The organism is Acinetobacter sp. ACIN00229 (assembly GCF_016106645.1).
GTDB lineage: Bacteria > Pseudomonadota > Gammaproteobacteria > Pseudomonadales > Moraxellaceae > Acinetobacter > Acinetobacter oleivorans.
In genome coordinates, this window is sequence record NZ_JADWOM010000020.1 from 1 (window position 1) to 57,671 (window position 57,671).

General features: G+C 38.3%; 43 protein-coding genes and 3 pseudogenes (1 of these 46 running past the window's edge). 17 read left to right on the top strand and 29 right to left on the bottom strand.

Annotated features, from left to right (window positions below; translation table 11 throughout):
* Positions 1-257: 257 nt before the first annotated feature.
* The 3 genes from I7H67_RS16460 to I7H67_RS16470 all read left to right on the top strand — a co-directional run bounded on the left by I7H67_RS16460 (position 258) and on the right by I7H67_RS16470 (position 3,664).
* A complete protein-coding gene (locus tag I7H67_RS16460; protein ID WP_005305377.1) occupies positions 258-1,631 on the top strand; it encodes an NAD(P)/FAD-dependent oxidoreductase in 1,374 nt (457 codons plus the stop codon).
* A complete protein-coding gene (locus I7H67_RS16465; RefSeq protein ID WP_151768691.1) occupies positions 1,618-2,307 on the top strand; it encodes a DUF4386 domain-containing protein in 690 nt (229 codons plus the stop codon). The genes I7H67_RS16460 and I7H67_RS16465 overlap by 14 nt, the downstream gene beginning before the upstream one ends.
* A gap of 97 nt (positions 2,308-2,404) precedes the next feature.
* Positions 2,405-3,664 carry an outer membrane protein transport protein gene (locus tag I7H67_RS16470; protein ID WP_013197871.1) on the top strand — a complete coding sequence of 420 codons (1,260 nt, stop codon included), beginning with the start codon at positions 2,405-2,407 and terminating at the stop codon, positions 3,662-3,664.
* 114 nt (positions 3,665-3,778) lie between these two features.
* On the opposite strand, the gene I7H67_RS16475 is transcribed toward I7H67_RS16470, so the two are convergent.
* From I7H67_RS16475 to I7H67_RS16490, 4 genes are all read right to left on the bottom strand, one after another.
* Entirely contained in the window at positions 3,779-6,040 is a 2,262-nt protein-coding gene (locus I7H67_RS16475) for an ATP-binding cassette domain-containing protein (RefSeq protein ID WP_198308342.1), read from the bottom strand.
* A gap of 231 nt (positions 6,041-6,271) precedes the next feature.
* Positions 6,272-6,508, bottom strand: a complete 237-nt coding sequence (locus I7H67_RS16480) for a VF530 family DNA-binding protein (protein ID WP_004961824.1) — start codon at positions 6,506-6,508, stop codon at positions 6,272-6,274.
* A gap of 121 nt (positions 6,509-6,629) precedes the next feature.
* A complete protein-coding gene (locus tag I7H67_RS16485; RefSeq protein ID WP_198308343.1) occupies positions 6,630-7,631 on the bottom strand; it encodes an AraC family transcriptional regulator in 1,002 nt (333 codons plus the stop codon).
* Positions 7,628-8,554, bottom strand: a complete 927-nt coding sequence (locus tag I7H67_RS16490) for a GGDEF domain-containing protein (protein WP_198308344.1) — start codon at positions 8,552-8,554, stop codon at positions 7,628-7,630. The genes I7H67_RS16485 and I7H67_RS16490 overlap by 4 nt, the downstream gene beginning before the upstream one ends.
* A 323-nt stretch (positions 8,555-8,877) precedes the next feature.
* Between I7H67_RS16490 and I7H67_RS16495 the strand changes: the two genes are divergently transcribed.
* The 5 genes from I7H67_RS16495 (at position 8,878) to I7H67_RS16515 (ending at position 15,422) form a co-directional block, all read left to right on the top strand.
* Positions 8,878-11,364, top strand: coding sequence for a TonB-dependent receptor (locus tag I7H67_RS16495; RefSeq protein ID WP_198308345.1), 2,487 nt, complete (start codon positions 8,878-8,880; stop codon positions 11,362-11,364).
* 75 nt (positions 11,365-11,439) lie between these two features.
* Positions 11,440-13,410 carry a phytase gene (locus I7H67_RS16500; protein ID WP_198308346.1) on the top strand — a complete coding sequence of 657 codons (1,971 nt, stop codon included), beginning with the start codon at positions 11,440-11,442 and terminating at the stop codon, positions 13,408-13,410.
* A 92-nt stretch (positions 13,411-13,502) separates the two neighbouring features.
* On the top strand, positions 13,503-14,201 hold the full coding sequence (tolQ, locus tag I7H67_RS16505) for a protein TolQ (RefSeq protein WP_198308347.1): 699 nt from the start codon (positions 13,503-13,505) through the stop codon (positions 14,199-14,201).
* A gap of 10 nt (positions 14,202-14,211) precedes the next feature.
* On the top strand, positions 14,212-14,652 hold the full coding sequence (tolR, locus tag I7H67_RS16510; RefSeq protein ID WP_198308348.1) for a protein TolR: 441 nt from the start codon (positions 14,212-14,214) through the stop codon (positions 14,650-14,652).
* Positions 14,653-14,654: 2 nt separating this feature from the next.
* Positions 14,655-15,422, top strand: a complete 768-nt coding sequence (locus I7H67_RS16515; RefSeq protein ID WP_198308349.1) for an energy transducer TonB — start codon at positions 14,655-14,657, stop codon at positions 15,420-15,422.
* A gap of 406 nt (positions 15,423-15,828) precedes the next feature.
* Here I7H67_RS16515 and I7H67_RS16520 read toward each other — a convergent pair whose 3' ends face one another.
* The gene (locus tag I7H67_RS16520; protein WP_192454430.1) at positions 15,829-16,713 is read right to left on the bottom strand and encodes a DMT family transporter; all 885 of its coding nucleotides are present in this window, start codon (positions 16,711-16,713) and stop codon (positions 15,829-15,831) included.
* Positions 16,714-17,324: 611 nt separating this feature from the next.
* Between I7H67_RS16520 and I7H67_RS16525 the strand changes: the two genes are divergently transcribed.
* Both I7H67_RS16525 and I7H67_RS19815 read left to right on the top strand, forming a co-directional pair.
* Positions 17,325-17,843 (top strand): TetR/AcrR family transcriptional regulator, encoded by a 519-nt coding sequence (locus I7H67_RS16525; RefSeq protein WP_198308350.1) that lies wholly within the window; start codon positions 17,325-17,327, stop codon positions 17,841-17,843.
* 172 nt (positions 17,844-18,015) lie between these two features.
* Positions 18,016-19,644, top strand: a complete 1,629-nt coding sequence (locus tag I7H67_RS19815; RefSeq protein ID WP_198308351.1) for a phosphodiester glycosidase family protein — start codon at positions 18,016-18,018, stop codon at positions 19,642-19,644.
* 232 nt (positions 19,645-19,876) lie between these two features.
* Here I7H67_RS19815 and I7H67_RS16535 read toward each other — a convergent pair whose 3' ends face one another.
* Positions 19,877-20,866 carry a zinc-dependent alcohol dehydrogenase family protein gene (locus tag I7H67_RS16535; protein ID WP_198308352.1) on the bottom strand — a complete coding sequence of 330 codons (990 nt, stop codon included), beginning with the start codon at positions 20,864-20,866 and terminating at the stop codon, positions 19,877-19,879.
* Positions 20,867-20,979: 113 nt separating this feature from the next.
* On the opposite strand from I7H67_RS16535, the gene I7H67_RS16540 reads away from it, so the two are divergent.
* Entirely contained in the window at positions 20,980-21,876 is an 897-nt protein-coding gene (locus I7H67_RS16540) for a LysR family transcriptional regulator (RefSeq protein WP_198308353.1), read from the top strand.
* A 169-nt stretch (positions 21,877-22,045) separates the two neighbouring features.
* On the opposite strand, the gene I7H67_RS16545 is transcribed toward I7H67_RS16540, so the two are convergent.
* The 9 genes from I7H67_RS16545 to urtA form a co-directional block, all read right to left on the bottom strand.
* Positions 22,046-22,342 carry an FmdB family zinc ribbon protein gene (locus I7H67_RS16545; protein WP_198308354.1) on the bottom strand — a complete coding sequence of 99 codons (297 nt, stop codon included), beginning with the start codon at positions 22,340-22,342 and terminating at the stop codon, positions 22,046-22,048.
* A gap of 32 nt (positions 22,343-22,374) precedes the next feature.
* Positions 22,375-23,553 carry a formamidase gene (fmdA, locus tag I7H67_RS16550; RefSeq protein ID WP_192454425.1) on the bottom strand — a complete coding sequence of 393 codons (1,179 nt, stop codon included), beginning with the start codon at positions 23,551-23,553 and terminating at the stop codon, positions 22,375-22,377.
* A gap of 61 nt (positions 23,554-23,614) precedes the next feature.
* A complete protein-coding gene (locus tag I7H67_RS16555; RefSeq protein WP_198308355.1) occupies positions 23,615-24,709 on the bottom strand; it encodes an AAA family ATPase in 1,095 nt (364 codons plus the stop codon).
* Positions 24,710-24,735: 26 nt separating this feature from the next.
* Entirely contained in the window at positions 24,736-25,779 is a 1,044-nt protein-coding gene (locus I7H67_RS16560) for an aliphatic amidase (protein WP_198308356.1), read from the bottom strand.
* 226 nt (positions 25,780-26,005) lie between these two features.
* The gene (urtE, locus tag I7H67_RS16565) at positions 26,006-26,704 is read right to left on the bottom strand and encodes an urea ABC transporter ATP-binding subunit UrtE (RefSeq protein ID WP_192454422.1); all 699 of its coding nucleotides are present in this window, start codon (positions 26,702-26,704) and stop codon (positions 26,006-26,008) included.
* A gap of 11 nt (positions 26,705-26,715) precedes the next feature.
* Positions 26,716-27,474 (bottom strand): urea ABC transporter ATP-binding protein UrtD, encoded by a 759-nt coding sequence (gene urtD / locus I7H67_RS16570; protein WP_192454421.1) that lies wholly within the window; start codon positions 27,472-27,474, stop codon positions 26,716-26,718.
* The gene (gene urtC, locus I7H67_RS16575) at positions 27,471-28,634 is read right to left on the bottom strand and encodes an urea ABC transporter permease subunit UrtC (RefSeq protein ID WP_198308357.1); all 1,164 of its coding nucleotides are present in this window, start codon (positions 28,632-28,634) and stop codon (positions 27,471-27,473) included. Before urtC ends, urtD begins: the two co-directional genes overlap by 4 nt.
* A 19-nt stretch (positions 28,635-28,653) precedes the next feature.
* Positions 28,654-29,574: an urea ABC transporter permease subunit UrtB gene (gene urtB / locus I7H67_RS16580; RefSeq protein WP_198308358.1), complete on the bottom strand. Its 921-nt coding sequence runs from the start codon at positions 29,572-29,574 to the stop codon at positions 28,654-28,656.
* A gap of 79 nt (positions 29,575-29,653) precedes the next feature.
* Entirely contained in the window at positions 29,654-30,892 is a 1,239-nt protein-coding gene (gene urtA, locus I7H67_RS16585; protein WP_192454418.1) for an urea ABC transporter substrate-binding protein, read from the bottom strand.
* Positions 30,893-31,116: 224 nt separating this feature from the next.
* Between urtA and I7H67_RS16590 the strand changes: the two genes are divergently transcribed.
* On the top strand, positions 31,117-34,569 hold the full coding sequence (locus I7H67_RS16590; RefSeq protein WP_198308359.1) for an ATP-binding protein: 3,453 nt from the start codon (positions 31,117-31,119) through the stop codon (positions 34,567-34,569).
* A gap of 492 nt (positions 34,570-35,061) precedes the next feature.
* Here I7H67_RS16590 and I7H67_RS16595 read toward each other — a convergent pair whose 3' ends face one another.
* Positions 35,062-35,541, bottom strand: a complete 480-nt coding sequence (locus tag I7H67_RS16595; RefSeq protein WP_198308360.1) for a MarR family winged helix-turn-helix transcriptional regulator — start codon at positions 35,539-35,541, stop codon at positions 35,062-35,064.
* Between the two features lie 129 nt (positions 35,542-35,670).
* On the opposite strand from I7H67_RS16595, the gene I7H67_RS16600 reads away from it, so the two are divergent.
* From I7H67_RS16600 to I7H67_RS16610, 3 genes and pseudogenes are all read left to right on the top strand, one after another.
* On the top strand, positions 35,671-36,618 hold the full coding sequence (locus I7H67_RS16600; protein ID WP_198308361.1) for a PDR/VanB family oxidoreductase: 948 nt from the start codon (positions 35,671-35,673) through the stop codon (positions 36,616-36,618).
* 26 nt (positions 36,619-36,644) lie between these two features.
* Positions 36,645-37,724 carry an aromatic ring-hydroxylating dioxygenase subunit alpha gene (locus I7H67_RS16605; RefSeq protein WP_198308362.1) on the top strand — a complete coding sequence of 360 codons (1,080 nt, stop codon included), beginning with the start codon at positions 36,645-36,647 and terminating at the stop codon, positions 37,722-37,724.
* A 262-nt stretch (positions 37,725-37,986) separates the two neighbouring features.
* Positions 37,987-38,163, top strand: a pseudogene (locus I7H67_RS16610) (HEPN domain-containing protein); the annotation flags it as partial.
* A 261-nt stretch (positions 38,164-38,424) separates the two neighbouring features.
* Here I7H67_RS16610 and I7H67_RS16615 read toward each other — a convergent pair.
* Positions 38,425-38,751 (bottom strand): hypothetical protein, encoded by a 327-nt coding sequence (locus I7H67_RS16615; RefSeq protein WP_198308363.1) that lies wholly within the window; start codon positions 38,749-38,751, stop codon positions 38,425-38,427.
* Positions 38,752-38,759: 8 nt separating this feature from the next.
* Positions 38,760-39,050 (bottom strand): annotated as a pseudogene (locus I7H67_RS16620) (phage/plasmid replication protein, II/X family); the annotation flags it as partial.
* Positions 39,051-39,277: 227 nt separating this feature from the next.
* Between I7H67_RS16620 and I7H67_RS16625 the strand changes: the two are divergent.
* Complete coding sequence (locus I7H67_RS16625) at positions 39,278-40,366, top strand: LLM class flavin-dependent oxidoreductase (RefSeq protein ID WP_198308364.1); 1,089 nt, start codon at positions 39,278-39,280, stop codon at positions 40,364-40,366.
* A 95-nt stretch (positions 40,367-40,461) separates the two neighbouring features.
* Here the strand turns inward: I7H67_RS16625 and I7H67_RS16630 are convergent.
* The 4 genes and pseudogenes from I7H67_RS16630 to I7H67_RS16650 all read right to left on the bottom strand — a co-directional run bounded on the left by I7H67_RS16630 (position 40,462) and on the right by I7H67_RS16650 (position 48,061).
* A pseudogene (locus tag I7H67_RS16630) lies at positions 40,462-41,724 on the bottom strand (lipase family protein).
* Between the two features lie 37 nt (positions 41,725-41,761).
* Positions 41,762-44,254, bottom strand: coding sequence for a TonB-dependent receptor plug domain-containing protein (locus I7H67_RS16635; protein WP_198308365.1), 2,493 nt, complete (start codon positions 44,252-44,254; stop codon positions 41,762-41,764).
* A gap of 166 nt (positions 44,255-44,420) precedes the next feature.
* Positions 44,421-46,253, bottom strand: a complete 1,833-nt coding sequence (locus I7H67_RS16645) for an ABC transporter ATP-binding protein (RefSeq protein WP_198308367.1) — start codon at positions 46,251-46,253, stop codon at positions 44,421-44,423.
* Entirely contained in the window at positions 46,250-48,061 is a 1,812-nt protein-coding gene (locus tag I7H67_RS16650) for an ABC transporter ATP-binding protein (protein ID WP_198308368.1), read from the bottom strand. Before I7H67_RS16650 ends, I7H67_RS16645 begins: the two co-directional genes overlap by 4 nt.
* A gap of 283 nt (positions 48,062-48,344) precedes the next feature.
* Here I7H67_RS16650 and I7H67_RS16655 point away from each other — a divergent pair, with 283 nt between their 5' ends.
* Positions 48,345-49,397, top strand: coding sequence for an ABC transporter substrate-binding protein (locus I7H67_RS16655; RefSeq protein WP_198308375.1), 1,053 nt, complete (start codon positions 48,345-48,347; stop codon positions 49,395-49,397).
* Positions 49,398-49,715: 318 nt separating this feature from the next.
* Here the strand turns inward: I7H67_RS16655 and I7H67_RS16660 are convergent, their stop codons facing one another.
* The 7 genes in view from I7H67_RS16660 to I7H67_RS16690 are tightly spaced (at most 33 nt apart) and all read right to left on the bottom strand, a layout consistent with a single transcriptional unit that may run on beyond the window.
* Positions 49,716-50,981: an acyl-CoA dehydrogenase family protein gene (locus I7H67_RS16660; protein ID WP_198308369.1), complete on the bottom strand. Its 1,266-nt coding sequence runs from the start codon at positions 50,979-50,981 to the stop codon at positions 49,716-49,718.
* 27 nt (positions 50,982-51,008) lie between these two features.
* Entirely contained in the window at positions 51,009-52,826 is a 1,818-nt protein-coding gene (locus I7H67_RS16665) for an ABC transporter ATP-binding protein (RefSeq protein ID WP_198308370.1), read from the bottom strand.
* A gap of 2 nt (positions 52,827-52,828) precedes the next feature.
* Complete coding sequence (locus I7H67_RS16670; RefSeq protein ID WP_198308371.1) at positions 52,829-53,677, bottom strand: ABC transporter permease; 849 nt, start codon at positions 53,675-53,677, stop codon at positions 52,829-52,831.
* Positions 53,674-54,825, bottom strand: coding sequence for an ABC transporter permease (locus I7H67_RS16675; protein ID WP_103236519.1), 1,152 nt, complete (start codon positions 54,823-54,825; stop codon positions 53,674-53,676). Before I7H67_RS16675 ends, I7H67_RS16670 begins: the two co-directional genes overlap by 4 nt.
* A gap of 5 nt (positions 54,826-54,830) precedes the next feature.
* Positions 54,831-56,405 carry an ABC transporter substrate-binding protein gene (locus I7H67_RS16680; RefSeq protein WP_198308372.1) on the bottom strand — a complete coding sequence of 525 codons (1,575 nt, stop codon included), beginning with the start codon at positions 56,403-56,405 and terminating at the stop codon, positions 54,831-54,833.
* A gap of 10 nt (positions 56,406-56,415) precedes the next feature.
* Positions 56,416-57,609 carry an LLM class flavin-dependent oxidoreductase gene (locus tag I7H67_RS16685; RefSeq protein WP_198308373.1) on the bottom strand — a complete coding sequence of 398 codons (1,194 nt, stop codon included), beginning with the start codon at positions 57,607-57,609 and terminating at the stop codon, positions 56,416-56,418.
* 33 nt (positions 57,610-57,642) lie between these two features.
* Positions 57,643-57,671 carry the end of a class II aldolase/adducin family protein gene (locus I7H67_RS16690; protein WP_000209266.1) on the bottom strand. 682 nt of this gene lie beyond the right edge of the window, so 29 of the gene's 711 nt are visible here — the last part of the coding sequence; the start codon falls outside the window, past its right edge; it ends in the stop codon at positions 57,643-57,645.

Below are 57,671 nucleotides of genomic sequence, written 5' to 3' on the forward strand. Positions count from 1 at the left end.
CTTTTTTCTAAACATTCTTATCAGAAGCTAAATTTCTATGTTTAATTACACAGTGTCATTGACACTGTGTAATTGTTGGAGCAATATATATTCAGCTCTACGATTTCGTACGCATTGCGATAAAGCACTCAACATTTTTTCAGGGAAGAAATTATGTCTTGAGTTTGCGATAAGCCTTTTTTTTGAAAAAAAATGAATAGGCGAAAGTATGGGTACGTGGACTGAGCAATATCAAATATCAAAGGAAGGAGCATTAGATGAATAATATTCCACATGCAAATAAGTCATTCTGGTTAGCCCACTCAGGCGAATACATTCCTTCACCACCTCTTAAAGGTAGCATCGATGTAGATGTGGTGATTATTGGAGGAGGGTTTACTGGATTATCTACCGCCTATCACATAAAAAAAGCCGACTCTGCTGCATCAGTGGCTGTTCTTGAAGGCGAATGTGTGGCATTTGGTGCCTCAGGCCGTACATCTGGTTGGGTTGTGCCAGTTCCAGTACTTGACCCCACCACTGCAAAAGTACTTTATGGAAAAGAAAGATTAACTGAGCTTCAAAATTTCGCATGGAATGGTCTGGACTATGTGCAGGACCTAATCAAACGCGAAAATATGGATAGCGATTTTGAAATGCCCGGTGTGACATTTACTACACTTCGCGGCCATGAAAAAAGATTAGAGCAATTTACTCAATACTGGCACGATCAACCTCGCTCAAAAGACAGTGTGTATATGGATCGAGCTACAGTCAGCCAAGCGCTAAATAGTGATGCATTTTCTGGTGGTTGCCGAATGCCACATTCTGGACAAGTCAACCCTGTAAAGCATTCTCGAGAACTCAAGCGAATAGCTGAAGCTGCGGGCGCACAAATTTTTGAGCAAACACCAGTACTAGATATAGAAGATAAGGAAAAGTTCTTTATTCTCAAAACCCCAGAAGGTGAGGTTAGAGCCAAACATATTGTATTGGGAACAAATGGTTTTACCCATTTACTACAACCAGAATTGGGGCTTAAACGCGCACAACTTCCAATGTTTGTGTATCAGTTAATTACTGAACCTTTAACTGATGAAGATTGGAAAGCGCTTGGTTGGAAACATCGTGGTCAGTTTTATGACAAAACAACTTATTGTCCTCCAACCTGTAGAACGACTGTAGATGGAAGATTGCAATTTAACCTATGTGATATCTACGTGGGTGAAGGGCGTTCTATGGACGAAGCTCAGAAAGTGCAGTTTTATGATGCCGCTGAGCGAATGTATAAAAAGGTATTTCCTGCATTTCAGAAATTAAAAATTGCTCAACGTTGGAGTGGCGCTTGTTCTATTCCTTTTGACGTAAGGTCTCAAGTGGGCACACTTCATAATGGTCGTATTTCTTATGCCTATGGATACAGTGGTGCGGGCGTAATGATGTCACAAAATTATGGCCGAATTTTAGCTGATCTTGCATTGCAACGTAAAACGGAGCTTACCGAGCATTGGTTTGTTGCCAATGGAGAAAAAGGACACGCTAAATTTAAACGTTTCCCATTAATTCCGGGTCTCATCGCTGCGCTACGTACTTATTTCGAATACGAACGAGTATCAGCACTTTCTAGGAGAAGACGCCTTGGACTCGATTAAACAATATGATGATGGACACGTATTTACAGCGTGGGTTGCACTAATCGGTACGGTAATGGCTGCAACTTGCTTACTTTGTTTTCTTGCAGTTACAGGTTTTGATTTGCATCAAATATTTAAACCTGAATTTGCATTAACTTTGTCGGCAAAAGACCAAGCACTTTTCAGAACTTCAATGATTTCTGATTGTTTTGGTTTTTATCTTCCGTTTCTGGCTGTGGGCGTATATCTGTGGAGAAAGTTGCGCTCTTCGGGAGGGTTGTTGTCCGATATCGCTATTTTATTCCTTGTCATTTCAACCATGTTAGGTATAGCAGGGGCTGTTTTACAGGCCTCTGTATTAGGACCACTTGCTGAAACATATATGTCTGGAAATGAAATGGCTAAACAGGCAGCGGGCACTGTTTGGGCTACCATTTCGCAAGGCTCTCAAAATGGCTTATGGCCAATGGAAGGACCGACAATCGGTTTCTGGGCAATAGTTAACGGACTACTTCTGAGAAAAAACAAATCTGCTTTAGGTTTCCCATTGGTTTTGGTTGGGTTGGGATATGTTGGATTTGCTGCACTTCTTTTCTCAGGCTTTCCTAAAGTAGCCTTACTTCTTGAACTGTTTTTATTACCAGTGCAGGTCGTATGGCTAAGTCTTTTCGGTTTGGGTTTATTACGAAAATAGATTTAAAGAATTTTAGAGCCATGTTGTGAAATATGGCTCTAAACATAAAAAACTATCCTAAGGATTTTGGGAAATAACAACGAAAAAGGATATAGGTATGAATGGAATGCCAACTAATAGGACAAATCCGATTTTAATAGGAATGCTTGGCGTATTTGTGAGTAACATTAGTCACGCTTCAGCCTTGGAACAATCAGGCCAATCTATCTTGCCATTTCTAGAAAACGGTAATTATGCAGAAGCGAATTTATTTGCAGTCGATTCATCTGTTTCTGGCATAGTCAACGATAGAGCCGATCTTGTACGAGATCATCAAAGTCGTGATACAGGCGATATTGCAGAAAGTACGCAGTTCTATACAGCTGCTCTAAAGTTACAACTTACAGATCGTTTAAGTTTTGGTGTGTTATACGATCAGCCTTTTAGTGCTGACATTAAATATCCGGCACGTTCTAATAATAGTTATTTTGATAATGACGTTAGCCATCAAGGTACATTCGTAAAAGCCGATACTCAAAATTTAAGTATGATTGTGGGTTATTCACCAGTTGAGCATTTTCAGATTTACGGTGGACCAGTTTATCAAACCGTAAAAGCAAACCTAGGTCTTCGGGGCAATGCCTATACTCAGGCTTTTAATGGCTATAATGCTAAGTTTAAACAAGAAGGCGAAGTCGGTTGGTTGTTAGGAGGAAGTTATCAATTACCTGATCTTGCCTTAAAAGCAGCGGTAACCTATCGGTCCAAAATCAAATATAAATTTCAAGTAGATGAAGATATTTATGGTGAACCACTAAAACTCGTTGAAAATGAGAAAACCCAATTAGAGACTCCAGCATCATTAAATATTGATTTTCAAACAGGTATTTCTGAACAATCACTTGTTTATATGAATTTAAGATGGGTGAATTGGAAAGAGTTTGAAACACGCCCTCCGCAATATGGCGCTCTATCTGAAATTATTATGAAAGAGGCAACTGGTGGAGCTTATACCCAAGGCTTTAAGCTCGATTCTTATCAGAACGATCAATATAGTGCGACTGTCGGTCTCGCACATCAATTTACAGAAAAATGGGGTGCTTCAACAGATGTAAGTTGGGATTCTGGTACGGGTGATCCTGCATCAACAATGGGACCAATCAAAGGTTCATGGTCGCTTGGTTTAGGTGTCCAATTTAACCCTGCTAAAAACTACTTTATAGCTGGTGGTATAAAATATTATTGGTTAGGTGATACAAAAACCGAAGATGGAACTTATTACTTGCCAATAGAAGGAATTAAACCATTCGCAGAACAGGCAGATTTTAAAGACAATCATGCAATCGCCTATGGTCTAAAATTTGGATATCGGTTTTAATTTTTAAATGGAGCGGTTGATTTTAATTACTCCATTTATTTATTCCTTGATACATGCCGCTCTGCTTCAAGCAAAATCTGATTCACTGTTGTGCCAAGCTAGTTAATCAAATCTTTACAGCTCTAGATATTTTTTCAAATAGTGGCCTGTGAATGATTTTTCTGCGGAGAGCAAACTAGTAACAGTTCCAGAGAACACCAATTCACCACCTTTGTCACCAGCTAATGGACCAATATCAATAATCCAATCTGCTTGGCTAATAATGTCTAGGTTATGTTCGATAACGATGATCGTATTGCCTTTTTCAACTAAGCTATTTAATAAACTAATCAATTTTTCAGTATCAGAAGGGTGTAAGCCTGTACTCGGCTCATCTAATACAAAAATATTATCTGTTTCATTGAGCTCTTTTGAGAGTTTTAATCTTTGGCGCTCGCCACCAGAGAAAGTATTTAAGCGTTGGCCGATTGCAATATAGTCTAACCCTAAGCTTACCAATGAATTAAATTGCTGTTGTAAATTACGATCTTCAAAAAAGTGGCCGGCTTCTGTAACAGTCATTTTTAAGATTTCAGCAATGTTTTTATCTTTATAGTGATACTTTAACACCTCTGGGGCGTATCCTGAGCCGTGACAAAGGTCACATGTCATTTCGACATCATCTAAAAATGCGAGTTCAATTTTCTCTATACCTGATCCTTTACATTGAGGACAAGCACCTTCGCTGTTAAAACTAAAGAGCTTAGCACTCACTTTATTTGCTTTTGCAAATAGTTGGCGAATCGGATCAAGAAGGTCTAGATAGGTCAGTAAATTTGACCGAATGCTTGCAGTAATTGCAGATTGATCAATCACTTTTGTTTCAGGATATTGTTGCGGTAAGACTTTACTGATTAACGTACTTTTTCCAGAGCCTGCAACACCTGTAATAACGCTTAGACAATTTTTAGGAATATCGACATCAATATTTTTTAGATTGAATAAATGAGCATTTTTAATCGAAATCCATTCATTACTCATACGGGGTGTTTTCTTATAGGTATTTGGTCTTTTAAAAAACTGGCCTGTTAAACCTGATGAGTTCTTTAATTCTTCGAAAGTTCCTTGGTAAATAATTTGACCACCATTGACACCAGAAAGAGGACCCATATCAATGACATGATCAGCTGTTCTAATAAGATCAGGGTCATGTTCAACCAGTAAAACACTATTTCCTTTATCTCTAATCTTTTGAATGATTTTAATAATATTATCTAAATCTTTTGGATGCAGCCCAATACTTGGCTCATCAAAAATGTAGAGCAGATCAACTAGACTATTACCCAAATGTTTAACCATTTTGATTCGTTGTGATTCACCGCCCGATAATGTATTGCTCACACGATTAAGGTTTAAATAACTGAGACCAACTAAGTTTAAGTTACTCAGTTTATTAATGAGTTCATGTAAAACGGTTTCAAATTTCTCACTTTTTATGGACTCTATAAACTCTAAAAGCATTGATACAGATAGAGCTGTACATTCCGCAATATTTTTTCCATTAATCTTACAAGATAAAGATTTTTGATTAAGCCGTTGGCCTTTGCATAAAGAACATTCTTTGGTTGTAATAATTTGCTCAAGCTTATTCCCGTAACGATTTCTTTCCCGCGTTTCTCCTTTTAAAAAGTTACGTTCAAATCTGGTCACTAATCCTTCGTAAAGTGCAGTTTTTCTCCATTTACTTGTTGGATTCAAAGGTTTGTGTTGAGGAGCATACAACAACAAGTCCCATTCTTTTTCACTATAATCTTTTAACTTTTTATCTAAATTGAAATAACCTGAATCTGCATATCGAGTCCAACGCCATGCTGTAGGTTGATAGGTAGGAAAATTGATAGCACCTTCTTCATTTAAGGATTTATCTAAATCTAATATTTTATTAATATCAATTGTTTGCTCTAAACCAATACCTTCGCATTGTGGACACATGCCATTAGGATGATTAAAAGAAAAAACATTCGAATATCCAACAAATGGTTCACCCATACGTGAAAATAATAAGCGAAGATTGGCGTAAATATCTGTAATTGTTGCAACGGTTGAGCGAATGTTACCCGTTAAACGTTTTTGATTAATAATGACAGGTACATTTAAATTCTCAATTTTATCAACGTCAGCCACGCCAAAATGCTGTAAACGATTGCGGACAAAACTATCTTGAGTTTCATTAATTTGTCTTTGAGCTTCTGCGCCAATGGTTTCAAAAACTAAAGAAGATTTACCTGAGCCAGAGACACCAGTAAAGACAACAATTTCATGTTTTGGGATTTTTAATGAAATATTTTTAAGGTTATTTTGTCTGGCTCCATAAATATTTATTGTTCTTTTAGTCATGTGTGATCACTTGAACTTAGGGATTTATAGTAAAAGTAAAATAAAATTTATGAAAAGCGTGTAGATGTTTCTTAAATGAATTGTTTAAATATTCAACTTATAGGGCTTAATTGTTAGGAAGCTATGAATACATATTTTCCTACTAAAAAGTCTTAAGAGTAGACTAACTTTGTCTAGAAGAGTGGTGGCAATCCACCACTAATTAAAATGCTGAGGCTAGAGTTTTGATAGCTATGATTTCTGTTTGGCTTTTTGGCGTAAGACATACAAATATAAGTTTTCTACTTTTTCACGTGCCCATGGTGTGGTACGTAAGAATCGTAATGATGATTTAACACTTGGATCTATGCAAAAACATCTAATTTCAATTTTACGACTTAAGCCTTCAAATCCACCGTAGTAATCCAATAATTCATCCAAAATGTCAGCAAGTTTTTTGCCGTGTAAAGGGTCATTGGAGGCGTTCATAATAGATCAACAATATTTTGGGAGTCCATTATTATAACCTGAGCTAGTTGGAAAATAAGAGGGGTGAAATTTAAACGTAATTAACATATAAAAACAGCTTATTTTTCCTTTTTTGATAAAATTAAGACTGAGCTGATTGTACGGTTAAGCCGCTCCAACGCTTAAAAGCGCGTCGAAAATTGGTAGCATCATTAATTTTCAAATATTGAGAAATTTGTTCAGTTTTAAAACCATGTACGCGATATAGAATAATGGCTGTATGCAAACGACTTTGATCGAGTTGTGCTTGAAAGTGAGTCTGATGTTTTTTTAGTTTTCTTTTTAAACTGGCAGAACTCATTTGAAAGTATTCTGCGGTTTGTTCAAGCTGAATATTATTTTGAATATTCTGCATTAGATATTGATATAAACGGAGCAAAAAGCTTTGCTGAATGTTTTGAGACGTAGTTTGTTGAAGTGCATGTTGATGGCAAATGGCTGCAAGGGTCGAGGAGGCATTAGGAAGTTGTTTGTGTATGAAATCACACGGTAAGCTCATCATATTCATTGGGCGATTAAATTCTAAATCATTCCCTAAATGTGTCCAATATTGTTCAATATAATCAGGCTCAGAAAAGTTGAATTCATATTTCCAAGGTAACTTAGCTTGGTAGAGTTGACGGCTAAAAGCTTGTAGCGAACTCATTGCACTTTCAATTAAAAAGCGATTTTCAAATTTGTTTTCATCTAGCCAATAAATATGGATTTGATTTTGATTATAAATAACCCGTGGATATAACCATGGTGAAACCGAGGCAAAAAAGATTAAATATCGGTTCAAGGCTTCATTTAAAGTAGATGCATAGAGCATAGATTTAATTGCATCGTTAAAAGGCGTCGTTAAACTGCGTTGGCCAAATAAAAAGCTGATATCTTGATTGCGAAAACATAGCTCAGCATTTCTTAAAACTTGTTGTAGCTGCTGCTGGCTAATCAGTTTTTGCCCTGACAAAATGTCTTCTAAAAAAATGCCACTGCCTCTGAGCAAAACGTGATGATCGACTTCATGGCTCGCTGACAGATCAATTAAAATAGATAATTGATGATGTGCAGGAATATAGTTGTAGTCGCATTCAAAACTCATACAGTGACCCGTTTAGTTGAAGACTGCTGCTTTAGGTGAATTAACTGTTGATTTAAAGCACTTAATAATTGTTGTGTGGTTTCATATTGTCCCACTGAACAGTAAGCGGTTATGGCTTTTAAAGGAATTTGTACAGACAAATCACGGTGATAATACGCACTGATCATAATCATGCGTTCAAGCTGTAAAGCAATTTTTTCGGCTTGTTGTACGTTGGTTTTTGGCAAAAGCATAATGAAACGATCTCCTGCAAAGCGACAAAGGAGATCGTTTGGACGTAAATTTAGACTGATTAATTGGGAAATGTGCTGTAACACAGACGTGCCTTCATCAAAGCTGTACATTTGATTGACCTGATTAAAGTTATGCATGTCGAGTAGAACAACGGACATGTTCTCCATTTCATCTGTTTTTTGTTCCATTGCAGATTTAAGCTGAGCTTTAAAATAGTGTGCATCTGCTAAAGGTGTGAGAGCATCAAATAAACGGTGATCGCGATAAATACGTTCGCGTTTTTGCATATGTTTGGAAATGGCAAGCTCTTCTTGATGCCAAAAATAAATTCCCATCGTAAGCAGATAAAGTCCGATAGGGAAAGGAATAGACTCTAACCATGCATCCCAAGCAATATCCTTAGGTAGACGAATAAATTCATCTAAAGAATCCATCCACATGTGGAAAAAAGTAAAACATAGACCGTAAAAAATGTAATTGGTAACGCGTCCTAATGGTCGGCTTTTAATAAGAAAGAAAATCCAGATGCCAATAAAAACGGTTGCACCGCCTTCTCCTAAAATATCAACCCAGTTCCATTCTGGAAATGACTTGATATTTCCAAGCTGGATGAATAGCCATAGAGATAGGCCACAGGCCGCACCTAAAAGCAATAAAGCCCAGCGGTAACAAGCGAGATATTTAGGCATAGCATTTTAAGATGAATTATTTTGGCTCAAGCTAAACAGGTTTAAATGACAGTTTGATGGCAAATGGTAGAGTCAAAATAGATCAGACTATTTTCCATCTTTTGATTTTTAACGCGATGAAACTCATATCTTTTCATGTCAGATCAGTGTTTAAAAATACTAAATATTTGTGATGGGCGGATCAAATCAGCTCATTTTTTTCTGAAAAATAGTGAAAAACGGTTGAAATAGGAAAGATAAAAAATGAGTGTCATGTGAGATTCATATTCAATTTCTATTGTGCGTTCAAACCATGCCACTTTGGCTTGAGGGGGAATCACACAATGCGAAATAGTCATAACCATTTAATGAAACATAAGAGGGCAAGCTTTCAGCTCAGTACTTTGGTTCTTTCGATGTTGAGCATGATGGATCTGCATGCTCAAGATAATACTGTGGAATATGTACAAGTTATTGGGCAAGCTGCCAGTATGGATAACGCACTCAGAGAACAAAAACGTGCTGACCAAATTAGTAGTGTGGTGCATGCGGATGGGATCGGTCAATTACCTGATGATAATGCCGCAGAAGCATTGCAACGTATACCGGGTGTTTCTACAGAGCGTGACCAAGGCGAAGGCCGCTTTGTTTCCATTCGTGGTCTAGGCCCCGATTTAAATTCAGTGACGATCAATGGTACCTTAGTTCCTGCGCCTGAAAGTGACCGCCGTGCGGTAGCGCTCGATGTTTTACCTTCAGAGTTAGTGCAATCATTAACTGTAGTGAAAACTCTTACACCCGATATGGATGCCAACTCATTAGGGGGAACGGTACAAGTCGAGAGCCTATCCGCTTTTGATCATGATGGATTATTTTATACAGGAACCATTGAGGGTAGTTATGATGAAAAACGTGAAAAATATAGCCCCAAAGCATCAGGTGCAATAAGTAAGCGTTTTAGTGTGGGTGAAGGTCAAGACAACCTTGGAGTTGCATTGGCACTGAGTTACCAAAATCGAAAATTTGGTTCAGATAATGTTGAAACAGGCGGTGCTTGGGATGGCAATGCACTCGAAGAAACTGCAATGCGCCAATATGATATCGAACGTGAACGTATTGGGGTGGGTCTAAATTTAGATTATCGCCCTAATGACACAGGCGAATACTATTTAAGAACTTTATATAGCCGATTTAAAGACACTGAATCTAGACAAGAAGCTGCGGTTGAGTTTTCTGATCCACAATTTGCAGGACAATGGGGTGATGCAGAAGCTACACGCTCTTTAAAAAGCCGTGTGGAAACACAAGAAATTCAGTCCTTTGTTTTGGGTGGTAAGCAAGGTTTTGGCAGCTGGACTGTAGAAGGTCAACTAGGCTATAGCGAAGCATCGGAAGAAAATCCGGGTGGAATTTCTGGTGCAAAATACAAAGGTGACTTTAGGAGTGTTGGTTTTAACAGCACGAAGAAGCCCGTCATTATGGCAGATCAAGACTTTTATGACGCTGCAAATTACGAGTTGGACTCAGTGTCTTGGGAAAAATCTAAAACCACCGATAAAGAATACAATGGAAAATTAGATTTTCTTAAAGACTATATGTGGGGCAACTATGCTGCATCTTTTAAGTTTGGCGGCAAAATTAGTCAACGTGAAAAAACTAACAATACTGATGAATGGGAATATGAAGATTTAAGTACCTCAAGTTCAGACTTTAATGGAAATAGTCATTATGAACTCGGTCAATTTGGTCCAACCATTAATGAAAGCGCAATCAATAATAAAATCAGCGGATTAAATCCAAACGATTATGCAGTTGCTGACAGTTCAATCATTAACGATTTTAAGTCGAACGAAGATATTCAAGCAGCTTATTTCATGAATACCATTGATTTCGATCGGTTGCGTGTAATTGCGGGGTTGCGTTATGAAAACACCCAATTCGAAGCACAAGGTTTTGAGTTTAATGATGATGTAATTACGGGAACCAAATATGAAAACGATTATGATCATTGGTTACCAAGTCTACATTTTCGTTATCAACTAGCTGACAACGCCTATCTTCGAGCAGCATGGACAAATAGTGTTATTCGTCCAAACTTTGCCCAAAGTGCACCCGGTGTATACATTGATGGCGATGAAGCAGAATTTGGCAACCCAATGCTTAAACCTTTGGAATCTTCGAACTTTGACTTAGGGGTCGAAAAGTATTTTGGCAAAGCCAGTATGATCGGCTTCTATGCATTTTATAAAGATATCGATCAATTTATTTATAATGCCAATATTGCAGGAACAGGGCAGTGGGCTGACTTTGATGAAGCGATTACTTATAAAAATGGTAATCGTGCCAAGTTATATGGGATGGAATTTGCGTATTCACAAAAGTTTGATCATCTCGCTGCGCCATGGAATGGGTTGCTACTCGGTTTTAATACAACATTTAGTAAGTCAGAAGCAGATATTGATTCGATGCAAGATGGTGAGCTGCTGAGCCGTCATATTCATTTGCCAAATCAATCAGATGTTGTAGGTAATGCAATGATTGGCTGGGAAAATGAACGCTTTGGTGCGCGTCTGTCTGCAAACTATAAATCGAGCTACCTATATGAGCTAAGCAATATTGATACGCCCGAAAAAGATATTTATACCGATGACCAAGTGTTTCTCGATTTTAGTAGTCATGTGAATTTATCAAAAAACTTACAATTAAAATTTGATGTGCAAAACATCACCGGCGAGCACTACTACAACTATGCAGGCACTAAAGCCTATAACGCCCAATACGAAGAATATGGCCCTGCTTATAAATTGGCTCTGACCTACACACACTTTTAAGTCGAATTGAATTTTAGTACTTGGTTTTCCTCTGCGGGGGAAAACTGAAGAATTTTACCAAATTTGAGTATTTCTATGAATTTTTTAACTTTTAGACTAACAGCTTTGACGAGTTGTTTATTTCTACTGACGGCGTGTAGCCAACACAGGGTTCTTCAACCTGCACAAAGCAGTCATCTGCCAGTGACACAGGTTGACCAACCTATGGCAGCTAAAATTCACCTTCAAGAAATTGATATTCAGGATGCCAAAACTGAAGATGTGCAATGGCTGAATTTAAGTGCATGGCCTCAAGTGGATACCTTATTGAGTAGTAAAAATAAGGGACTACAATTTTTAGATGATAAACAAAATGTAGTGCATCAAATTCAGGGTCAATTTGGACGTTTTGATTATCGTATAGGTGCTGAACGTCTATTGATTGCTGCATCGAATTTGCAACAACAGCAAATTCAACTGATGAGCATGAACTTAAAAAGTAAAGTTTGGGAAAAACCTATATTTATTCCAAAACGTTCGTTTAAGTCAGAAGATGTTTGCCTCTATACTGATTCGCAAGGGCTAAGCTTTGCCTTTTTAGTAGGTGAAGAAGGGATTGGTGAACAATGGTTGGTGGCTAATCATGAGAAGGCTATAGCTCAACCGAAGTTGGTGCGGGGCTTAAGTTTTCCTCCGACAAGTAATATATGTAAAGTCAATGATGCAACCGCAGAGCTGTTAATTAATGAGGAGAACATTGGTGTCTGGGTTTATCCAGCGCATTCTGAAGCTGACATGACGCGTGGAGCTGTTGATCTTGTACAACCTTTTGGTTCTATTCAAGGTATACCGTCTGCAATAGCGATAGTTGATGACCAAGTTGCCGTAATTGATGAAGAAAAACCTCTGCTTTACCGTTATAAAAAACAAGGCAAGCATTGGACAGCCTTAGAACCCTTACAATTTGATAGTTTAAACGAAGCGAAAAGTCTGAGTATTCGTGGAAATTTAACTGATAAATCTTTGCTGATTTTAGATGATAAAACCATTAAAACGGCACAAGTAGCATGGCAAACACAAGTCGGTTCAAAGACAGAAAATATCATTACTATTCCTGCCGAAGTGGAGACAGAAGGTGTTCCAAGTACAGGTGATGCAGCCGACGATCCAGCAATTTGGCATAACACTACACAGCCTGACCAATCACGCATCTTAGCGACCGACAAACAAAGCGGCTTGCAGGTCAGCGATTTGCAAGGTAAGGCAGTTCAGTATTTGCCTGTTGGACGTCTCAATAATGTTGATGTCCGCACTGGTTTTAAATGGGGAAATCAAGTGGTTGATCTGGCTGTAGCATCTAACCGAGATCATAACAGTCTACATGTCTTTGCCATTGAGCCTAAAACTGGCAAGGTCTCTACGCTTGGAGAGCTGCCAACCACTTTAGATGAAATTTATGGCATTTGTATGTATCGAGATACTCAAGGTGAAATCTATGCCATTCCAAACGATAAAAATGGCACCTTCATTCAATATCATATTACAGCAGCACACCAGAAATTACAGGCCCAGGAAATTCAACGTTTTTCAGTCAAAACACAACCTGAAGGCTGTGTGGTAGATGATGCTACGGATCGTATATTTTTGGGTGAAGAAGGGGCCGCCGTATGGGTGAAAGATCTGAGTCCGAAAACACAGCTTCCAATGCAACAAGTGATTGCTGTTGGAGATGTGATGCATGCAGATATAGAAGGTATGGGACTTTATCATGGCAAAGACAAAAGTTATTTGGTGGTTTCAAGTCAGGGCAATGACAGCTTCGTAGTACTTGATGCAGCAGCACCTTATAAGGTTCGAGGTGTATTTCGTGTAGGCATTAATACTGAAAAAGGGATTGATGCTGTGTCGGAAACAGATGGCCTTGATGTTAGTTCTAAAAATTTTGGCGGTAAATGGAAGCACGGCATATTGGTTGTTCAAGATGGGCGTAAGCGTATGCCTGAGGGCAACCAAAACTTTAAGTATGTGCCATGGGAAAAAATCGCGCAGGCTCTACATTTAGATTAAACCTTGTTTCAGTACATGGCTGTTATCTCTCGATAACAGCTTAAAAAATATGTGCTTCACGGTGCAGCAATTAAAAGAAATTGGAGTACGTCATGCAAACAACAATGGATCAAATGTCAGTTTGGATGTTGATTAGTAATGCTAGTCTGTTGGTAAAAGTGGTGATGTTGATTTTAGTTTTATTGTCAGCCATTAGTTGGTATTTAATTGTGCGTCATGGCCTTTTACTACGTGGGCAAGAACAGCTTTGGAACAATTTCTTAAAGAGTTTTAGGCAGCAAAAAGATTTAAGTCTTTTGCAGCAGGAATATCGACAGCCTGAACAGCAAAAAGGAGTAGTGACTATCTTTCAACAGGGAGTCGATGAATATCATCAACTCATGACAGATGAGCAACTCGCCGTAGCTGATGTAATTGATGGTATAGAGCGTCGTTTGCTCAGTAGTATTAGTGAAGAAGAAGAAAAGCTTCAACAGAATCTTACTTTCCTTGCCACAGTGGGTTCAGTCAGCCCCTATATTGGTTTATTTGGGACAGTATGGGGGATTATGAATGCCTTTATAGGGCTATCAGGTGTTGAGCAAGCGACAGTAAATACGGTGGCACCTGGTATTGCAGAGGCACTGATTGCAACTGCAATTGGTTTATTTGCTGCCATTCCTGCGGTGGTGGCTTATAACCGTTTCTCTGCTCGTGCTGACAAACTTTCTAATCGTTACTATGGTTTTGCCAATGAGTTGCAAACACGTATTTATCGGTTGCTGGGACACACTGAGCGAGCTTCACGGTAGGGAGCAAAATATGATTAAGCGTTCTCAAAAAAGAAAGCTCAATGCAGAAATGAATGTAGTTCCCTATATTGATGTCATGTTGGTGCTTTTAGTGATTTTTATGGTGACCGCACCGATGTTGACACAAGGTATTCAAATTGATTTACCTAAAGTAAATGCGAATGTCATGCCCGCGTCACAGCAGCAGCGTATTGTAACTTTATCCATTCAGGCTAACGGTCAGTATTACTGGAATATTGGTTCAGAAGTGAATACTGAAAAAGTGACGGATCAGGCGATCGATTTAGCGAGTATGCAACAGAAGTTAGTTCCTATTATTCAAAAAGATAAAAGCCTACAGTTTTATATACGTGCAGATAAAGATGCTGACTATCAACTGGTTGCACAAGCCATTGCAACTTTGCAAAAAAGTGGTGTAAGTAACTTGGGCTTGGTGACGGAGGAACCCTAATCATGAGTATCGCAGTATTTAGAATAAGGTTTCGTGATCACGGTTTAGCTTTGTTGGTCACGGCTGTGTTGCATATTGGCGTAATTGGATGGCTATGCTCGGTTGAAATGCAAGAAATTCTTGTAGAGCCTAAGCCCAAAACAATTCAGTTGCAATTTATTCAAATACCGCCGCCAATTAAAGAACGACCAGAACCCAAAGTCCCTACGCCGATCGTTGAAAAAAAAGTTCCAGACAAGCCTATTCAGAAAAAACAAGTTGAGCAGCCCAGCCAACTTCAGCATAAAATCACTCAGAAAGTTGCGAACTCACGTAGTGAAAAAGCCGTACCAGTAGCGGCCAAACAAGCGCAGCAGTTCACGATGGAAAAGAAAAAAAGTACCATTGTAGAAACTGAGAAAATGGCGGACACTCAACCTAAGCAAGAATTGATAACTCAAATGAGTACAGCAAAGCCAACAGAGCCGGAAGTACAACCTAGCCAACAAGAGTCATTTGATGTTAAAAATTATCAACCTGCCTCAAAAAAAGCACCTGCATATCCTGACCAAGCTTTGGATCGTAAGCTCGAAGGAGATTGTACTGTGGTGTATGTTGTGAATGAAAAAGGGAAAGTTGAAAACCCTAAAGCACAAGGGGATTGTCACCCCATGTTTGTTCGCCCTTCGATTCAAGCTGCACTAAATTTTAAATATCAACCTAGATTGGTAGATGGCAAACCTACCAGCGTGCCCAATGTTAAAAATACATTTCAATATCGTATTAAATGAATTTTTAAACAATTCATATGTGATTATCTATGAAGTGTTTACTTCTATCAGAAGGGTGACTCATATGATAATTAAAAAATTAAACATAATTTTTCAAAGAAAAAAATATATATGATTAAGGCCCTACAATTACACTGTTGATATTTATGCATAGCAGTATTGTTAAGATGATAGAAAATAACAGTAAGCTTGTAGCAGAAATAGAAAATCAATTTATCTATTACCAACCAAATCTAAAACGATGAAAGATTGAATGTAGTTGATGAGTTGTACAATAGTGTGAATAAAACCATCAGACGCAGATGATGCTTGTATTCAAATATAGCATCATTAAAAAAGAACCCCGCACAGAGTGTCAGGGCGTTAAATTAGGGAGCCTTAGGACTCTTTATCTCTCGTCTTCTTCTTATTTAGGGTGAGAAATAACCTTACCATTTGAAACTAAATATAAACTTAATAAAATGAAGGAAATGGCTGGTATTAACATGGGAGTTAATTTCTCATTAAGAAATAGGTAACCCAGCAGTAGACCAAATAATGGTACTAAGTAATTTGTTATTGATGTAAAAACAGTCCCTACTTTATCAATCAAGTAATACATAAGAATTAATGCGCCTGCTGTTGATATAGTTGCTAACCCTAAGATAGAAAACCATTCGAATTTTGAGGCAGAAATACTTGACGGTAAAAAAAATAAAATTAATGGTAATAAAAAAAAGGATGATAATGTGAGAATAGATAATCCAATTAATGCAGGCGGTATATCAGATAAAATTTTTGTTTTATAAACAGAAAAAGCATAAAAAATAGCAGATAAAAAGCATAAAATATGACCTATTAATCCAGAACCTAGATTTACTAAAAAGTCATTAAAAAATAGAGATACGACTCCTATAAGTCCTATGAAAAGTCCTAAATAACCAGATTTAGAAAAAGTAAAATTTTTTCTAAATTTAACTTCGAAGATTGTAACAAAGATAGGAATTAATGCCATATAGATAGCCGAAACGCCACTAGGTATAAATTTTCCTGCCCAAGAAATCAAAGAAAAAGGAATAATTATTGAGGTAAAACTCAATAATACTAATAGCTTAAGCTTAGGTTTTACGATATAAATAAAATTCTTATATTTATAGATACCAAATAAGAGTAAAAATGGTAAAGCTAAACTTACTCTAAGGAATACAATTGTAAAAGGATTTAAAAAGGTAACAGCAATCTTAATAAATAAGAATGCTGTTCCTTGCATAAGTCCAAGTAAGCCCAATAATATAATATATTTTTTATTCAATTACTTAGTCTCTAAATGCAAAGATTTCATGAACATTAGAATTGGAATAGGTGTGTTGTTACGAAGTAGCGATGACTATCACTATTTGTATTGTGGATAGATTGGTGTATATACTTTGTTACATTCAATGGGTGATTTTATTAGTCATATTTTCCATCTGAATTATTTCTATGTAGACGGTTCTGTATAGAGAATACTTCCACTTTATTAAGATTTTGTTAAAATTATTTTGATGTTTATCACAGTTTTATCAATTATAGTGAGTTATAATAAATTTTATAAAGAGGAGATGAACAAATTCCATCTCTATATTGGGGCTAGTGTCACATATGTACACTTGAATCAGTTGAATGAAAACTCAAATTTTGGACAGAACTTAATTAGGGGAGGATATGACACCAAATCGGTTCATAGTAGCTTCACTTTCTTATGCGAAACTAAGTAATGAAGCTAGCACTGGAGATAACCTAATTTATTTAAGTACAAAATTTGATATTGGCCCTTTTATTCGTTATGTAGAGCTAGAGTATCGCTTTCATTTTTTTAGGAGAAATTGGTTTATCTAAACAACTCTTTTTATTTTTTAATTTGTTGAACTGAGGGGATAGAATATGGGAAAGGGTCAGAAATACAATGAAATACTGACTACAAGTTATGATTTATTTAGAAAGTATAGTTTCAATACTGTTGGTGTGGATAGAATCATTCAAGAGTCAAAGGTTGCAAAACAAACTTTTTATTCTAATTTTAATACTAAGCAAGCCTTAATCCAAGCTTGTATTGAGCTTGAATATCAAAAAATTTTTCAAGATCTAGAGTACATTTTGGAGCAGGGAGAATCCATTGAAAATTTCGAAAAAATAAAAGCTATTATTGGCTTCTTTTTGAATTTAACAACAACTGAAAGCTTTAATGGATTACTGGTTGATAAAGTTATAATTGAGTTACCGCTTTATAAAAAAGAATTTTCTTCATACTTTGAGAAGTTTAATAAAAAAATTTTAGATATTTTATATTCTTCTATTCAGGATGTTTCCTTTGAGCAGAAAAAGAAATTAACTATTATTTATTTTTATATAATTAAAGGAATTATAAATCCTAGTTCTTCAATAGGCATAGCACAAATCTAAGTATTCCTCAAAATCACACTAATTTTATATCATTTCTATAGGAAATTTACAGACTATTCTTGGATGCATGATTATATAAAATAATAAGTTAAAAATTCATCTTGAATAAGGCTCTAATTTAATGATGCTGAAATAAATAATTATTAATTTATTTATTTTGGGAATATTAACTGTGAATAAAAGCATTCTTTTCAGTATATTTATAATTACACTATTTTTAAATGGTTGTAATAATGATGAAAAATCTGAATCTAATTTATCTACAACACGTGATTGGCAATTACCAGAAACACAATTGCCTATAGGTGAAAAAAATTTATATGAGAATCGCCAAAAAATAGATTTGGTCCAAGGCGTTGAACAATACCGTATTATTCGGGGTTATGCCTCTTTACAAGATGGTTTTGAAGCTGAAATAGGTTTTGCTAAAGATGAACAAGAATTTTTAAAATTTGAAGCCGCTATTCAAAAATTAGGTTATTCAGCTAAGAAAGTGATACCACCTAATAATTCACAAGCTGGAAAAAATATGGGTTATTGGGTACGTGTAGACTCAAGATTTTCTTCAGCAAACCAAGCTGATGATATTGTTAATTTATTCAAGAAAGAAGGATTTTTACAGGCAAAAACACGCTATACGGCCGAGGATGGTTTAAATACATCAGGTCCTTGGGTTATAAACATACTTGCTGTTCGACCTAGTTTTACCGGTCAACTTAAAAGTGCCTTAGCAACTGATATTATTCCAGGTAAAGAAACCACCACATCCTTATCCAAACGTTTAGGGGCTTTTGCAGCAATCAATGCTGGTTTTTTTGTTGTTAATGAAACAATGGGAACACCAGGTGACTTAGCTGGTTTAGCAGTTGTGAAAGGTAAAATTGTTAGTGAAGGTGTTGAAGGCCGTCCAGCAATGTTTTTTGAGACAAAAAAGGGCAACCGTGCATCACATTTGGAAACAAATATTTCTACATTATTAACCATTACCACCGCTCAAGGACAGAGTCGTCGTATTGATGGTCTAAACCGTACCCCTGGCAAGAACTTTAACTGCGGTAACCCCTTTGATATTGAAACATCATTTGCTCTTCATGATGTTGTTTGTACAGATCCAAATGAAATGATTATTTTTACTGAGGATTTTGGTACTAAAACAGATTCGGGTGCTGGTGTTGAAGTTTTACTTAATGAAAAAGGTATTGTTCAACAAATTAATCAAACACGTGGTATGAACCTAGCTCAAGGGAATATAACACTACAGGCAACTGGGGCAAGTGTAGATTGGGTATTAAAAAATATTCAGATAGGGCAAGTTTTAAAATTTGATTCTCGTTTAATTAATCAAGATACTCAAAAAGATATTCCTATTACTGAAACTACATATGCAGTAAATGGTGGCCCAACACTACTCATAAATGGTACTTTCCCTGAAGGTAAGCAAATCATACGTGAAGGGTGGGGCTATGAGAGTCTTATCGGAGTTCCATCTCACTATAACAATGCAAACCGTTCCTACTTCATTAATGACTGGTATTTAAGAAGAAATCCACACGCTATTGTTGGAAAAACACAAGATGGTACATTGCTATTTGTCACGGTTGATGGGCGTGCTCCACGCTATAGTGCAGGGCTTTCTGTACCAGAGACTGCGCAATTAATGAAATACCTTGGTGCAGTGGACGCAATGAAGTTAGATGGTGGTGGGTCAACAATGATGACAATTAATGGTATCCCTCAAAATCTGCCTTCTGATAAAACTGGCGAACGTGAAGATGGTGATGCAATACTGTTGTTTAAATAGTCATTTGTAAAAAACTATCATATTTCCCCTATGTTTTTGAAAATTTTACTGCTAGGTATAGTGTTATTGCAGGAGAATATAGAAGCTCATTATAAAACCGCCTCTACTCTATAGAGGCGGTTTTATAATGAGCTTTTTTCTATGATTGGGGAGTTAACCGAATTTCTCTATAGTATTGATAAAAACTTAAGCTATGATTTTAGTATATCGGATGTTTAGCTCGTCTGATTATTTAGAGTGTTACCACAATTTTCCCAAATTGTTCATTCGATTCAAGAAACTTGTGGGCTTCTATTATTTCATTGAATTGGAAAACTTTTGCAATGATGGGAATTAGAGCACCAGATATCAGACCATTAAGAATAAATTTCTTTGCTTTGTCCAATCTTATGGGATCATTTGTTATTTCATGCATCAGATACCCTCTTAAAGTCAGAGATTTCATCAAAACATTTCCAACAGGGAATGGGGAGGCTTTGGAACTTAAACCACCATACTCTATCAAGATACCACCATATGACATTGCCGCAGTTATTGGTTCTATATTAGGTCCTGCTACTGGATCAAAAACAACTCGTATACTATCTTTTCCAGCAATACTGACTAGTTGATTTAAAAGATTACCCTCTTCTAAGTTAATGACATGAGTTGCTCCTGCATTGAGTAATGCATGTCGTTTCTCCGCGGTTCTTGTCACTGCGATAGAAGTAGCTCCGATATGGTTGGCAATTTGAATTGCTGCTAGTCCTACGCTGCTTGAGGCTGCGGTGATAATAACGAAATCACCTTTCTCAAGATTAGCAATATCAATGAGTGCACCGTAAGCAGTGATGTATTGCATCCAAACAGCAGCAGCCATTTCCCAATTTAGCAAGGGAGGATGTTTGACAATCAGTCGGGCAGGGAAGACAGCAAGCTCACCATAAGTAGGCCAGTGAATCATAGAGGTGGAGGGTATTACGCTGACGACATCTCCGATTTTAATATCTCGAACATTTTCACCAATAGCTTCCACAATGCCTGCAGCCTCAAGACCTAAGCCAGAAGGCAACTCTGCTTGTTCGATATATTGCCCTTTACGAAGGAGTGTTTCGGCTCGATTGACACCAATAGCCTTGACATGGAGCCGGACTTCTTCTGGTTCTGGCAATCGAACTTCATGTTCTTCAATACGAAGTACCTCTGGGCCACCCAATTCATGAAAGCGAACGACTTGTGCCATCTCATCACCCTTTATTTTGATTAAAAACTTTTACAATGTATTGATCTTATTTTCAGAAGCATTTGTGATAAATATCTAATATTGCATATCAGTAATAACCAATGGTTTCTAATATGGATCGTCTAACAAGTATGGCTGTTTTCGTGAAAGTGGTGGACGTGGGGTCGTTTGCAGCTGCGGCAAACATATTTGAGATGTCTGGTCCTATGGTTGGTAAACATATTCGTGCTTTAGAAAAACACCTTGGCGCTCAATTGCTAAATAGAACTACGAGACGTCAGAATTTAACAGAATTTGGGCAAGCTTATTACGAGCAGTGTCTCGTTGTGCTTACCGCTGCAGAAGCTGGCGAAGCACTTGCAGCTAATCAATTTGGTGAGCCGATGGGACGCTTACGTATTTCTATGCCCGTACACTTTGGTAGGCATTGCGTTGCCCCCATTCTTTTGAAATTGGCGAATCGTTATCCAAAACTTGAGTTAGATTTATCTTTTAGTGACCGTTTTATTGATCTTGGTGATGATGAAGTAGATCTTGCAATTCGAACTGGTTCTTTAGGGAACTGGGGTGGAATCGTAGCACGTCACGTTGCTAATCAAAGAATGATTATCTGTGCTTCACCAGACTATCTTATGCAAAAGGGCATACCTAATTCTATAGCAGATATTGCCAACCATTGGGCCGTTGTCTATCGGCGTATGGGACGTGTACGACCTTGGATATTCCCTCGCAAAGATCAGGCTCCAGTAGAGATAATGCCTTTGCATCGACTCAGATTTGATGACCTTGATAGTATTGCTGAGGCAGCCATCTCTGGAGCTGGATTAGCTTGGTTACCTAGTTGGTTAGTACAGGCACGTCTTCAATCGGGTGCACTTGTTCACCTATTTCCCGATGAACTAGAATACCCATATGAAGTTTCTTTACTATGGCTTCAAAGGCCATATATGCCATTAAAACTACGGGTAGCCATTGATATTCTGATGCTAGAACTTCCTAACTATATGTAGAGGTTCTTTTTTCATCCAGATAGTAAAGTCGAACAACCATTGTTTAAATAATATTAGATTTTTTAATTAGATAAATTATAAAAAATTTTAAAAACCGCCTGCTCGTGCAGACGGTTTTTATTTATATTTAGAAAAATAATTAGCGGTGAACTTAGTAATTACTATTTCATTAGACATCGCATAAAGAACAATTCACGCCGCGGCAATTATGTAAAACTGAACTGCGTGCGCTATTTTTATTAGTTCCAGGTCCTTCGACTAAGGGACCTGCAAGTTGCTCGGCGCCTGAGCTGGGGCGCCATTTGGTTTTCATATTAATTTGTTGATGACCCGTAATCATTGGTTTTGCAGAGGTCTGTTGATGGCAATAATCGCATTCAATAGTGTCTGTTGAAATACGAGCAATGGGTACGCGCTGCTCAAAAATTCCCTCACAATGTTCACAGCGAAAATCATATAACGGCATTTTTGTACTCCTTTATCCTTAAATCTTAGGAATTAACGCTTTCTCCCCCAAAATTTATCATCGTTGAGTGCACCTTTTGGCAATATATCCTGCTCAAAAATAGCGGTTGGTAATGACACAGTACATGCACAATTTGGGATATCCACAATACCACCGATGCGACCTTCAACAGGAGCCGCTGTCAATAACATATAAGCCTGTGAACCAGTAAAACCAAAGTTTTCCAAGTATTTAATCGCCTTTAAACATGCTTGGCGATATGCCACAGTGGCATCAAGGTAATAGTTCACATCATTTTCAACGCTAATACCTTCGAAAGTTAACCATTGATCATAGTTTGGTTTAACATTACTTGGAACAAAGATTGGCGAGTCAATATTATATTTAGCCATACCACCTTTAATGAGGTCGAAGCCAACACGAGTAACCCCATCCATCTCAATCGCACCGCAGAAACCGATTTCACCATCTCCTTGAGAGAAATGGAGGTCACCCATTGAGAAACCCGCACCCTTTTGATAAACAGGGAAGTAGATACGACTACCTGCTGCAAGGTCCTTAATATCTGTATTACCGCCATGCTCTCGCGGTGGCACAGTACGTGCCGCTTCAGCTGCCATACGGTCAAACTCAGTCCCGCTTACACCACGAAGTACAGCAGTACGTGGATCAGGTGGGTTAGCTTGTCCCTTAGGTACAAGCAATGCTTCACGGCGATTCCATTCTTTAAGTAAGTCATGGGATGGTAGCGTACCCATCAAACCTGGGTGCTTTAAGCCCGCGATACGTACACCTGGAATATGACGAGAGGTTGCAAATAAACCTTTTAAGTCCCAAATGGCTTTGTCGGCTTCAGGGAAGTAATCAGCAAGAAAACCACCGCCATTTTCTTTAGCAAACACTCCAGAGAACCCGACATCTGAAATTGGCTGAATATCAAGCAGATCAATCACTAGCAAGTCGCCTGGTTCAGCGCCTTCAACATAAAATGGGCCAGTAAGAGGATGGGCACGGGTTAAATCGACATTTTTAACATCCGAAATATCATCAGTATCCTTAATTTGGGCATCCAAAAAATCTAAACTTTCAATTAATATTTCTTCCCCTGGCTTCACAGATGTTAAAAATGGTAGGTCTGGATGCCAGCGATTGTGTCCAATCTCAGATTGTTCTGCTAAAGGAACGCCAGGCTTAATTTTGATATGTTGCATGTTTTATCCCCTATGTGAGGTCAAATAAAGCTAGTTTCTAATCGCAAGATCCAAAATCTCATTAATGAGATTTTGGATCTTCGATCTTAGTTTCAGACAGCATGGAACGGATATTTAGACTTTGATTGTTGTAATCAATAATGATGTAACTGGTTTCAGGATTTTGAATCAAAAACTTTGCGAGTTTTGGCTCGACGAGTATACGGAAACGATGACCTAAGCCGCGTGCGCCAAAACGAACATCATGGCCAGTCGATAAAAAAGTATTAGCAGATGCAGTCAACTCAACTGTACGGCTTTGCTTACGCAAACGTTGATTGAGTTTGTCGACTTCTAAATTAACCAATGTGCTCGCAAAATATGCCTCTACAGCTTGGTAATGTAAGATACGTTCAATTCGGTTTAAAAACTCAGGATCAAACTTTTTATGTAAGGCTTTGTTGATAATTTCACTGTCATCGAGTTTACTCAAGCGTGCCAGTTTTTGAATAGCTTTAGGTAGTTTTGATAGCTGTTGTAGGCGTGTCTGTGCATCTTTAGCACCGACATTACTGGTCATAAAAATCATACAGTTTTTAAAGTCTAAAACCTTGGTGCCCGCAGTGAGTTTTAAGATGCCTGTTTCTAAAACATTTAAAAGTCCGCGAATCACTTCAGTACTCGCTTTTTCAATTTCATCAAACAGCACAATGCCTGGTTTCGAAAAACTACCTTGAATTTGTGCTTCGTCAAATAAGGTGTTGCCTTCTTTGGAACCCACGTAACCTGGGGGGGCGCCAGTTAAAGCCGCGGCATAGTGTTCTTGTGCCAAAGTATTCATATCAATTCGACAAAATGCATCAGGTTTGCCATGAATGGCTTCTGCAATCAAGCGGACAGTTTCTGTTTTACCAACTCCAGTTGGTCCTAGCATTAAGGTGACTGAGAGTGGACGATTAGGTGAGTTGAAGTCAGCTTTGATCGTCACCAACATATTTTCGATTTCTTCCAATGCTTCAGCTTGGCCAATAATTCTGTCACGGACATGTTGCATGACCAAATCAGGATTAAAACTAAAACGAGAAGTACGAGCAATACGTTCTTTGCTTTGCATATCATAGCGTTGCTTAGCTAAGGTTTCCTGATTGGCACTGATGCGATCGCTGGCAAATGTCATGTCGAGTACCTCCTGCGCTAAACTAACTAAGATGCTTCTTTTTCTAAACCATCATGCGGTAAATTGCTGATCGGGCATTCCGCCACACCAATGGTTGATCGAGTGATTTTTTCCACATTTTCTTGTGCTTTCTGAGCGTCGAGTACCCATGTCTTGTAAAAATCGAAAGGACAATCCGCGATCCCTTTATCACCATCGCCATTGTTATAAACCCCGGTATAGCCACGGTGTAGCAGTTTAAATAAATGGTTTTGAGATTGGTCATATTTACGGGCATCACGAATTTCATGCAATGATAGTTGTGCGTACTGAATCCCATTCTCTTCAGTGCCGCACTCACCTAAGGTGCGACCGTCGAAGCCGACAACTGCTGAGTGACCAAAATAAGTGTAGACTCCATCAAAACCTGTACAATTCGCAACAGCGACATACACGTTGTTAGCCCAAGCCATACATTTCGCCATATTGATTTGCTGTTCGGCAGCAGGGTACATATAACCTTGACAACGTACGACTAGCTCTGCACCTTTCATGGCACAGTCACGCCAAATTTCAGGATAGTTGCCATCATCGCAGATGATCAATGACATCTTCATACCCTTAGGACCTTCAGTTACATAGGTAGTATCACCTGGACACCAACCTTCAATTGGGCACCAAGGAATAATTTTGCGGTATTTTTGAACAATCTCGCCTTTGTTATTGATTAAAATTAAAGTGTTATACGGTACTTTGTGTGGGTGTTCTTCGTGCTGCTCTCCTGTAATAGAGAACACGCCCCAAACATTGGCTTCAATGCAGGCTTGAGAGAAAATCGCAGTTTCATCGCCAGGAATGGTGGCCGCTGTTGTCATCATTTCCTCGTGGTCATACATAATGCCCATGGTGCTATATTCAGGGAAAATAATCAGATCCATACCGGGAATACCCTGTTTAATCCCTTTCAACATTTCAGCAATTTTTTTTGCATTGTTAAGAACTTCAGCTTTGTTGTGTAAACGAGGAATTTTGTAATTTACAACCGCAACACCCACTGTATCTGGACTGCTTGAGATATCGCCATGACGCATTTGCTTTCTCCAAGTTTTTTAGTACAAATCAATCTATGTAAAGAGTGTCGCGTGAAATGCAGTTTTAAAAAATACGTTGAATTGCGTATATCGATACATTTTTTAATGATTTTTACCGTTGAATAATCCAAATAAAACTAAAGGTTGTTATCTATAAAAAATAAAAGTTTTTATGATTAAAAATCCCCCGACGAATCGAAGGGAGATATAGAAAAAGTTTATTAAATTAAACTGATAAATATTTACTAATGGTAACTTCATCGATATTTGATCGGACATCTTCGTAAGCGAAACGGCCTTTATCAATCACCATGAAACGGTCTGCCATTGCCATAGTGAAACTCAGGACTTGTTCAGAAACTACAATGGTTAAATCTCGTTTGTCACGAATTTCTTTTAATGTTTTCGCAATATCTTTAATGATGGATGGTTGAATCCCTTCAGTTGGTTCATCCAATAACAATACTTTAGGATTAGTCGCAAGTGCACGTGCAATTGCTAACTGTTGTTGTTGTCCACCAGATAGATTACCGCCTTTGCGCTTGCGCATGTCCCAAAGTACAGGAAACAGCTCGTATAAGTCATCAGGAACTTTGCCATGGGCAGAATTTGGAAGGCCTGTTTGAATATTTTCAAGTACCGACATGGTTGAAAAAATCATTCGTCCTTGTGGTACATAGGCCATGCCATTTTCTACACGTTGGTAAGGATCAAGCTTCTCTAGATTTTTACCATTGAGCTTAATTTCACCTTTAGTATTTTTAATATCTCCAATCAGCGTTTTAAAGAGCGTTGTTTTACCCATGCCGTTACGGCCCATGATAGCCACAATTTCTTTGGGTTGAATTTTCATATTAATGTCATGAATAACTTGACTTTGTTTATAGCCTGAACACAAAGAATTGATTTCGAATAATTCACTCATATGAGGTCCCCTTAGTGTCCGAGATAAACTTCAATGACTTTAGGATCATTTTGAACGTCGTCCATTTTGCCTGCCGCCAAAATTTTACCTTGGTGCAGTACGGTGACTTTATCCGCAATGGTTTTTACGAATTCCATATCATGCTCAATAACAAGCACTGACCGCCCTTGACTAATTTTTTTAAGTAATTGTGCCGTTTGCTCACGTTCAGAGACACTCATACCTGCAACAGGTTCATCAAGCATTAAAAGCTCGGGATCTTGCATTAGTAGCATGCCAATTTCCAGCCACTGCTTTTGACCATGTGATAATAAGCCGGCAGATGTGTCTAATAATTCAGTCAGGAAAATCATTGATGCTACTTCGCTAATGCGATCACTAACATCTTTGGTACGTTTAAAGAATAACGCACCAAAAACATTGCGTCCTCTTGGAAATGACATTTCTAAGTTGTCATATACCGACAGATTTTCGTAAATATTTGGGTTTTGGAATTTACGTCCAACTCCCTTACGTACTATGTCGAATTCTTTGAGTTTGGTCAGCTCAATATCATTGAATTTAATCGTGCCCGAAGTGGCTTTGGTTTTACCACAAATGAGGTCTAAAACCGTAGTTTTACCAGCGCCATTTGGACCAATCACTACATGCACTTCATTTTTATCTAAATAGAAGTTGAGATCACTGACTGCTTTAAAGCCGTCAAATGAAACCGTTAAATCTTCAATAACGAGGACAGGTTTACTCATTTCTACGCCAATTTTATTCATTTAACACCTCCTTTCATGACAGGTTCTTTGTTTTCGTCAGAATCGATGGTAGGTGGGGGAGTTGTTCCATTTACTGTTTTGTTTTTGATGAATAAAGGGCGTACATATTTTTGATAAACACCAGCTAAACCATCTGGAAGGAACATCACCACAAAGATGAACAGACCGCCTAGTAGAAACAACCACAGCTCAGGGAAAGCCTCAGAGAAATAAGTTTTACCAAGGTTAACTAAGACTGCACCGTAGACTGCACCGATAAGAGATAAACGACCACCCACGGCGGCAAGAATTACCATTTCGATCGAAGGTACAATGCCGATAATGGTTGGTGACATGAAACCGACTTGTAGAGTGAACATCGCACCGCCAATTGACGAGACGACTGCGGCAAAACAGAAGATAAAGACTTTATACATGGCTACATCATACCCAGAGAAACGCACGCGTTCTTCTTTGTCACGCATTGCAGACAGTAGACGACCAAGTTTAGAACTCAGTACAAATCTGCTAATCATAATCACCGCAAGCAGTAATAATGCGTTGATGTAATAAAGAACATATTTGGCTTCATCGGTACGGATATCCCAGCCATGTAAGGTTTTTAGATCAGTAATACCGTTAATACCACCAGTAAAACCTTGCTGACCAATAATAAGAATGGTCAAGATTGCCACAATTGCTTGCATGATGATGGAGAAGTACACATCGCCTACACGACGTGTGAACATGGCAAAACCGATAATGAAGGCAAGCAAAATTGGAATAATAATGATGGCGAAGAGGGTGAAGCTAAAGCTATGAAATGGTTCCCAAAGCATCGGTAAGCTAGTGACTTGATTCCAGTCCATAAAGTCTGGAATACCCGGTGTTGTTTGCGCGGCTGTACTTTGCATGTCCGAAGCTTCAAGCTTTAAGAACATCGCCATACAGTAACCACCAATGCCAAAGAAAATACCTTGACCTAAACTTAAGATGCCTCCATGCCCCCAACAGAGCACTAATCCCACTGCTACAAATGCAAAAGTTAGATATTTGCCCATCAGATTTAAGCGGAATACATCAAGGAACATCGGCATTAAGAGTAGGATGATTATCGCTAGAATCATCAGCCCAATAGCACCTTCTTTACCCCCTAACAAGACATTCATTAGATTTTTCATATTAATCTCTCCTGAATATCTATTTACGAACTTTAATTGAAAACAAACCTTGAGGGCGTAGCATCAAGATGACGATTACGGTCGCCAAAGTAATCACTTTTGCGATAGAACCTGACAAAAAGAATTCTAGTAATGATTGAGCTTGGGCAATACTGAATGCAGATGCAATGGTACCTAGTAAGCTAGCTGCACCACCGAACACAACCACAAGAAAGGTATCGACAATGTAAAGAGAACCTGCTGTTGGGCCTGTGGAGCCGATGGTGGTAAAGGCTGCCCCAGCAATCCCGGCTAAACCACAACCTAGTGCAAAGGTCAAGCTGTCGACCCGTTTGGTATTGATCCCGACGGCACCGCTCATAAAACGGTTTTGATTCGTGGCACGAAGTTGTAAGCCCCAACGTGAACGATAAATCAGAAAGTAAACAAAGGCCGTAACAGTTAAAGTCACTCCGACCAAAAATAGACCATTAATAGGAATATCAATGGATTCTGTTGGTTGATAAGACCCCATTAACCAATCTGGAAGGGTGGGGCTGACCTCTTTAGGGCCGAATACCGAACGGAACAACTGTTGCATAATGAGGCTTAAGCCCCAAGTGGCTAATAATGTATCAAGTGGTCTCTGATATAGTCGACTGATCATTAGCCGCTCGACCATATAGCCAATAATCCCTGAGGTGAGAAATGCTGCTACAATCGCGATGATGAAATAGTAAGGTAGTAATTGAGGGAAGTAGTTTTCAGTCAGAGTTGAAATAAAAAATGTGGTATAAGCCCCAATGGTTAGGAACTCACCATGCGCCATGTTAATAACGCCCATCTGTCCAAAAATAATTGCAAGACCTAAGGCCATCAGTAACAGCACACAGAAAACTGATAAACCATTAAAGCCTTGCATGGCAAATATTGCACCGAATTCCGCAAATGAAATATCCATCGCATCATCCTCCAAGCTTTAAAATTGTGTGGTATAAAAGTTCAGGAGAATGACTTCTCCTGATCCTGTGGCAGTTAAATTAGTATCCTTTAGGGAATGGATTTGGCTTGATCAAGCCTTTTGATTCGTATACTACTTTGAATTGACCATTTGGAAGCACTTGAGCAATACGTGACTTGCTCCATAAGTGATGGTTTGGATCGATTTTCACGTAACCTTCAGGTGCTGTTTTAAGCTCTATACCTGGTGAAGCATTAGCTACTTTAGTGACGTCAAAGCTACCCGCTTTTTCTACAGCAGCTTTCCATAACCATGGCCCTAAATAAGCAGCTTGGGTTACATCACCCACCACAGCTTTAGGACCGTATTTTGCTTTAAATGCTTTTACAAATGCCACGTTATTTGGGTTGTTTAAGCTTTGGAAATATTTCATTGAAGAGTAGAAGCCCTTCATATTTTCACCACCAATCCCCAGTAATTCATCTTCAGTTACAGAAAGGGTTAGTAAGGTTTGTTTGTCGCTAGTTACACCAGCAGCTTTCATTTGTTTATAGAAGGATACGTTTGAACCACCAACGACAGCAGCGAAGATTGCGTCCGGTTTTTTTAGCTTGGTTTTGTTAATCAAAGAACCAAATTGAGTATGGCCTAGAGGATAGTATTCTTCTCCGACCACTTTGCCTTTCAATACTTTTTCAATGTGTGTGCGAGCAATTTTCATGGTGGTGCGTGGCCAGATATAATCAGACCCAATTAAGTAGAAAGTCTTCGCTTTCTTTTCTTTTGCTAACCAGTTCAAAGCTTCAAGAACTTGTTGCGTTGCTTCTTGACCAGTATAGATTACATTCTTCGATTGCTCTAAACCTTCATAAAATGTTGGATAGTAAAGCAGGGCATTATTACGCTCAATGATAGGTAGTACTGCTTTACGAGAGGCAGATGTCCAACAACCGAAGATTGCAGCAACTTTATCTTTTTCAGTAAGTTTCCGTGCTTTCTCAGCAAAAGTAGGCCAGTCAGAAGCGCCATCCTCCTGAATAATCTTGATTTGGCGCCCCAGTACACCTCCTTGCTTATTGATCTGTTCAATCGCCAAGCGTTCTGCTTGAATCGAGCCTGTTTCAGAAATTGCCATTGTGCCTGTAGCTGAGTGAAGCTGGCCCACGTATACAAATTTGTCGTCCACTTTAAGCTTTGTGGTATTCACTTTTGCTGTTGCTGGAACATTGGCATTAGTCATTATAGGTGCAAGTAAAAAAGGTATTGTAAGTAAACCTGCCAGTAATCCAGCGGTATTTACTTTTGTTTTGAAAGTCATGATATTTTCCCCTGATCTGAAGCTGTTTGAATTTATGCACTTGCTAATATTTGTGCACTTGGTATGGACTAAGACTAAGAGGAATTAAAAAATGAACATATACGTCACATTACGTATATAGCTGTGTAGTCCGTTATAGGTTAATTTTTAGTTAGACCTAAGTTGGGTAGGTATAGTTTTTGCTTTAACTTTAAAGAGTAACTATTTATAAATATTTGATCATCATGGATCCATCAGCCAAGCCCCGCTCAGCACCGCAACGTGTGATCCCGACTCGCCGTAAATACAATACATGGGTCGTTGATGAAAGTATTGAAGATTACGCATTACGTTATGCTCCAAAGTCTGTTCGCAAATGGTCGCTGTGGACAGTAACCAATACGGCTATTGCTGCGGTCAGTTTTTTAGCAATGGAAGCCTTGGGTGCAACCATGTTATGGCAATATGGGTTTAATAATGCCTTTTGGGCATTATTGGTGGTTGCGATAATCATTTTTCTAACTAGCTGGCCGATTGGATATTATGCCGCACGCTATAATGTTGATATTGACCTACTCACCCGTGGTGCTGGTTTTGGGTATATAGGTTCTTCAATCACTTCGGTAATTTATGCCAGTTTCACCTTTATTTTCTTCGCCTTTGAAGCTGCAATTATGGCATTGGCATTGGAACTAGGTTTGGGTATTCCGCTTAGTATGGGATATCTGATCTCGGCTGTAATTATTTTACCGCTAGTAGTGAAGGGCATTGGCTTTATCAATAAAGTGCAAGCGATTACTCAACCCTTATGGTTATTTCTTCTTCTCTTGCCGTGGTGTTTTGTTCTTTTAAAACATCCCAGCTTACTAAAAGAACTTGTACTGATTGAGGGTGCAAAAAGTGGCAGTTCTTCATTTAGCCTGGCATTTTTTGGTGCGTCTTGTACGGTGCTCTTTGCTTTAATTACCCAAATTGGAGAACAAGCTGATTATCTACGGTTTTTACCGGATAAAAAAAATATTCAATATAAATGGAATTTGGCGGTATTTTTAGGAGGCCCCGCATGGATTTTGGTAGGTTTTTTTAAAATATTCATGGGTATGATGCTGATGGTATTAGCATTGAAATTTTTGGTGCCCAGCAGTCAACTCACAGATCCTAATTATTTGTATTGGATCGCTTTTCAACATGTTGTTTCACATCCAGGAATCGCTTTATTCTTGACAGTTCTATTGGTCTGTGTAGCACAAATTAAAATTAACGTCACAAATGCCTATGCTGGCTCATTGGCGTGGTCTAACTTTTTTGCTCGTTTAACACACAGTCACCCAGGACGCGTAGTATGGCTAGTGTTTAATATTTTTATTGCCTTACTCCTGATGGAACTGGGTGTGATTCATGCTTTAGAACGAGTTTTAGGACTTTACAGTAATGTGGCTTTGGCATGGATCGGTGCAATTGTGGCAGATTTGGTAATCTGTAAACCGCTAGGTCTAAGTCCCAAAGGTATTGAGTTTAGACGTGCTTATTTATATGACATTAATCCTGTTGGTGTCGGCAGTTTATTTATAGCTTCGAGTCTTTCACTGCTATGTTATTGGGGAATGTTTGGTGAGATTGCCAAATCTTTAGCAGGTTTCATTGCGCTTGGTTCATCGATGCTATGTGTACCTATTATTGCATATTTAACCCAAGGTAAATATTATCTCGCACGTTTGGAAGAACAACCCTTATCCTGTGTAGAAACACATACCTGTGTAGTATGTGAACACGATTATGAAGCTGCGGATATGGCAAGTTGCCCCGCATATAATAGTCAAATTTGTTCTCTGTGTTGTACTTTAGAGGCACGATGTCATGATCTGTGTAAACCACATGCACGGTGGTCATATCAACTTCGTGTATTTGCAGTGTGGTTCTTACCAAAAAAATGGATTCAATATATTAATACACGTTTGAGTCTATATATATTATTACTCTTTGTGCTTGGTGTGGTATTAGCTGTAAGTCTCAGTTTAGTGTATTTACAAGAGCTTTCGAATACAGGTTATTCTTTCCAGCAACACGATGCATTATTGACTTTATTTATCAAAATTTATGCGGTGTTGTTTTTATTACTATGCGTTGCTGCATGGTGGTTAGTTCTGAATGATGAAAGTCGCCGTCAGGCACAGCTTGAAAGTAATACGCAAACTAAATTGCTCATGGATGAGATTGAAGCCCATAAAATAACTGATCGTCAATTACAAGATGCAAGAACTCAAGCGGAAAAAGCCAATGAAGCTAAAAGTCGCTATGTGGTGGGAATTAGTCATGAACTACGTACGCCACTAAATAGTATTTTAGGTTATAGTCAACTTCTTCAAAAACAAGAACGCTTATCTGAAAAAGGTGAAGCTGCGCTCGGAGTAATTAGCCGTAGCGGGCAGCATCTTACCTCTTTGATTGATGGTTTATTGGATCTTGCCCGAATTGAAACAGGAAAGATTTCTCTGGAAATGTCGAATATTAATTTTCCCAAATTTTTAAATCAAATCGTGAATATGTTTGAACCGCAATTTTTGCAGCGTCAACTCAAGTTTAAAGTAGAAATTAGCGAAAAAATTCCTGAATACGTTCGTATTGATAAAAAAAGACTTGAACAAATTCTAATTAATATCATTGGAAATGCTTTGAAATTTACTATTTCGGGCCAAGTTGAATTTAAAGTTGATTATCGTTTTCAGACTGCTTATTTTGAGATTCATGATACAGGTTGTGGAATTGCTGAATCAGATCTTGAACGAATCTTTCAACCCTTTGAACGTGGAAATAACGTGGTTCAAGGCAGCTTTGCAGGTACAGGTTTAGGCTTGCCTATCGTTAAAATGTTGGTAGATATATTGGGAGGGGAGTTGAAGTTAAGTAGTCAGCTTCAACAAGGTTCAATTTTTAAAGTTAAACTATTTTTGCCATCTAAGTCCCTGATTCACCCAATTGCTGATGTCGCATCGAATACTGTGGTTGGTTATACCGGGCAGCGTCAGAAAATTTTAGTGGTTGATAATGAGGTGACTGATCGTGGTTTAGTCTTAAACTTTTTACAGCCTTTAGGCTTTGTTTTGGAGGAAGCAGAATCAGGATTACAATGTTTAAGACAAGTTCCTGTGTTTAATCCTGATTTGATTTTGATGGATTTGAGTATGCCAGTGCTCGGAGGCTGGGAAACGGCTAAGTTATTACGTAAAAATAAGATTACCAATGTACCGATTATTATTATTTCAGCAGATGCCAATGAGCGTATGCAAAATCCTGAAACAGATGTATTAAATGAAGATTTTTTAGTAAAACCAGTCGATCTCAATTTATTGCTAAACAAAATTGGAGATAAACTTGGAGTAAAATGGATTCACCAACATCAAGCTGAAGAACAACCAGAAATCTATATTCCAATGCAAAACAATATCGGTGAAATAATAGATCCCTTTCAAATAGCTCCTTCTTTTGTCACCCATCTCAATCTGCAAGATGCACTAGCACAATTAGAACAACATTTAAGTATTGGTTATATTCGTGGAGCTAAACAACAATTGATGCAATGTAAGCAACAGTTTAATCAATATCAAGACATTTGGCAGCAGATAGAACAAGATCTACAGCGGTTTGATTTCAAAAGATCAATTCAACGTCTGCATGATTATGCTAATGTATTGAAATAGGGTGGGGTATAAGGACGATATCATTTGAATTCATTAAGCCTGTTTTCTCTGATTCGCTAGTGTTTGTCAAAAGGATTTTTGCGAACTTCTTTAATCATTAAGTAAGTTATAAAGGATGCGAAAATACATAGAGCACCTGCTATAAAGAAAAATATATCATCATGATAAAACCCAAAAATTAAACCGATTGCACTTAGCTTTAAGAAGAAAAGTAAAAAAGCATAGTAAACATATATCATTACTATTGTTTCCCATTAAATTATTTACAAATGTATAGATAATAAAATGGTATATCGTTATTGTTCAGGAATAATTAAAATGGCTAGAATTAAATTATTTTATATGTCATATAAGATTTGTTTTGGCGACATAACTGTTTGATTTCAATATTTATGCTTGCTTGGATTAATTGATAACTTACTTTCCTGATGGTTTAGACAAGGAAAGTAATTTTAAGAAGATAAATAAATTTTTTATTATTTTTTCTATATTTTATTTTGTCAGATACTTTCGGCTAGATGCTTCATTCATTGCAGCTATATTTTGATTTAATTTATTTAGAATAAGTATGAATTGTTCTATTTCATCTTTTGTTAAGGGTTTAAGCATTTCTTGTTCACGATCAAGTGCAATATCAATGACTTGATTATGTAAGTTTATTCCTTTTTCCGAAAGCTCAACAAAAGTGGCTCGACGATCATTTTCATCAGTACTCAAGCATAAGTAGCCTTCTTTTTCTAATCGATTAATCGAACGACTAACAGTGGCTTTATCAAGCCCAATCACTTCAGATACTCGTTTAGCAACAATTGGATGTTCTACAGCCAATAGAGACACGATACGCCATTCCGTCACACTGATGTCAAACAATTCAGAATAAATCTGGGTTGAACCTGTCGAAATTTTATTGACAAGAAAAGTGACTAGAGCAGGTGTATAGCGAGCTAAATCTAAATTTTTTTGAATTTCCATACTAGGAACACATTGAATTTTTAATGATTTTAACAAGAAAAAAGAAATTATGAAAAATTAGTTGCGATCGCAACTAATTTGAGCTTATGATAATTTTAACAACAAGATGCTCTAAGCAAGGATTGCTAAATGATGAATTGTCGAATTGAAGCTATCGTGGATGAGGCTTTAGGAATTAAGAGTTTTCTATTAAAACCAACTGATAGTATTAAATTGCCCGCATATACAGCAGGCGCACACATTGATGTTCATGTTAATTCAGACATTATTCGTCAATATTCATTGATCAAACTGCCTGAGTTAAAAAACCAATATTTGATTGGCATTCTTAAAGATCAAAATTCGCGTGGTGGCTCTGAAAAGATTCATACAGAATTTATGGTAGGCAAAGAAATCAAAATTTCTGAACCTAGAAATCTATTCGCTTTGGAAGAGCAAGCGGAACACTACATTTTATTCGCAGGCGGAATTGGTATAACTCCAATTTTATCAATGGCCTTAGAACTTCATCAGCAACAAAAATCCTTTGAATTACATTACTGTGTGCGAACTTTAGAACATGCAGCATTTAAGAGCCAACTACTTGATTCTCCAATTTCAAAATATTGCTGTATCCATATGGATGATCAACCATTAACCAAGATGGACTTAACTACAATATTAGGCAAAAGTAATAAACAACAGCATATATATGTTTGTGGGCCCTCGGGCTTCATCGATTATATTCATCGCACTGCTTTGGAAAATAATTGGTCAGAACTGCAATTTCACAAAGAAAATTTTAGCAATACTGTTGATCATTCAAATGCCCAGTCATTTGAATTAGTTTTGGCAGAATCAAATAAAATTTTCTTAATTCCTGCAGATAAATCTGTTTTGGAAATTCTCTTAGAAAATAATCTCGATGTGGATTGTTCATGTGAACAAGGAATTTGTGGTTCATGTGTGTTGGAAGTGATTGAAGGTGAAGTTGAACATCATGATCAATTCCTAACAACTGCAGAAAAAGAGTCAAACAAATTATTTACCCCATGTTGTTCACGCGCTAAATCAAAACAACTTGTTATTCGTCTATAACGAAAATGGATGTTCAGGAGATACTCATGGATCAGGTTTTCAAAAAAACAGATATGGTTGAAAATAATAAGTCACTAAATCTTTTTCCTAAAAATCAATGGTATGTATGTGCATTGAGTAAGGAAATTTCAACTGAGAAGCCACTAGCAAGAACAGTTTTAAATACCAACTTAGTACTTTTTAGACATCATAATGGGCAAGTCGTTGCTTTAGAAGATCGATGCTGCCATAGAGCTTTAGCTTTATCATGTGGTGTGATCGAGGAAGGTGGTATTCGCTGTGGTTATCATGGTTTACTTTATAATGAAACTGGAAAATGTATTGAGGTTCCAGGACAAGAAAAAATTCCATCGAAAGCAAAAGTTAAGGCCTATCCGATCCAAGAAAAAAATCAAATTATCTGGTTTTGGTATGGTAGTGAAGAGCATCCTGTGCCTAATTGTGAACCACCTGAATATTCAATTCATGATGATGTTCGCTATGTATTTGATGGGGATGTTTATCACTACGATGCACCATATCAACTGATTCATGACAATTTAATGGATTTAAGCCATTTAGGTTATGTTCATTTAAAAACAATTGGTGGAAATGCCACTGTCCATATGAATGCGCAAATGAAAGTTGAACAAGAAGGTAATACCGTAACTGTTATTCGCCATATGCCTGGTTCAGAGCCACCTCCGACCTATAAAATGGCATATCCGTTCAAAGATAAAGTAGACCGTTGGCAAGAAATTGTGTTTAAGGTTTCTCATATTACCATTTGGACTGGTGCTGTAGATGCTGACACCTATAAGCTTGATAATCCTCAGCGTCAAGGATTCCATATGCGAGGTTTCCACGGGATCACTCCTGAAACGGAAACTACAAGCCACTATTTCTGGACAATGGCAACCAATCCTACTAATCCTGAAAAAGCAGAAGAACTTAAAGCGGTAGTTATTCAACAGACTAAAGATACCTTTGATGAGGACCGTATGGTTATTACTGATCAATATCAAAATATGTTAAGGATTCCAAACTCTAATATGGTGGATATCCATGTAGATGTTGCTGCTAATCGAGCTCGCCGAATTATTAAAGAGCTTTTACAAGTATCCTAAATTTTCATTTTAGCTAGGGAATAAGAGCAGTTCGATTAAATCACTCAAACTGCCATGGTTCGTGGTGATTTTATGTGTATTTCTGATAATTGTAGACGGCTTTGATGTCATGGTTACGGCATTTACCCTAGCTGTCAGTTTACAACCTAATTAAGATAAATATGCTTTGTTAAATAAGCGTTTGGAGGAAAGTAACTCAACTTGAAGCTGTTCATATTTTGTGGAATTAATTCAATACATTATGAAGCTTTTTTAAGTGCTGATAAATGATGATCTGGCAAAGGCCAGTGTCTATAACAAACTACAGCAAAAGCAAATTACAGCTTTAGCTGATATTAGAAATAATGCTGCTCATGGAAATTATGATCAGTTTACTAGAGAAGATGTGGAAAGAATGATAAGCGATATAGAAAGGTTCTTGTTAAATTACGCTTCATAAGAGTAGATCGATAGGGTTATGTAGATTTAAAAAAACTTAGAGAGTCGCATAAGCTTGTTGAGATGCAAATTTGGCAGCGTTATTTATTATCTTAAATCTAGTAAGCAGATACAGTTGAGCAAGCAAAGAATTCACCGTAGTTAAGAATAAACGGCGTAGCAGCAACGTAGAGTAGCCAGAGCTTTATATATGGTAGGTTTCCAAATCTTCTATTTAACATAATATACATTATACGAAGTATTGTATAATTAACACTTTGTTCTATATAGCTTTTTTAGCGTTAAAATCTAGCGACACCAATACAGCCTTTGGTGTTTTACCTGTGAAATCCCAATCAAAGATCATTGCAGCTTCCGCAGGCAATTTCTGATGAATGTAATCATTAAAGAACTGAGCACCTTTAATCTTGTAGTCAGTCGATTTAAGACCGATTGCACCTTGTTCTTTTTCTTTAGCTGAATATTCTTGAAGTACAGTTACAACCGTATTTGAAAACGTAATTTCTTTACCAGATGACTGGTCTTTAAAATCACCAGCAGATTTACGGATGCCTGTAACTGTCATAATTGGATGTTGTGAATTGTTCATTTGCTCACCTAAGCGATTTTGTAGTTGAACTGCGAAACTGGCTCTTCATACCAGTTAGGCAATTGTTGGTTGAAGTCGATTTCTACGAGCTTTACGAATGGAATGATGTTTGATGCCTTCTCATCATGAAGGTTCTGCAAATATGCCTTTGAAAAGCCACATTCACACAATTGGGAAATTAGGTTGTAAAACTGAGACTTACCGTAATTATTTTTAATTTCGTCAAATCCTTTTTCACGGATAAGACAAAACATTGCGAATAAATTACGTACTTTAGTGTGGGAAACCTTGCCAGATTTTAATCCAAAATTCACCTATTTTATTCTGAAAATATTTTCTCTTATAAATTAAAAATAAACACAATTCTTTTTTTATGATATGTTGCTTCTCAAACACAATGTTTATTTTTTGATTAAATCCAAACACTCTAAAAAATTATAATCCATTTCTATATTTGATTTATATAGGTATAAAGCTTGGCATTTATTTTGCTCATCTATTTAAAATCCACAAAATAGGTTTAATAATGAGCATCGAATTTGTAGGTATGGTTTTCCCTAACCAATGGTCTGAAACCAAAGGAACGCGAATTGGCCATAAAATTGACCTCGAATATCTACGTTACCACGCACGGGCGCATGAATATGCGGATTTTGATAAAGTCTTAATTGCTAGCGGACCAACCAGTCCAGACAGCGCACAAATCGCGGCATACCTTGCCCAACATACAGAACGTCTTGGATTTATGATTGCCCATCGTCCTGCACTTCTCACTCCAAATCTTGCTGCACGTTCTTTTGCTACGCTTGACCATACTACAGGTGGTGGAAGAATCCGTTTACATGCAATTACCGGAATTACAGCGGAGCCTCAAGAAGGCGATTATATTGTTGATAAAGTTCAGCGCTATGAACGGACGGGTGAATATCTAGATATCATCCAGAAACTCTGGAAAAGTGATCAACCGATTAGCTATGAAGGTAAATACTTTAAGTTAGATAATGCTTTTTGCCCGTTAAAGCCTGTCAACGGTACAATCCCGATTTCATTCGGTGGTTCATCAGACATCGCTTATGATATTGCAATTCGCCATGCAGATCTCTATTCACTATGGGGTGAACCACTGGCTGGAGTAAAAGAGCAAATTACTAAATTGAAGCTCGCAGCAGAAAAAGCCAATAAACCGCAGCCTCCTGTTAGTTTATCTGTACGTCTTATTATTGGTGCAACCGAAGAACTTGCTTGGCAACGAGCAGAACAGATTCTTGCAGATATTCAAAATAATCCAACTTTTCAAAATAATGGCACATTATCGGGACATAAAATCAAAGGCATCGGTTCACAGCGCTTATTAGCAGCAGCCCAGCAAGGTGATCGACATGATCGTGCCTTATGGATGCCAACCGCAACTGCTGTAGGGGCTTATGGCGATACGACTGCCCTAGTTGGTACACCAGACACCATTATTGCCTCATTACTCGATTATGTAGATTTAGGCGTTACCACCTTTTTAAATCGGGGCTACGATCCGATCTATGATACGGTCGATTATGGTCGTTATATTATCCCCGCTGTACGTGAAGAGGCAGCCAAAAAATTAAAACAAATCGCTTAAACATTTAAAGCAAAAAGCCGCTCATTCAATATCTTTGAAGAGCGGCTTTTTTTAAATAAAGATTTTCTTCAGTGAGAAAATCTTTATTCCATCATTTATTGCAAATCAGGTTTACAAATAGCCTGAATTTTCTCTCCCACAATCACTTTTTTAGCAAACGGAATTGAATCTTTTAACGAGGCATTAACAGTTTCACTATGTCCTAAGCCATGATACAAATGACCTTCGACCACTGTACCTGCTTTACAAGCATCTGCCACCAGCTTCATTTGAGAACGAGCATCTGGAGTTCGGTCATTTGCCCCTGTCCCAATAAATAATGGATGACTAATTTTTAATGTAGGATAATAACCATAATCATTTGACTGTTTCTCTTGCAGTTTTTTATAGCTTGCCGGCGGATTAGGTTTATATGCTTGTGCTGGCGAAAGCCCTGCGGTTTGAATATCTCCCATAAAACTTGTTAAGCAGGCATTTCTTGCTTGTTCAACTAAAGGAGCAGCTTCAGGCGTGAAAATATCGTCTGTTTTAATTTCTGGATATAAACTTTGTGTCACTAAAAAACTATAGATGCCATAAGCCAGTGATGGGCTGACTTCGTAAGGATTTAACTTTAACTGATTTTTTTCAGGCGTTGCTTCAGGATCTTGATAAATCACGCCCGTACCAATTGAACCCTTAATATTTAAGTCAGGTGCGTACGTTGCCGAGTAGGAAGAAGCCGCAACAGCCCCAGCGCCTCCTTGTGATTGACCAACAATCACAAACTTATTGGCAAGTGGCAACTTGGTTTTTAAAGCAGCTCTGCCACTATCTAAAATACTATAAGCCAGCATTGGGTTATTAATTAACAAGTGCGGTCCTGCAACACCTAACCCTTCATAATCTGTGGCAACGACCGCAAATCCTTCTTTAAGCCAACGATTTAAATATTGTACATCTCGGTATGATCGTCCATTCCAAGACGGCGCACAAGCATCGGCCAAACCGACCGTACCATGCGCCCATAGCACCACTGGCCAACCTTCTTTCGGTGGTGTTCCTTTTGGTAAATGAATACTTCCTGAAACCACAATAGGTGTTTTGCTATCTTTACCACTCGTAGAACTGTAGAGAATCCGAATAGCCTGACTGTCATTTGCCAAACGAATATAAGGATTATGAATCGCTTCTGTTTTTTATAGTTTTCCAGCCTGTTCTGGAATAGCCGATTTCCATGTGTAAAACTCGGAAACTCGTCCATCTCCATATTTATCTTCAGGCGCTGGAGCTTGTTGAGCAGTCGCCAAACAACTTGAAGTTAACATCGTTGTGATTAAAGAAAACTTGCATAAAGTTGATAAAAAAGTATGTTGCATTGTTATTTACCTTAAAAACTGTCTCATCATTTTTGATTTAAAATTCGTAACTTACGCGGCCATATAAATACGTTCCAAATGCTCCTTCAGGCGCATTAAAACTATATTTGACAATATTGCCGACCGACGAATCTTTGGCTTGATCAGGATGGCTATTAAATAAATTGATTGCGCCTAAATTGAATTTTAGACCTTTCACAAATGCATCCGCTTTGTAGCCAATATCCAAATCTGCAATCCACTGTGGGTCAAAGGTTTGGTCTAGTGCAGTGTTGGTGTTATTTAAAGTGGTCCATTTATCGTAGCGACGGACTGCTGTATTCACGCTCCACGCTTGATTTGACCAAAGTGCGCCAAGCGTTAGCTTTGTCTTTGGTGCAGCAGACTCAATAAGGCTTTGTGTATTTCGTCCTGCAATGCTTGAAACAGGAATTCGATCACCTTTTGCGGTAATAGAATCTCTTGTTTCTGTAATTTCATTTTTGTTATATGCCAGACCTAGATTCAGATTTAACTTGCCATATTGTTCAATGTTTAAATCATGTTTAAGCGCGAGCTCTACGCCTTGGGTACGTGTATCTAATAAATTATTGAAGAACGCCACATTGGCAATATTTGAATACGCTGTATTGGCAAAGGCATTGGTAATTACACTTCCAGTAATATTGTCTGAAAGCAAAATACGATTTTTAATATCGATTTGATAAAGGTCTAAAGTTGCCGATGTATTGGTAAGAGGCTTCCAAACAAAACCTAAAGAATAATTCGTCGATTTCTCAGGTTTAAGAGAAGTTCCTCCAATGAGTAAAGCCGCCTCACTGCCTGCAACTAAAGTTCTTTGTTGAACATCTTGCCAACCTGAAGGGGTCTGCACAGTTTGTACGCTATAAGCCGAATAGCCCTGCTGTGCCAATGACGGCGCTCTATAGCCTGTATTTACTGAACCACGTACCGTAAATTTAGGTGATACATCATATTTAGCGAATAATTTTCCGTTTGTGGTCGAGCCAAAGTCTGAATATTTTTCACTTCGGACAGCGGCGCCCACATTCAAGTTTTTAATAATATCTGCTTCTAAATCTAGATAGACACCATAAACATCACGACTAATTTTTCGTTCATCTTGGTCTGTAATTCCAGCATATATCCCCGGAACACCAACGCCTAAAGTTGTGCTTGGATTGAAATATGGGCCGCGGGTATAGGCAATTGGATCACCTGCATTTTGCTTATATTGCTCCCAACGATATAAAACCCCTGTAGACAACGTGAGTGGGCTTGCGAACCAATCAATAGCAATATCACGGCTATAATCTAGCCCTGTATTTAATTGCGAAAAAATATTTTCGCCCAAGTCATAGTTTGAAGGAGAATTTGAGCCGTAACTTGGGTTAATGCCGTTGCCTTGCTCTGTGCTGACTTTATTTTGTCCATAGGTCGCATAAAGATCATATTTACCTGACTTCTGCTCTCCTTTTTTAACTCCAACTGTCGTTGCAAAATCATCTACAGTGACCAAGCTCAATGGCGAGCGTCCATCTGGATAACGTTCTTTAAAATAGCTAGATTGATTCAGTACTGTTTTGGTTGTTGGAGGCTCATAAAAGTTTTCCCCTATTGTTTTACGGTGTCCATAGCTACTAAAACCATACAGTGCAACGTCATCTGTCAAAGGCAAATCTAGATTGGCAGTCACATTGATTTGATCTTTTTGTTCGGGGGAGCCAAATTTCCACGTTCTATAAGGTGTATTTTGTTCTGTATATTGAGCCTTGGTTGAACCATCATAAAAAGTTCGCGTATCAGGTGCCGTGTTACTTGCAGCTTCACGGTTGCCTAAATCTAATGCAACCGTCAATGCACCATCATTAGGGAGTGCAAAACCTTTCCAAAGATTAACTTTATGTTGTTCACCATCTCCTTGAGTGTAGCCACCTGTTTGATAGCTTACGCCACCTCCATGATCTCGTGATTTCAAAATAATATTAACGACGCCGGCGATTGCATCTGACCCATATTGTGCCGCAGCACCATCCCGCAAGATTTCTATACGCTCAATCGCGCTCACTGGAATTAAACTTAGGTCAGTTACCGCTGCGCCTCTTCCACCTGCATAGGCTTGGCGGGTGAAATAAGCCGATGTATGACGACGTTTTCCATTAATTAAAATTAGAGTTTGATCTGCAGATAATCCTCTAAGTGCAATACTTGGCGGAACCGATGCCCCAAACCCACCTGCAGGAGAACTCGGTAAAGTCACCGAGGGAGACAATCGTGTTAACGCTGCTGCAAGATCAGTCGCACCAGTCTCTTGTAACTCTTTGTCAGTTAAAATATCAACGGGTGCAGGCGCATCAAGTGAGCTACTAATTGCTCGTCTAGAGCCTGTAACAACCACAGATTGTAATGTGATGGCATCCTCTTTCTCTGGCAAATTCTTTTGATCATTTGCCAAAGTAATTGAGGCAGTGAGTGTACTCAGTGCAAAAATTGAGGAGTGAAGAATGAATTGAGAAAAATATGTATGCATATTAGCTTCCTTAACGATCTAGACCGATATAGCAAAGCCGATGCCAAATATTTTGTTGTTTATTATCAATATGTTAAACTAGTTAAATAAAAGAATCATTGTTTAAATTTAAACAATGATTCAAAAAAATGTTTATAAAACTACAGTTGTTAAATTTGCAGATCGTTTAAACAAGTTGGTTTTGTAAATATGACTGATATAACTGAAAGTAAGCTGACTGCTGCTGTATTAACTGCTCATGCGGACCTTCTTCTACGACATGGCCATTTTCAATCACGACAATTTTGTCGGCCTCACGAATAGTACTCAGCCGATGTGCAATAACAATACAGGTTCTATTTTGGCATAAGCGTCTGAGCGCATATTGTATTTTTTGCTCGGTATAAATATCGATTGCTGAGGTGGCTTCATCTAGAATTAATATTTTAGGGTTTGCCAAATAAGCACGAACTAAACAAACAAGTTGCCTTTGTCCATGACTAAGATTTTTACCAAGCGCCCCAACTTCGGTTAAATAGCCTTGCTGCAGTTGTTGCAATATCTCATCTGCTCCTAAGTCTTCAATAACTTGGATAAGTTTCTGATCTGAAGCATCAGGTTGAACTAGACGTAAGTTATCTAAAATTGTTCCACTAAATAAAACATTATCTTGTAAAACAATACTCACATGCTGTCTTAAACTTGCAAGATGAATACTCTGTATTGGATAACGGTCTAGAAAAATTCCACCTTGCTGAGGTTCATAAAATCTCGTTAGTAACTGAACCATGGTGCTTTTGCCATGTCCTGTTGGCCCTACAATCGCAATTATTTTTCCAGCTTCAATGTCCAAATTAAAGTTTTGTAAAACAGGTTTGTGGGTATAGGCAAAATCTACAGACTGAAATCGAATATGACCATTCAAGTGTTCAAGCTTCACAGCATTCGGTTGTTCTTGAATCGTAGATTGAGTGTCTAAAAGTAAAAATATTCGTTGCGCACACGCTGCTCCATTTGCATAACGTTCAAATAAATCGGTCAGTTCCTGTAAGGGTGCTAAGAATAAAAACACATAGAAAATACTCTCTGCAAACTGCCCTATACTAATCATGCCATCACTATAAGCATAACTACCAATCACAATGAATCCGGCAGTAGCTAGAGTTGAAAGTAAACCTGTAAAGGGAGCAAACCAACTGGTTCGCTTGCTTCCATAAATAATAGAATTATTAAAGTCTTTTAATAATTCTTGATAACGAGATTGATTGGTTTCGGTGTAATTTAACTGCTGAATGATTTTTGCTCCATTTACTGTTTCAACCAAATGAGCAGTAAATCGACTGCGTTCCTCCGCAACTCGTCCCCAATGTTTTTGTGATGACTTTTTAAAAATAGCGGTCATACCAAATAAAATGGGTAGCGTCGCAAATAAGCACCAGAAAAATGGTGGATAGATATGCCAAAGCAGTACTGAAGCTAATCCACAACGTAAAATTGCCGAAAGTAACTCTGGTGGTCCTTGTATTAAAACAGGCTCTAGCGTTTCGACATCACGATCGGCCCGTGAAATAATCCTGCCAGCCTTGGTACGATCAAAATAGCCAATATTTAAACTTTGGATATGCTGAAATAACGAACGTCTTAAACCATTAATCACTTTCAAAGCTGCTCGGCCTGAAAGATATTTTGATACGCCCGCTAAAGCAAAACGACAAATCCAACTTAAGGTTAAAATGCTAATCGCAATGAATAAAACAGGCTGATTCAATACCATTTTTCCAGCAATGTGTTGAAAGCCCGAATCTAAAATATATTTCACCACCCAAGGCCGAACAAAAACGCTCATCACTTGTAAAATTTCTACTGCAATTAGAACTAGGAGCAAGTAACGGATGGGATAAACTAAAGGAATAAGTTTTTTTAGCATGCCTCTATGAATTGAGGTATTTGCCAAACTTTCTTCAATTTGTAGATCAGCTGATTTTGTAAATGGGCGGAAATTTTTAACACTGGTATTCATGCATCAATCTCCTGCTGCTCTAACTGAAAACCCATCAACTCTCGATAAAACAAACAATCTTGAACCAATTCAGCATGTGAGCCTTGGGCAATAATATGACCCTGATCAAGTACAATAACGCGATCAGATAAAGCAATCGTGGTTTGTTTATTAGAGTTAATAATGATTGTTTTCTTAAAATGGTTTCCATTATCAGACAGCGCTAATAGACGCTGTAAAACTTGTTTTTCTGTAGTCGCATCTAAGGCACTGGTAGAATCATCTAACGCTAAAATTGGCGAATTTTTTAAAATAGAACGGGCCAAGGCAAGTCGTTGTTTTTGTCCTCCAGACAAAGTAACGCCCTTGTCCCCAATCAACGTGTCTAAGCCATGATCAAGTCTTTGTAATAGTTCAGATGCAGAAGCTAAATGTAAAGCCTCTTTCATCTCTTGCTCAGTTGCATCTTGCTTAGCAACTCTTAAGTTATCTGCCAGTGTGCCACTAAAAAAGAAATTTTCTTGAGGAATGATCTGAACCAAATGTCGTAATTCAAATAGGCTTAAATCTTTAATATTCGTCCAGCCCATTTGCTCAGAGCCAATCAAAACTTGCCCTTCTGTCGGGTCAATAAACCGATTGAGTAAATTCATCAAAGTCGTTTTACCTGACCCCGTTTTACCGACAACAGTAACGACTTCACCTGCTCGAAATTCAACACTGCATTGCTTTAAAATATAATTTTTTGTTGTTTTATCCTGAAAGCTGACATTTTCTAATTTAATGCTTAACTCATCACGCGATTGCAACGTTAGAGGATATTGTTGATCTTCAATTGCGGACTTCTCATCTAACATTTGCCAGATTCTTGTCGCGGACGAACGCGCATCAGCGAAAATATGTAAGACCTGACCAATGCTTTCAATACGAAACACCAATAAATTTGCCATGAGTATCGCAGCTACAAACTGCCCCACCTGCAACTCGTTTTGGCCAATTAAATAAGCACCAAAGCCAATCACCCATAAATAAGAACACGCAATAATCACTTGAGGAATAGGCAAGCGTTTCGCACTTGTGCTTATGGTTTGAATAGAGTGATGAATAAATAGATCTACAGCATGATTAAAGCGCTGTAAAAGCTTCTCTTCGAGTTGAAAAGCTTTGACTACCCGAATTCCATTCACGCTTTCTGCTAAGGTATCGCTAACTTTTTCGTAGGCAGATGCGACTTGGTGATCTAGCACCACCAATTGATTGGTCAGTTTAAATAGGACACAAAGCCCTAAAAAAATAAATAATAAAGGGACTAGGCCGAGCCAAGGATGATACCAACACAAGAGTCCAACAGTTACCGACACAACAAGACTTGACTCAAACACTTGCCGCCAAAAATTGATGAGCGCTTCTTTTAATTTATCTGAATCACGTGTTGTTCGAGATAATACTTCTCCTAACCCATGTTTCCAGTACCATGAAACATCTAAATGCTGTACTTGGGAAAAGATTCTTTCTCTTAAAATACTTAGTAGTTGCTGACCAATGCTTAAAGCACTTAACCCTGCCATATACTGAACAACTGCCCTAATGCCAGCAATACTCGCAAGTAGAATAAACCAAAACCATGGGTTTAAAGGATCAGAAATAGCATGCTGAAATAAGGTTTCTCGCTCACTGTGTTTTAAGGTATCAATCGCATGTCCGATTGAATATTGTTGGAGTGCTAACCCTATATTTGCAATCACAAATAAGGTAGCCGTCAATAAGAAACGAAATGGCATAAAACGGTATAAAGCCAAACTTCGTAATAATGGATAATTTTTAAACATAAAAGACAGTAAAAATTTAAGATTCCGTTTTATTGCGAGATTCATGCCAAATTAATGATCTCTAAAAAGATTTTAAATTATTGTTTTATATTCATTTTATAGTTCACTATTTATGGGGGTGTTGTTTTTAAAACACTAGCGTAAATGATTTGCTGTAATCGCAACAAAATTTGATATATCAACATCACAAAAAAAGATATTAAAAATAATTTATAAATATCAATAAATTAATAAATGGCATCAATTTTGCTTTAAAGCATAAAAACCACAAAAGGATGTCATGATGACAACACTTCAAACTCAACCATTAAACACACTTTGGTATACACGCTGCCCTGTACCAACAGGCTTAGGTATTTCAATTCAAAAAGGTTGGCTCAAAGAAAAGTTTGATGAACAACAGATTGAAATCAAATCAATTCGAGAATCAAACTCCAAAGATATTCGAAACTCTCATTTTAACCATACCCTTGCCAACTCAGTTCGACATGGTGGCAGTATTCCTGCAATCTGGGCATATGCATCTGGTCAAAAAACGAAAGTAATTGGCTTATCTTGGGCTGATGAAGTTCAATTGTTATTAACGCGCTACGATTCAAACATCAAAACTGTTGCCGACCTAAAAGGCAAACGTTTTGGTATTCCCCTAAATCAAGATGCAATTATTGATTTCTCGCGTGCACAGGCGATTCGTGGGTTAGAAAATGCCTTAAAAACAGTAAATCTGGAGGTGAGCGATCTTGAATTAGTTGATTGTTTACGAGCAGATATTTTAACAGCACAGCAACAACAGCCAGAAGAAAATGATTCTAGTTTTTATGGCAATCGCAATAAAATCAATGCAAGTGCAGAGATCGTGGCATTAATTAAAGGCGATGTCGATGCCATTTTTCTAAAAGGTGCTCACGCTGCGCAAATCGCTCATGATTTCGCCCTGCATACCATTATTGATATTGGATCACATCCAGACCCTATTCTACGCTCTAATAATGGAACACCAAGAACACTAACAGTCGATGAAGATTTTCTAACACAATATCCAGAGCAAGCCCAATCAATTGTCGATGCTGTTTTACAAGCAGAACAATGGGCACATGCACATGCCGATGAAACCCATCGTTATTTGGCAAAAGAATGTAATAGTAGTGAGCAATGGGTACATGCTGCTTATGGTGCAGACGCACATCTGAAACTCAACACTAACTTTGATGAGATTTCTATTGTTGCTTTACAAGACCTGAGTGACTTTCTCTATCGCTGGAACTTTATTCCTACACAGATTAATGTTCGTGAATGGCTGGCGCAGGATATTTCTATTCAAGCTCAAGTAGCGTAACAATACAAAAAGGTTGTCGTGATGACAACCTTTTTTACAACTCGATTTTATTAATTAAGCTGAGTCCGACAAGAAATATGATACTCGGAAACGTCATCAGCAACCTGCCTAATTTACGTAAGATAATGTTTCTACGATACATTTGAAACAAATCCAAAAAATGAACAGGTTTTGCTGATGACAATGGTTTTGCCTACTTTTGTCGAAACAAAAGTAGGTCGAGCCGACGGCTTAACCTGAAATTGGATGAGAACTTGGCAAGATTCCACCAAGATATTTTCTTCAATAAGTTATAGAAATATTTAAGTCGAACTCAGTTTAATTAAATTTAGTCACATTTTCCGCCTGTTTCTTCAGAAGCACTGAGTTGTATTCTCCTGGTGGAATATTATTTAAATAATAATTTCCAACATGATAGAGTCTCCAGCGAATTGGATCATGCGTGGTGTGGGTTCGTGCATTTCGCCAGAAGCGATCTAGATTCCATTTCGATAAGGTTGAACTTGCTCCGAGTAATCCAAAAATTTCACTCGAAATTTTTAAAGATGCATGATCAGACTGACTTCGTGTAGCAGCAACCGATAAAATCAGTTCAGTTTGTAAGTCTTCATCTTCGACATTTGCCAAATGCTGTTCAAAAATCTGTGCTGAACGATCTAACAATGCCTCAGCCGAACGGACCAAAACAGCAAACTCACCAATTTGTTTAATAATATGAGATTCATGTGTAGGTGAATCGACGCCACTTTCCACCCAAGGTCGAGCATGATGTTGTAAATAATCAATCCCGCCCTGTAATGCCCCTTTGGCAATTCCTGTGTCCATTGCAGCGTGTAGAATTTGAGGCCAAGTGAGTCCTGTACGTAAAACAGTGCCTAAACCACCTGTATTTCGCTTAGCAACATAACGTTCATCAACAACCACATCTTTAAAATTAACAGTGCCACTGACGCTATTATTTTGTCCCATTGCATCCCAGTCATCGAGCAACTCTACTCCCTGTGTATCTCGATGAATTAAAATTGAGACTGGTCCATCATCACTACCCGCAAATAAAGAAATCCATTCTGCGAGTAAAGAGCCTGTAGAATAAAACTTACTGCCATTTAAAATTAATTGTCCTTCTGCATTTCGTTCTACACGTGTTTTATGCTGAAACTTATCTTTGCCTCCCACTTCTGCAAGTGCATTGCCCAAACGTTTTCCACTTAAGATATCACCCAGTAACTGATCACGAATTTCATCGTCATAGCCAGTTAAAATTCCTCGGAACATAGTGAAGTGAATTTGTAATAACTGCCCTACACCACCATCGGCAGATGAAATAATTTTCACCACATTGACCAATGTTGAAATACTGGCACCTAAGCCCCCAAATTGCTTAGGTACAATAATCGAGGTTAAACCAGCTTCTGAAATTAAACGCGCCTGATCATAAGGTACTGTCTTGTTATAACTTGGATCTCGAGCAAATTGATTCAGTTGATCTGCCACCTCTTTTGCAATCTCAAGTGCTTCTTGCTCGCTTTGAATATGTCTTACGCTACCTAATTCTAAAAAACTGTGTTGGTTAATATCGTTCATTTTTAACTCCGAAAAATCTGTTCTTTTTTATGCGCTAACTTCAAGTACGTTGTTTTTAAACAAGCTTGGCGCATGTGTAAGCAAAGTTTTGGTATATATATGTTGAGGATGACTGAGTACTTGGTCTGTTTCACCGTATTCAACAATATGTCCATTTTTTAATACGGCGACCCGATCGGCGATTGCACGAACAACCCCTAGGTTATGAGTCACAAATAATAAGGTCACACCTTGCTGCTGAAGGTCTTGTAGCAGTTTCAAGATGGATGCCTGAACGGAAACATCCAAAGCAGAGGTAATCTCATCACAAATCAAAACATCAGGTTGGCACAGCAAAGCTCGCGCGATCGCTACGCGTTGTCTCTCCCCACCCGATAAATCTCTAGGATAGAGTTCTTGAACTTGTAGAGGCAGAGAGACTTGTTTAAGGACCTGTGTGACTTTTTCTATGGCTTCTTGTCGAGATGCTCCAAAGAAATGCTGCACGACTTTAATTAAGGTCTGACCAATCGTATGCGCTGGATTCAAGGCTTTATAAGGGTTTTGAAAGATATATTGCAGTTTATGTCGTTGCTGCAAATGACGTTGTTGCCCACGCAACGACAAGACTTCATCTGCTAAGGTAATTTGTCCATCTGCATTTTCATTCAAGCCAGCAATGACACGCGATAATGTTGTTTTTCCTGAACCCGATTCACCAACCAATGCTAAACATTCGCCTTTTTTGAGTTGAAATGAGATATCAAAAAGAGCCTGTTGCTGCCCATACCATGCATTAATATGTTCAACTTTTAGCAGTGCTTCTCGATCAGTTCCTCGTTCAATAACCTGATGATCAATCTCTTTAAAATTAATCACGCCAACATGATCCGAATGGTGACAAGCAACAAAATGCGGGTCAAACTCATCTTTTAATTGAGTTAATTCAGGTTGTTTTTGACGGCATATGTCTGTGGCGAAAGTACAACGTACTGCAAAAGCACATCCCGCTAGACGTTCATTTGGTGAAGGTGCATGTCCTTCAATTGGAGATAAATATTTACGAATGGCCACATCGGGAATGGCGTTAAGTAAACCTTGCGTATAAGGGTGTTTAGGGGTTTCAAATAGTTGGGTTAATACCGCATCTTCAGCAATTCGCCCTGAATATAAAACAATCACCCGATCTGCAATGTCTTTTACAACCGTTAAGTCATGCGATACATAAATAGCAGCAACATTATATTCGCGGCATAATTTACGAATGATGTTCAATACTAAAGTCTGCGTCGTCACATCTAAGGCGGTAGTTGGCTCATCTAAAACAATTAAACGTGGCTGTAGCAAAAACGCCAAGGCCAGTAAAATTCGTTGTTGTTGTCCACCTGAAAGTTGATGAGGATAACGCTTTAGAAATAGCTCATCATGCGGCAATCCCACTTCATTTAAAATTTTGGCTACTTTCTGGTATTTTTCAGCGCTCGATAACTGTGCCTGATGGACTTCTAATAGTTCAAATAAATGTTGTCCAATACTTAATGCCGGGTTGAGTGCTGTTCCAGGATCTTGGGCGACATGACTAATTTTATAACCACGAACCTGACGCAAAGCATGATCATCTAAACTGAGAATATCTTCATCATCCAGTTCAATTGTGCCTTGAATAATCTTGGCACCATGTCGTGCATAGCCCAATAAGGCACTCGATAATGTCGTCTTACCAGAACCACTTTCTCCGACCAGCCCTAGAACCTCACCTTCTCTCAAGCTAAATGAAATATTAGAAACGATATGATTGCCAGTGTTTACCAATGCCACGGTTAAGTCTGTTACGGTCAATACTGTATTTTTAAATGTATTTGCCATGTTTATTTTTCCTCAATCCGGGCTGCTGCACGTCCAACGCCTTCTGCCAATACATTCGTTCCGAGTGCAAACAAAGCAATTAAAATGACAGGAGCAAACACGGCCCATGGTTGAACTAATAAACCAGCGCGATTTTCATTAATCATGAGCCCCCAATCTGCTGCTGGAGGTGCCACACCATAACCAAGAAAAGCCAAACCTGATAACATGCCCACAGCCCATGTCAGCATCACCCCAAGATGAATAAGTAAAGGCGTCAACATATTGGGTAAAATTTCACGAAATAAAATATAGGTTTTTGAATAACCAAGAATTCGGGCAGCTTCGATATATTCCTGTTCCACTAAATTAAGTGCAACGCTTCGTGCAAGACGTACGACTCCAGGAATAAAAGCAATTGAAACCGTTAAAACGATGAGCCAAGGCTGTCGACCTAACATCGAAACAATAAGTAAGACCAAAATAAGATCGGGAAAGGCCATAAAAACATCAGTCAGCCAAGTCACGAACTGATCAATCTTATTTCGGGCAAAAGCAGCTAATATGCCTAAACTAGAACCAATCACTAATGCGACCAAACTGGCAGCCAGCGTCATCCAGATAATTGAAGCACCGCCAGCAAGTACACGTGACCAAACATCATGACCAATATAGTCATAACCTAAAAATGATTTTCCCTCGGGTGGTCCATAAGTCATACCAACCAATGCCGTGGGTTCAAATGCAACAAATAACGGTCCAACCAGTGCGAAAACTAAAACTAAAGCAGTGACTACAAATCCAAAACGTACTTGTCTTTCACGAATTAATGTTTGAAAAAAGTTTCTTTGGTACCAATGAAGTGAGCTCATTTCCCACCTCCTTGCTGAATATTCTTTAAAGCATTGCGACGATCGACAGGTTTTACCGTAATTGGTCGGCCAGACTTCCATAAACGTAATGCCTGACGTCGGCCTGGCGAACGTGCTTTATGTCTTTTTGCAGTTCGTATTTTTGGTGTGAGTAAAGTCGTGATTAAATCTGCAATTAAATTAACAACCACCACACAAATGGTGAGCAATAAAACGATTGCTTGAATGGTCGGGATATCCCTCATTTCGATTGCTGCATTGAGCGCATTACCAATACCGGGATAACTGAAAACCACCTCAATAATGAGCGCACCACTCAATAGAACTCGTATGGTCAATGCTGTACCCTGCACCACAGGAACCAATGCATTAGGTAAAACATGTTTCCAAATAATCCGGCGCTCAGGAATACCTCGCAGTCGCGCAGAGGTTACATATTCTGACTCTAGGGCATCAATCATGGAACCACGTACTAAACGCATCAGATATGGAATGAGTGATAAAGCTAAAGTTAAAATTGGTAAAATTAAAAATTCTAGCTGGCTATAAGGCGACTCATTAGGAATCAGCAACGATGCCGCTGGTAATATATGTAAAACCGATGTTGAAAAAAACATCATTAACCAAATCGCAATAACAAACCCTGGTACCGCTTTAAACACAATAGAGCTAGAGACAATAATACGATCGAGTTTGCTATCGCGATGAAGCGAGAGCCACACACCTAACACGACTGAAATCGGTACAGTAACGACAATCACGAGGCTCGTGAGTGCAACTGTATTACCAAAATAATTCTGAATAATTTCTAAAACAGGCACATTGGAATCAATCGAGCGTCCAAAATTACCTTGCAACAATTGACTCAACCAATGCCAGTATTGAAGCAATATCGGATCATTTAATCCCAATTGTTCACGAAGTATTTGTACCGTCGCTTCAGGTGCTTCTGGTCCTAAAATGACACGAGCCGGGTCAGATGGAAGAGCTTGTGTCGCAATAAAAACAATGAGACTAATAACAAATACAACCAATACCCCTGACACCAAACGTGTCAAAAACCAAGGTAACCATGCAGGAAATTCAAATGACTTGGCAATTGTTGGTTGTTGAATAGATGCTTCTATTTTGCTGGATTGAATTGTCATATCGGTTACCCTCTACGCCAGAATTCATCTGTACGCCACGCAGCAAAACCAGTGCGATCAGGCGTTACACCACCAATTTGGTTCGAATGTGCATCAAGGACATTATTAAAGCCCCAAATGAGTAAACCACCTTGCTCATGCTGAATATGCTGTGCTTCATGAACAAGAACTTTTCGTTTTTCCAAATCGGGTTGTTGCAATGCTGCATGCACTAGTTCCGTAAAACGCTCATTCTTAAAACGAGTTTTATTATTTGCCGCACCTGGCCCATCAATTTGCAAGACTGTTAATAAGAAAGGACGTGAAACGTTCGAGCCTGTACTAAATGCCCAATCTTGTTTTACTGCCTCCGCAAAAGTAGCAGCCTCAACCTGTTTAACATTAACAATGACACCGGCCTGAGCAGCATGTTGAGCAAAAACTAATGCGGCATTGCTGTCTGGGCCTGTATATAAATCGACTGTTAAACTGTTATTAAAACCAGCTTCTTTGAGTAGCGATTTTGCTTTATTTAAATCTTGCTTGCGCTGAGCAATACTGTGGTCATATACAGGATCGCTAAACGAATAAAGGTCATTTGCAACTCGTCCTTGCCCAGCTAAAGCCCGTTTGACCAAATCGTCTCTATTAGCAATCAGTCTAAAAGCTTGTCGTACCCGAGGATCATTGAACGGCGCTTTAGACGTATTCATATCAAATGATTGCCAAGCATCGGTTTCCGATGAAACGAGATTTAGCCGTTTATTAGATTGAATTAAAGCAATATGCTCAGCACTTACTCCAGATGCAATATCAATTTGACCAGATTGCAAAGCAGCAAGACGTCCTGTCTGATCCTTAAAATCAATAATTTCAATTGCATCAGCATATGGTTGATTTTCTTTCCAGTAATTTTCAAAACGTACGAAACGTGAACGCTGACCAGGTGTAAAACTTTCAAGCTTAAAGGGACCAGCACCAACTACATTTTTAACTGGGTCGTAGTCTGTAGGAACAATACCACCCCAGCTCATCCATGCTTCTGGTAAAGCAACCAATCCCTTTCCTTGAGAAAAAGGAATTTCAACGGTGTATTCATCGCGCTTTTTAATTGCATCTCTTTGCAAAGAGTAAAGATAAGCTGCAAATGGTGAGGCAAGTTTGGGGTCGGTTAATCGCCGTAAAGAGAAAATAACATCATCGGCTGTAATGGTTTTACCGTGGTGAAATTCGAGTCCTTTTTTTAGACGAATGGTCCATTTCGTTCCATCATTATTGGGTTCAGCAAATTCAGCAAGGGCAAGTTTTGGCTGAATATCTCTTCCCCATTCCCATAACTTTGCATATAAAGGCCAGCCTCTAAACGCACTGGACATACCAATAGGTTTATGTGCATCTAAATTGCCTGCTTGGTTACCATTGATCACTCCAATTTTGATAACACCACCTTTTTTCGGCGTATCATTTTGAGGTGAAGCGGCAGTAGCGCTTTCAGACGATGAAGAGTCGGGCTTAGAACATCCTATAAGGCTAATTGCAGCAAAAGCGCCAACACCTAATCCCGTCTGTTTAATGAGTTCTCTACGTGTAATTTTATTCATGCCTTCTCCCTTAAACCACGACTTCTTGATTCAAGAGGGAATCAATGGATGAATTTCTATTGAGCTTAGGTAACTCAAAACCATGATCTAGCTCTAATAATGGGAACAATAAATCTGCTACCCGATAGGCTTCTCCAATTAACGGAAACCCAGACAAGATAAAGGCTGATACACCATAGCTTTCGTATTCTTTAATCCGTTTGGCAATATTTTCAGCACTACCAACTAAGGCAGTTCCTGCGGCTGGGTTTAAAATATCGAAACCAAATAAAGATGGACCAGTCCAAACATTAGGATAAATTTCAAAATCTTTAGCTTGAGGCAAAACACCTCGACGTAATTGTTCTAAGTTCTTTTGAATAGATGGGTTGTTGCTTTGATAACTCTCAAAACTTTCATTTGGAGGAAGCTGTCGTTTAACAGCTTCAATTGCATAATTTACATCAATCTTGTCAAGTAACGACTGAGCATATTGCCAAGCCTCTTCTTCTGTTTCCCGAACAATAATTTGTAATCGAGTACCAAATTCTAAAGTTCGGCCAATTTTTGCTGCCTCAGCCGCAACCTTGCTAAACTTTTCTCCAAGTAACGGCGGTGTATTCGCAAAACTCAAATATACATCTAATAATTCAACAGAATGCTGAACGCCTTTGGCAGAAGTTCCTGCTCCCCACAAAGGAACACCTTGTTTTTGAGTTGGACCACGCCATTTGGACATTGGCGATCCGCCCTCTGAGCGTGGAGCAATTTTAATAAACTCGCCCTCAAATCCAGAGGTATCACCTAAGTAGTTTTGTTGAAATGCATTCCAGTATTCTTTACTAAAGTCATAACGTTCATCATGAGTATAGTGAATGCCTAAAGCTGCCAAACCCTTATCATTTCCATTAACGACATTAAATAACAAACGCCCTTTAGAAAATGCATCAAAAGTTTGCGCATATTTTGCCAAAATTGCTGGCTGGACTTCTCCGGGATGTTGGGCAACCAGAAACTTTAAACGTTCAGTAAATGGAATTAAACTTGCAGCAACAGCAAGTGTCTCATACTCACTTGTACCCATGAGTGAACCGTAAAAACCAAGTCGATCTGCGGTAATCGCAATCTGTTGCAAGTGTTCATAATCGGTATCCCACCGCCCAGATTCCAACCAAGGATATGGTCCATCTGGAGAAGTGAGATACCATAAAAGTTTTACAGCCATAGTATTCTCGATCTTTATTTTTTAAATCTTTATCTAATTCAGGGGAAGTAAGCCCAGCGATT

Excerpts from the sequence above, each read along its gene's own strand:
- I7H67_RS16460 (WP_005305377.1), top strand. The coding sequence starts at position 258 with ATGAATAATATTCCACATGCAAATAAGTCATTCTGGTTAGCCCACTCA.
- I7H67_RS16470 (WP_013197871.1), top strand. The coding sequence starts at position 2,405 with ATGAATGGAATGCCAACTAATAGGACAAATCCGATTTTAATAGGAATG.
- I7H67_RS16475 (WP_198308342.1), bottom strand. The coding sequence starts at position 6,040 with ATGACTAAAAGAACAATAAATATTTATGGAGCCAGACAAAATAACCTT.
- I7H67_RS16480 (WP_004961824.1), bottom strand. The coding sequence starts at position 6,508 with ATGAACGCCTCCAATGACCCTTTACACGGCAAAAAACTTGCTGACATT.
- I7H67_RS16485 (WP_198308343.1), bottom strand. The coding sequence starts at position 7,631 with ATGAGTTTTGAATGCGACTACAACTATATTCCTGCACATCATCAATTA.
- I7H67_RS16490 (WP_198308344.1), bottom strand. The coding sequence starts at position 8,554 with ATGCCTAAATATCTCGCTTGTTACCGCTGGGCTTTATTGCTTTTAGGT.
- I7H67_RS16495 (WP_198308345.1), top strand. The coding sequence starts at position 8,878 with ATGCGAAATAGTCATAACCATTTAATGAAACATAAGAGGGCAAGCTTT.
- I7H67_RS16500 (WP_198308346.1), top strand. The coding sequence starts at position 11,440 with ATGAATTTTTTAACTTTTAGACTAACAGCTTTGACGAGTTGTTTATTT.
- tolQ (WP_198308347.1), top strand. The coding sequence starts at position 13,503 with ATGCAAACAACAATGGATCAAATGTCAGTTTGGATGTTGATTAGTAAT.
- tolR (WP_198308348.1), top strand. The coding sequence starts at position 14,212 with ATGATTAAGCGTTCTCAAAAAAGAAAGCTCAATGCAGAAATGAATGTA.
- I7H67_RS16515 (WP_198308349.1), top strand. The coding sequence starts at position 14,655 with ATGAGTATCGCAGTATTTAGAATAAGGTTTCGTGATCACGGTTTAGCT.
- I7H67_RS16525 (WP_198308350.1), top strand. The coding sequence starts at position 17,325 with ATGGGAAAGGGTCAGAAATACAATGAAATACTGACTACAAGTTATGAT.
- I7H67_RS16535 (WP_198308352.1), bottom strand. The coding sequence starts at position 20,866 with ATGGCACAAGTCGTTCGCTTTCATGAATTGGGTGGCCCAGAGGTACTT.
- I7H67_RS16540 (WP_198308353.1), top strand. The coding sequence starts at position 20,980 with ATGGATCGTCTAACAAGTATGGCTGTTTTCGTGAAAGTGGTGGACGTG.
- I7H67_RS16545 (WP_198308354.1), bottom strand. The coding sequence starts at position 22,342 with ATGCCGTTATATGATTTTCGCTGTGAACATTGTGAGGGAATTTTTGAG.
- fmdA (WP_192454425.1), bottom strand. The coding sequence starts at position 23,553 with ATGCAACATATCAAAATTAAGCCTGGCGTTCCTTTAGCAGAACAATCT.
- I7H67_RS16555 (WP_198308355.1), bottom strand. The coding sequence starts at position 24,709 with ATGACATTTGCCAGCGATCGCATCAGTGCCAATCAGGAAACCTTAGCT.
- I7H67_RS16560 (WP_198308356.1), bottom strand. The coding sequence starts at position 25,779 with ATGCGTCATGGCGATATCTCAAGCAGTCCAGATACAGTGGGTGTTGCG.
- urtE (WP_192454422.1), bottom strand. The coding sequence starts at position 26,704 with ATGAGTGAATTATTCGAAATCAATTCTTTGTGTTCAGGCTATAAACAA.
- urtD (WP_192454421.1), bottom strand. The coding sequence starts at position 27,474 with ATGAATAAAATTGGCGTAGAAATGAGTAAACCTGTCCTCGTTATTGAA.
- urtC (WP_198308357.1), bottom strand. The coding sequence starts at position 28,634 with ATGAAAAATCTAATGAATGTCTTGTTAGGGGGTAAAGAAGGTGCTATT.
- urtB (WP_198308358.1), bottom strand. The coding sequence starts at position 29,574 with ATGGATATTTCATTTGCGGAATTCGGTGCAATATTTGCCATGCAAGGC.
- urtA (WP_192454418.1), bottom strand. The coding sequence starts at position 30,892 with ATGACTTTCAAAACAAAAGTAAATACCGCTGGATTACTGGCAGGTTTA.
- I7H67_RS16590 (WP_198308359.1), top strand. The coding sequence starts at position 31,117 with ATGGATCCATCAGCCAAGCCCCGCTCAGCACCGCAACGTGTGATCCCG.
- I7H67_RS16595 (WP_198308360.1), bottom strand. The coding sequence starts at position 35,541 with ATGGAAATTCAAAAAAATTTAGATTTAGCTCGCTATACACCTGCTCTA.
- I7H67_RS16600 (WP_198308361.1), top strand. The coding sequence starts at position 35,671 with ATGATGAATTGTCGAATTGAAGCTATCGTGGATGAGGCTTTAGGAATT.
- I7H67_RS16605 (WP_198308362.1), top strand. The coding sequence starts at position 36,645 with ATGGATCAGGTTTTCAAAAAAACAGATATGGTTGAAAATAATAAGTCA.
- I7H67_RS16615 (WP_198308363.1), bottom strand. The coding sequence starts at position 38,751 with ATGAACAATTCACAACATCCAATTATGACAGTTACAGGCATCCGTAAA.
- I7H67_RS16625 (WP_198308364.1), top strand. The coding sequence starts at position 39,278 with ATGAGCATCGAATTTGTAGGTATGGTTTTCCCTAACCAATGGTCTGAA.
- I7H67_RS16635 (WP_198308365.1), bottom strand. The coding sequence starts at position 44,254 with ATGCATACATATTTTTCTCAATTCATTCTTCACTCCTCAATTTTTGCA.
- I7H67_RS16645 (WP_198308367.1), bottom strand. The coding sequence starts at position 46,253 with ATGAATACCAGTGTTAAAAATTTCCGCCCATTTACAAAATCAGCTGAT.
- I7H67_RS16650 (WP_198308368.1), bottom strand. The coding sequence starts at position 48,061 with ATGTTTAAAAATTATCCATTATTACGAAGTTTGGCTTTATACCGTTTT.
- I7H67_RS16655 (WP_198308375.1), top strand. The coding sequence starts at position 48,345 with ATGACAACACTTCAAACTCAACCATTAAACACACTTTGGTATACACGC.
- I7H67_RS16660 (WP_198308369.1), bottom strand. The coding sequence starts at position 50,981 with ATGAACGATATTAACCAACACAGTTTTTTAGAATTAGGTAGCGTAAGA.
- I7H67_RS16665 (WP_198308370.1), bottom strand. The coding sequence starts at position 52,826 with ATGGCAAATACATTTAAAAATACAGTATTGACCGTAACAGACTTAACC.
- I7H67_RS16670 (WP_198308371.1), bottom strand. The coding sequence starts at position 53,677 with ATGAGCTCACTTCATTGGTACCAAAGAAACTTTTTTCAAACATTAATT.
- I7H67_RS16675 (WP_103236519.1), bottom strand. The coding sequence starts at position 54,825 with ATGACAATTCAATCCAGCAAAATAGAAGCATCTATTCAACAACCAACA.
- I7H67_RS16680 (WP_198308372.1), bottom strand. The coding sequence starts at position 56,405 with ATGAATAAAATTACACGTAGAGAACTCATTAAACAGACGGGATTAGGT.
- I7H67_RS16685 (WP_198308373.1), bottom strand. The coding sequence starts at position 57,609 with ATGGCTGTAAAACTTTTATGGTATCTCACTTCTCCAGATGGACCATAT.